This is a genomic window from Actinosynnema sp. NPDC023587, assembly GCF_040640215.1.
In the GTDB taxonomy this organism is placed as follows: Bacteria; Actinomycetota; Actinomycetes; order Mycobacteriales; family Pseudonocardiaceae; genus Actinosynnema.
On record NZ_JBFABG010000001.1, the window covers coordinates 338165 to 395587 of the forward strand.

Genomic DNA, 57423 nt, shown 5'->3' on the forward strand with positions numbered 1-57423 from the left:
GCGGCCGGGTCGCGGGCGCGGCGATGCGGGCCGTGCGCCGCCCCCGGCGCGCGGTCGACCCCGCCCAGGTCGCGGCCGAGGCCACCGGCCAGGGCGGACCGCACAAGCGGCGGGGCTGGCGACAGATCGGGCTGCGCCGGCACCACCGGCCCTGAGGGCCCCGGTTGGCCTAGGCTCGCCGTGTGATCACGCTGACCGCCCGCCTGTCGCCGTCCGCCCTCGACACCAGGCGCGGAGTCGTCCGGCTGCACCCCGAGGTGCTGGACGCGCTCGGGCTGCGCGCCTGGGACGCGGTGCGGTTGACCGGCTCGCGGGTCAGCTCGGCCCTCGCCGCCGCCGGTGACGCCGCACCCGGCGTGGTGCTGGTGGACGACGTGACGCTGTCCAACCTCGGCATCGCCGAGGGTTCGGAGGTCGTGGTCGCGCCGGTCGACGTGACCGGCGCGCGGTCGGTCACCGTCGCCGGCTCCCGGCTGGCCAGCACGTCGCTCACCCCCGAGACGCTGCGGATGGCGTTGACCGGCAAGGTCCTCACGGTCGGCGACGCGGTGTCGCTGCTCCCGCAGGACCTCGCGCCGCCGCCCGGCGTGGACGTGAGCGTGACCCGCCGCAAGCTGTCCCACGCGATCGGCATGACCTGGACCAACGAGCTGCTGACCATCACCTCGGTCGAGCCCGACGGCGGCCCGGTCGCCGTGCAGCCGTCCACCGTCGTGGGCTGGCGGGACGGCGCGCGCACGGGGGACGCGCCCGCCAGGTCCGTCGCCCTGGCCGGTCCGGCCGGCTCGGCGGTGCCGGCCCCGGCGGGTTCGACCGCAGCGGTGACCGCGCCGGTCGCGCCGACCGCCGTCGCGGAGGCGATCCCGGTGGCCGACCTGGTCGGCCAGAAGGACGCCGCCCGGCGGCTCGCCGAGTGGCTCGACCTGACCTTCAGCCACCCCGAGCTGCTGACCAGGCTCGGTGCCGCGCCCCGGCTCGCCGCGCTCGTCAGCGGCCCGGAAGGGGTCGGCAAGGCGACGCTCGTGCGGGCCGTGGCGCACAGCGTCGGCGCGAACGTGGTGGAAGTCGCCGCACCGAGCATCGCGGTGCTGGAGCCCGCCGCCACCGCCCAGCGGATCGGGGACGCCATCGCGGCGACCGAAGCGCCCGCCGTGCTGCTGCTGACCGACGTGGAAGCCCTGCTGCCCGCGACCTCGCCGCCCCCGGTGGCGACGGTCGTGCTCGACGCGCTGCGCGCGGCGGTCGTGGAGGCCGGGATCGCGCTGGTCGTGACCAGTGCGCACGCCGAAGCCGTCGACCCCCGGCTGCGCGTGCCGGAGCTGGTCGACCGGGAACTGGTGCTGCCGCTGCCGGACGGCGCGGTGCGCACCGAACTGCTGCGCGTGCTGATGCGGGACGTGCCGCTGGAGTCCGACGTCGACCTGGGCGCGGTCGCGGACCGGACGCCGGGGTTCGTCGCCGCCGACCTGATCGCGCTGCGCCGGGAGGCCGCCGTGCGGTCCGCGCTGCGCCAGCGCGACGTGCCGGAACCCCACGTGGCGCAACAAGACCTGCTGGGCGCGCTGGACACCGTGCGCCCCATCTCGATGTCCACTTCGGACACCCTGCGGACCGGCGGGCTGACGTTGGACGACGTCGGCGACATGACCGAGGTGAAGCAGGCGCTCACCGAGGCCGCGCTGTGGCCGTTGCAGTACCCGGACTCGTTCGCCCGGCTCGGCGTCGCGCCGCCGCGCGGGCTGCTGCTCTACGGGCCGCCGGGGTGCGGCAAGACGTTCCTGGTGCGCGCGCTCGCGGGCAGCGGACGGCTGAACGTGCTGTCGGTGAAGGGCGCGGAGCTGATGGACAAGTTCGTCGGCGAGTCCGAGCGGGCCGTGCGCGAGCTGTTCCGGCGGGCCGCCGAGGCGGCACCGGCGCTGGTGTTCCTCGACGAGGTCGACGCGCTCGCACCCCGCCGGGGCCAGTCGTCGGACTCCGGGGTGGGCGACCGGGTGGTGGCCGCGCTGCTGACCGAGCTGGACGGCGTCGAGCCGCTGCGCGACGTCATCGTGCTGGGCGCGACCAACCGGCCCGAGCTGATCGACCCGGCGCTGCTGCGGCCGGGACGGCTGGAGCGCCTGGTCTACGTGCCGCCGCCGGACGCCGACGCGCGGGCCGAGATCCTGCGGGCGTCGTCGCGCAACACCCCGCTGGCCGACGACGTGGACCTGGTGGCGCTGGCCGGCGAGCTGGAGGGGTACTCGGCGGCCGACTGCGCGGCGCTGATCCGCGAGGCGGCGCTGACCGCCATGCGCGAATCGCTGTCAGCGTCCGAGGTGACCGGCGACCACCTGGCGGCGGCCCGCGCGGCCGTGCGCCCGTCCCTGGACCCGGCGCAGCTCGCGGCACTGGCGGCGTACGCGGACGCGCGTTCGAGCTGACGACCACCGGCCGTCCGGTCCCGGCCACACCGCCGGGACCGCTCACGCCGGAGCCGGCCCCCGTCGGCCCGCCGCTCCGGCTACACCGACCTCACGCCCCGGCTCTGCCGGCCTTGCCGCCACAGCTCCGCCGCGCGCGTCAGACCTTGCCGGACGGGCCCGCGTAGTTGTTCGTGACGATGACGATGATCCCCGCCTGGGCGGACTCGATGCCGTCGAACCGGGGCTTCACCTCGGCCTTGAGCACCTGCCCGAGCTGCTGCGCGGACTGCTCCTCGTCCGTGCCCGGCCGGTAGTACACCGTGGTCAGCGGGATCTGGCCCTGCGAGTAGTTGCCGGTCTCGGCGACGTCCCAGCCGGCCCGGCGGATGTCGTCCGACGCCTGCGCGGCCAGCCCGCTGACCGTGCTGTTGTTGTACACCCGCACCGGGGGCTTCGCGGCGACCGTCACCGGGGGCGGCGCGCCGGTCGTCGGCGCGGGCGCGCCGGCCACCGTCGTCGAAGGCTGTGCGGTACCGGTACCCGGGGTCGTGGTCGTGGTCTGGGGTCGGTCGCTCGTGGACGTGCCGCCGGGCTCGCCGTCGGTCGTCGTCGCGCCGCTGGTCTGGCCGCCGGTCGTCGTCTGGCCGGCCGTCGCGGTGGTCGTGGGCGGCGCGCCCGCCTGGTCGTCGTCGCCGCCGGTGAACAGCGTGGCCACGCCGATCACCACGGCCACCGCCGCCACACCGATCAGGGCGTACCCCGCGGCGCGCGCGGGGTGGGCGGAACCCGCCGGTTCTGGGTTGGTCATGAGCCCTCGACACCCAGTCGCCGCGCCGCCCTGGCCCTGGCCCGACCGGACCGGGACCGCTGCAACCGCTTCACCAGCATGGGATCCGCCGCCAACGCCTCTTCCTTCTCCAGCAACGCGTTGAGCAGTTGGTAGTACCGGGTCGGCGACAGGTCGAAGAGCTCCTTGATCGCCTGCTCCTTGGCACCGGCGTACTTCCACCACTGGCGTTCGAAAGCCAGGATTTCCCGCTCCCGGTCGTTCAAACCGTCGTCCGGCCGATCCGCCGGCGCCAGTGCCTCTGCGGCGTCCACTCTGGGCTCCTCAGCCGTGCCTGCGCGTGGGTGCCATTACATCACGTGATCTTGGTCCGGGTCGGTTCATCAGTCGGCGCGTCACCGGTCCGTGCCGAACCGGCCGGCGGTCACGGATAAACTGCGGGCCATGGCAGTTCACCCGATCGTCATCGCCGGCGAGCCCGTGCTCCACCACCCGACCAAGCCGGTGGAGGTCTTCGACGAAGCGCTGCGCACGCTGGTCGAAGACATGTTCGAGACCATGGCGGCGGCGCACGGGGTCGGCCTCGCCGCCAACCAGATCGGGGTCGACCAGCGGGTCTTCGTCTACGACTGCCCGGACGACGAGGGCAACCGGTTCCGCGGCGTGGTGGTCAACCCGGTGCTGGAGACCTCGGAGATCCCGCTCGGGATGCCCGACCCGGACGACGACTACGAGGGCTGCCTGTCCGCGCCCGGCGAGACGTACCCGACGGGCCGCGCCCCGTGGGCGAAGGTGACCGGCTTCGACGGCGACGGCAAGCCGGTCGAGGTCGAGGGCACCGGCTTCTTCGCGCGCTGCCTCCAGCACGAGACCGACCACCTAGACGGGTACCTCTACCTGGACCGCCTGGTGGGCCGGCACAAGCGCGCGGCGCGCAAGATGATCAAGGCGAACGGCTGGGGCGTGCCCGGCCTGTCCTGGGACCCGGCCGACTCCGAGAACCCCTTCGCCGACGACGAGGACGACTGACCCTCTCCGGCGGACGCTCCCCGACCGTTCGCCGGCGACTGCTCTCCGTGTGGCTGCTCTCCGGGCGACCGCTCTCCGGGTTGACCGCTCTCCGGCCGCCACCCGGTGAAAACCGTTGGACGGCGGGGTGACGATGGCGGCATGTGGAGCAACCTGGCCGCCTTCGTCACGGCGTCCTTCCTGATCGCCCTGTCACCCGGCCCCGGTACGGCGCTGGTGCTGCGGCAGTCGGTCCGGGGACGCGCGAGCGCGCTGGCCACGGTGTTCGGCATGGAGGTCGCGGTCGCCGCGTGGGCGGTGGCGGCGGCGCTCGGGCTGTCCGTGCTGCTCACCGCGTCCGAGGTGGCCTACCACGCGTTGCGGATCACCGGCGCGCTGTTCCTGGTCTACCTGGGCGTGCGGGCGTTCCGCTCGGCGGGCCTGCCACCGCCGGAGGCACCGCCGACCGGTCACGCGTTCCGCGCGGGCCTGCTGGTCAACCTGGCCAACCCCAAGCTGGGCGTGTTCGCGATCTCGTTCCTGCCGCAGTTCCTGCCCGAGGGGGGCGGCCGGGGCGTGCTGCTGCTGCTCGCGCTGGTCTGGGTGGCCGTGGACACGGCGTGGTACCTGATCGTGGTCGGCGTCCTAGACCGGGTCCGGAGCCGGCTCGCCCGCGCGCGGGTGCGGCGGGTCCTGGAGCGCGTCTCCGGCGGTGTCCTCGTCGCGCTGGGCCTTCGGCTGGTGTTCGACCCGCGCTGACCGCCGCCAGGGGAGCTCGGGCAGGCCGGCGAGCTCGACGTGCGTGGTGCACAGGGCCAGGTCGGCGTACCCGCCCGCGATCACGTGGGCGCGGAGGCGCTGGACCTGGCCCACCGTGGGGAGTTCGCCGACGAGCAGGAACGGCAGGAGCAACCGCCAGGCGCGGACCACGGCCGGTCGACGTCGGTGCGGCGCGCGAAGCACGGCCCGTGCGACGCGTAAGGCGTGTTCCCCGGCCGTGATGGCCTCGGGAAAACCGGCGTGGTCCCACGACCACCGCACCGCCTCGGCCATCGCGCACCGAACGCAGTCCACGGGCCCCGCGCCGAGCTCGGTGCCGCAGTGCGAGCACGAGACGAGCGTCATCGCCCAGTCGGTGCACGTCCACGGGTGCCGCCCGACCTCGTCGGCGAGGACGAGTTCGGCCAGCTCACGTTCCCCCGCGCCGCCCTCGGTGAGCTTCTCGGCGGCGAGCAGCTCCTGCCAGTCGAGCAGCCAGTACTGGTCCACGAGCTCGGCGCAGAACCGGCACCCGGGATACCCGCGCCCGGCGAGATCCCCGCACGAAGGGCACGGCGAAACGCCAGCGGGGCGCGCCACGCGCCGCGCGCCGGGCGGGAACGGCTGGTGATCAGCCACGCGGTGAAAGGTACGCGCAAAACCGCCCGCTTGGCATCCCACCTGCCCGGCATCCGCACACCCCTCGTCGAACCCGCACCGAACACCCAGCCCCTCCCCACGCCATCAGGCGCACTCGCCACCCAACCGAGTGATCAACCCCGAAAAACGTACGGAAACACTGTTGCCGATACTCGGTTTGTATATCGAGCCGCGAACCACACCCCATCGACCAACACCCCTCCCGCACCCCCACAACTCCCCCACCCACCGCACCCCTCCCCCGTCCCTCTCCGTCCCTCCTCCACCCGGCCACGCCGCCCCCGCCTGCCGCCTGCCTGCCCCCGCCAGCCACCCGCCGGCCCTAGCCAGCCGCCCGCCAGCCCCGCCTGCCGGCCCCCTATGGCCGCACCGCCTGCCCGCCCCCGCCTGCCCGCATCGCCAGGCCCACGCCACCGGGCCCACGCCACCGGGCAGCACCCGGTCCAGCTCTGCCGGGTGCGCCGATGGCCCGCGCGACAGGCCCTCGCCCTCGGCGAACCGGCCATTCCAAGCACGCCACCGGCGAACAGGTCCCGGGTCTCAAATGTCAGGCCCCGGATCTCAGTCCCCGGATCTCAGGTCACAGGTCCCGAGTCTCAGGTCCCGAGTCTCAGGTCTCAGGTTCCGAGCCCCAAGCCCCAAGCCCCAAGCCCCAGGCCCCAGGCCCCAGGGTTTTGGGTGACCGCTCGGTGTCGCAGGCGAGTGGTCGGGACGGTGGTCCCTTGGCATCGACACGGCCACGTGGCTATGGTCGGCAGGACAACTCAACATCGCGGGAGCTCGCACCTCAGCGGGCTGAGAGGGCGGCTGGAGAGATCCGGTGCCGCCGACCGCCTGAACCTGACCGGGTAATGCCGGCGTAGGGAGGAATGTCGTGACGGCACTTGACGACCGTTCGGTGAAACCCAGCGTCACCACGGGGCCGATCTCCGGCTCGCACAAGGTCTACCGCGAGGTGGCCGATGGCGTGCGGGTCCCGTGTCGCAGGGTGGAGTTGACGAACGGCGAGCACGTCGATCTCTACGACACTTCCGGTCCGTATACCGACAGCGACGCCACCATCGACGTCCACAGTGGACTTCCCGCACTGCGCGCGGACTGGGTCGCCGCGCGTGAGCCGGTCAACGGGGCGGTGACCCAGCTCGCGTACGCGAAGGCCGGGATCATCACGCCGGAGATGACCTACGTCGCGGCGCGCGAGAACATGAGTCCCGAGTTCGTGCGCGAGGAAGTGGCCATCGGCCGCGCCGTGATCCCGCTCAACCGGCGGCACCCCGAAGCCGAACCGATGATCATCGGCAAGAAGTTCCTGGTGAAGATCAACGCGAACATCGGCAACTCGGCCGTCTCCTCGTCGATCGAGGACGAGGTGGAGAAGATGGTGTGGGCCTCCCGGTGGGGCGCGGACACCATCATGGACCTGTCCACCGGCAAGCGCATCCACGAGACGCGCGAGTGGATCATGCGCAACTCGCCCGTCCCGATCGGCACGGTGCCGATCTACCAGGCCCTGGAGAAGGTCGACAGCGATCCGGCGAAGCTGTCCTGGGAGGTCTACCGGGACACCGTGATCGAGCAGGCCGAACAGGGCGTCGACTACATGACCGTGCACGCGGGCGTGCTGCTCCGGTACGTGCCGCTGACCGCGCGGCGGGTCACCGGGATCGTGTCGCGCGGCGGGTCGATCATGGCCGCGTGGTGCCTCGCGCACCACCGGGAGAGCTTCCTCTACACGCACTTCGAGGAGCTGTGCGAGATCCTGCGCACCTACGACGTGACGTTCTCGCTCGGTGACGGCCTGCGGCCGGGTTCCATCGCCGACGCGAACGACGAGGCCCAGTTCGCCGAGCTGCGCACGCTGGGCGAGTTGACGCACATCGCGCGCTCGCACGACGTGCAGGTGATGATCGAGGGTCCCGGTCACGTGCCGATGCACAAGATCGCGGAGAACGTGCGGTTGGAGGAGGAGTGGTGCGGTGAAGCGCCGTTCTACACCCTCGGGCCGCTGGCCACCGACATCGCGCCCGCGTACGACCACATCACGTCGGCGATCGGCGCGGCGCAGATCGGCTGGCTGGGCACGGCGATGCTCTGCTACGTCACGCCGAAGGAGCACCTGGGCCTGCCCAACCGGGACGACGTGAAGACCGGTGTGATCACCTACAAGATCGCGGCGCACTCGGCCGACCTGGCCAAGGGGCACCCCGGCGTGCAGGACTGGGACGACGCGTTGTCCAAGGCGCGCTTCGAGTTCCGGTGGGAGGACCAATTCAACCTGTCCCTCGACCCGGACACCGCGCGCTCGTTCCACGACGAGACGCTCCCGGCGGAACCCGCCAAGACGGCGCACTTCTGCTCGATGTGCGGGCCGAAGTTCTGCTCGATGAAGATCACCCAGGACGTCCGGCGCTACGCCGAGGAGCACGGCCTGTCCACCGTGGACGCCATCGAGGCGGGCATGGAGGCGAAGTCGACAGAGTTCGCCGACCAGGGCAACAAGGTCTACCTGCCGGTGGTCGACTGATGGCGGTGACGCCGCCGCGCGTCCTCACCATTGCCGGGTCGGATTCCGGCGGTGGTGCGGGCATCCAGGCGGACCTGCGGACGCTGTTCGCGTGCGGGGTGCACGGGATGACCGCCGTGACGGCGGTGACCGTGCAGAACTCGCTGGGCGTCACCGGGTACACCGAGATCCCGCCGGAGGTGGTGGCCGCGCAGATCGAGGCGGTCGCGACGGACATCAGCGTGGACGCGGCGAAGACCGGGATGCTGGCGTCGGCGGCGATCATCGAAGCGGTCGCGGAAGCGTGCGACAAAGTCCACATAGGACGGTCGATCCCCTTCGTGGTCGACCCTGTGGCGGCGTCGATGCACGGGGATCAGCTACTCGCCGATGCGGCACTCGAAGCCCTGCGCACCGAGCTCTTCCCCCGCGCGACGGTGGTGACGCCGAACCTGGACGAGGTGCGGTTGCTGACCGGCATCGAGGTGCGCGACCACGCGGACCAGCGCAAGGCGGCAGAAGCGCTGTACGAGTTCGGGCCGCAGTGGGTGCTGGTCAAGGGCGGGCACCTGTGGGACGACCCGGGGTGCCTCGACGTCCTGTACGACGGCAAGTCGTTCATCGAACTGCCGGGCCCGCGCTACGACGTGAAGCACACGCACGGCAGCGGTGACACGCTGGCATCGGCGATCACGTCCCGGCTGGCGCGGGGCGAGGACGTGCCGACGGCGGTGCGGTTCGGCAAGGAGTTCATCATCCGCTCGGTGGCCGCCGCGTACCCGCTCGGCGGGGGCGTGGGGCCGGTGTCCCCGTTGTGGCGCTTGGGGAACGTCTAGCGGGCGGACAGGTCGCCGGGGCTGCCGGTCAGGACTACCGTGGCGGTGTGGACCGCGAGAAGGTGGACCTGACCGGTGCCCCGGAAACGATGCTCGCCACGCTCTACGGCCGGGCGCTGGACAGTCGTGCGGCGAAACCCATCCTGAACGACAGGGCGGCGGCCGAGGCGGTCGCCCGGATCGACTACGACTTCCGCAAGGCCGGGATCAGCGCCGTCACGGCGTCGGGCATCGCGATGCGCGCGAAACACCTGGACGACTGGACTTCCGGTTTCCTGCGGGCGAACCCGTCCGCGACCGTGCTGCACCTGGCGTGCGGGCTGGACACTCGCGCGCAGCGGCTCGCGCCCGGTGACGGCGTGCGCTGGGTGGACGTCGACTACCCCGACGTGGTGGCGCTGCGCCAGAAGCTGTTGCCGCCCCCTGACGGGGACTACCGGCTCGTGGCGTCGTCGGTGACGGACGAGGCGTGGCTGGAGGCGGTGCCCGCCGACCGGCCGGCGGTGGCCGTGTTCGAGGGGTTGACGATGTACCTGCGGGAGCAGGAGATCCGGAGCCTGGTCGAACGGATCGTGGCGCGCTTTCCGAGCGGCGAACTGCTGTTCGACGTGTACGGGTCGGCCGGTATCCGGATGCAGAAGCTGGTGCCGGCGGTGCGCAACTCGGGTGCGACCCTGCACTGGGGGTTGGACGATCCGCGCGCCGTCGAGCCGTGGGGGCTGCGGTTGGTGGAGGCTCTGCGCAGCCTCGAACTGCCGGAGGTCGCGGAACTGCCGGCGGTGAGCCGGCTCTCGTTGCGGGTGCTGGCGAAGGTGCCGGGGCTTCGGGACGTCGGACGGCTCCTGCGCTACCGGTTCCCGGTGCCGGGCCAACCGGAGTGGAACTGGCGCGTCCAGTAGGACATGAGCACACGACAGGACGCGCACATCGCGGAGTTGGTGTTGAGCCGACCAGAGGTGATCGCGGCGATGCTCTTCGGGTGCCTCGTGTTCGGCGTGGCGGCCTTGGGCTTGGCGCGGTGGCGCGGCTGGCGGCCGGCGATGTCGGTGCTGGCGGGGTGCGGGCTGGCGCTCGCCCTGGCGGTGACGTTGGGCCGGCCGGGCGTGCTGGACGCGGGGGTGTGGACGACCGATCCGGTCGGCTTGTGCACTCTCAACAAGTTCTCCCTCACCGGCTCGTTGGCGCGGCTGAACCTGGTGATGTTGGTGCCGTTCGCGTTCTTCGCGACGGTGGCGACCCGGCGACCGCTGACCGTGCTCGTGCTGTCGGCGGGGTTGAGCGCGGCGGTGGAGTTCGTGCAGTTCATGACCGGTCTCGGGGTGTGCGAGGCACAGGACTTCCTCAACAACACGGTCGGCGCGTCGGGCGCGGTGCTGGTGGGTGCGCTGGTCGCAGCCGTGGTGGGTGGCCCTCGGACGAAGCGCGAAGATCAGCCGTCCCGGGACCCGGCAATCACGAGGTGAGCGCGCCCTCCAGGACGCCCCGAGTTCCGCTGCACCCGCGCCGCCGCACCCGCACCCGCGCCCGCCGCACCCGCGCCCGCCGTGGACACGCCGCCGAAAACGTCCGCGAACACGCGCCGGAGTGGCGGGGTTTCGGGGCGGGAACCGCTCACGCACCTCGGGCACCTTTGCCGCCAGGTGTTCGGCCTGGAGCACGGCGCGCAGGACGGCCATGCCCGCCTGGGCCAAGGTCCGGTCCGCATCGGCCATGGTGAGTCCGCATCGGCCATCAGTGCGGTGATCAACCAGCAGCGCGGCGAGCAGCCAGCAGCGCTGTAGGCAGCCAGCAGCACGGCGAGCAACCAGCAGTGCGGCGATGGACCTCGCACTGCCCGCCTTGCCCTGCCTCCCGCCCCGCTTGCCCCCGCAGCGGTCGGCCGGGGTTGGAGCGGTCGTGCTGTCGTCGGCATGGTCGGCGATGCGGGCGGCTCTCCGGCGTGGGGAGGGTGGTGGCGGACCGTGGGCGAGTGGTGGCCTGGGTGGGTGGGGTTGGACGGTTCCGGGGTTCGCGGGATCGATATACAAACCGAGCATCTGGAACACCGTTACCGTACATATTTCGAGATGATCACCCGGTCGGGTGGCGGCACCGCGTGGGGCCGGCCGGGGCTCAGCCTGCTTCGCCCACCAACTCCTCCAGCGCCGGCAGGGCGTTGACCAGCGCGGCCTGGTGTTCCGGCGACAGCTCCTCGATGCGGCGCTGCAACTCGTGCACGCGGGCCGAGCGGACGCCCGAGACCATGGTTTCACCTTCCGGGGTGGGGGTGGCCAGCCACGCCCGGCCGTCCTGCGGGTCCGGGTCGCGCTTCACGTAGCCGGCTTCGACCAGCGCGGCCACGATGCGGGACAGGGTGGGGGGTGCCACGCCCTCCTTGGCCGCCAGGTCGCCCAGCCGCATCGGACCGCAGCGGGCGAGGGTCGCCAGCGCGGACACCGCGCCGGGGCCCAGTCCCGGGGAACCGGTGCGGCGCAGCAAGCGGGACAGCCTGCCGATCGCGAGGAACAGCCGGGCGGTGGCGTCCTCGACCTGGTCGGCAGCCACAGCGGCCTCCTACTCGCGTGCACGACGGGTGGACCTGGAAGCATCCATCATGCCCTGCGCCTCGGTCATCGCCCGTCGGGTGGCAACGGATCAGGCGTCCGGCGCAGGGCTGGACGCACGGGCCCAGAACCGCTGGGGTATCCGGCCGGCCAAGCGGGCCAACCTGCCGGCTTCCACGGCCGAGCGCATCGCGGCGGCCATCCGGAGCGGGTCCTGGGCCCGGGTCACGGCAGTGGCCAACAGCACAGCGGAACAGCCGAGTTCCATTGCCAGCGCGGCATCCGAGGCGGTGCCGATGCCGGCGTCGAGGATCACCGGCACGCCGGCGCGGGCGACGATGAGTTCGATGTTGTGCGGGTTCCGGATGCCCAGGCCGGTGCCGATGGGCGATCCGAGGGGCATGACGGCGGCGCAGCCGACGTCTTCCAGGCGGCGCGCGAGGACCGGGTCGTCGTTGGTGTACGGGAGGACGACGAAGCCGTCGTCCACGAGCTGCTCGGCCGCGTCGAGGAGTTCCACGGGGTCCGGCAGCAGGGTTTGTTCGTCGGCGACGACTTCCAGCTTGACCCAGTGGGTTTCCAACGCCTCGCGGGCCAGGCGCGCGGTGAGCACGGCCTCGGCCGCGCCCCGGCAGCCCGCCGTGTTCGGCAGCACGGCGATGCCCAGGCGGCGCAACAACTCCAGCACGCCGCCGCCGGTGGCGTCGACGCGCCGCAGGGCGACGGTGGTCAGCTCGGTGCCGGACGCGACCAGCGCGCGTTCCAGCACCGCCAGGTTCGCCGCTCCCCCGGTGCCCATGACGAGCCGGGAGGCGAACTCGCGGTTCGCGATGATCAGCGGGTCGTCCACGTCAGCCTCCTTGCACGGCGGTCAGCACTTCGACGGCGGACCCGGCCGGCACGGTGGTGGACGGCCACGCCGCGCGCGGCACGACTTCGCCGTCCAGCGCCACGGCCACCCCGGAGGCCGGCGCGCCGAGCAGGTCGAGCACGGTCGCGACGGTCGCGCCGTCGGCCAGCTCGCGTTCTTCCCCGTTGACCCGGACCTTCACCTGGTTCCCCCTTCGCGGAGCAGGTCGAGCACCCGCCGCGCCGTGACGGGCGCGAGCAGCAGGCCGTTGCGGTGGTGGCCGGTGGCGGCCAGCACGCCGGGTTCGAGCCAGTCGACGACCGGCAGGTTGTCGGGGCTGCCGGCGCGGAAGCCGGCGGCGCACTCGGTGAGCGCGTACTCGGCGATGGCCGGCCACACGACTTCCGCGTCGCGCAGCAGGTCCCGCACGCCGCCGACGGTCACGTCCGGGTCGAACCCGGCTTCGTACTGGGTCGCGCCCAGGACCAGTCCGCCGGCGCGGGGCACGAGGTACACGGGCCGGCTGGACACCTGCGCGCGCACGGTGTGCCGGGGTGGTGGCAGTGCGCCGGGGCGGGCCGACAGGCGCAGGATCTCGCCCTTGACGGGCCGGATCACCTCGCGCAGCAGGGGGTGCAGGTCGCGGCTCCACGCGCCGGCGGCGATGACCGTGATCTCGTGGTCCTGTGTGGACTCGGTGGCGAACCGGACGCCGTGCCGCGCGCAGGCGGCGCGCAGTGCGCGCAGCAGGTCGCGGTTGTCCACCGAGAGGTCCCCCGGCACGGAGAGTCCACTTCGGACGGACGGTCCGAGGCCCGGTTCCGCCGCGCGCAGCTCGCGCCGGGTCAGCCGGGTGGCCGAGCGCCCCTGGCTCTCCAGGTGGGCGCGCAACTGGTCGAGGACTTCGCCGTCCGCGACGTCGGTGGCCACCGCGAGGGTGCCGACCAGGCTCAGCGCGACGCCGAGGTCGGCGGCGAACGCCGGCCAGCGGGCCAACGATTCCACGCCCAGCGCCAGCACGTCCTCGTCGCCGGGCCACGCCTCGGTGATCGGCGCGAGCATCCCGCCCGCGACCCACGAACCGCCGTGCGGCGAACCGGGGTCGACGACCTCGACCGCGAACCCGTCGCGCGCGGCGAACCACGCGACGGACAGGCCGATGACACCGCCGCCGAGGACGGTCACCCCACTCGTGCTCACCAAGGCATTCACGCTCCCTGCGCCGGCATGACCCGGATCAGGTTCGACGGTCGGAGCGAACCACGCTCCCTCTCAGCCCGGTGTTCTCCGGGCTCCCGTGCGGACCACGTCCACCGTAGCGCACGATTCCGGCCGGCGGTTACCGTGCGGCCGTGCCAGGACTCGACGGAACCCAGATCAGGCGGCGGCTCGCCGACGCGCGGCTGTACCTCTGCACGCCGGCGCGCCCGGACCTCGCGGAGTTCGCGGACGCGGCGCTGGCGGGCGGCGTGGACGTGGTGCAGTTGCGGGACAAGGGACTGGAAGCCAAGCAGGAGATCGCGGCGCTGGAGGTGCTGGCCGAGGCGTGCGCGCGGCACGGCGCGCTGCTGGCGGTGAACGACCGGGCGGATGTGGCGCTCGCGGTGGACGCCGACGTGCTGCACCTGGGCCAGGACGACCTGCCGGTGCCACTGGCCCGCCGGGTGGTCGGCGACGAGGTGGTGATCGGCCGGTCGACGCACGACGTCGGGCAGGCGCGCGCGGCGGCGGGCGAGCCGGGCGTGGACTACTTCTGCACCGGCCCGTGCTGGCCGACGCCGACGAAGCCGGGTCGGCCCGCGCCGGGGCTGGACCTGGTGCGGGCGACCGCCGGGACGACGGACCGGCCGTGGTTCGCCATCGGCGGCATCGACCGGGACCGGCTGCCGGAGGTCCTGGCGGCGGGCGCGGAGCGGGTCGTGGTGGTGCGCGCGATCACGGCGGCCGACGACCCCCGGGCCGCCGCAGCCTGGTTGAAAATTCAACTAAAGGGCGTACAGTCGGCGGGGTGATGCCTGTGCTGTACCTGGGCCACGGGGCTCCCCCGCTGGCCGACGACGAGCGGTGGACCGGCGAGCTGGCGTCGTGGTCCGCGACGCTCCCGCGCCCGGAGTCGATCCTCATCGTGTCCGCGCACTGGGAGGAACAACCCCTCACCCTGGGCGCGACCACGACCGCGCCGCTCACCTACGACTTCTGGGGCTTCCCGCAGCGCTACTACGAGGTCACCTACGCCGCGCCGGGCGCGCCCGAGCTCGCCGCGAACGTCGAGGCGCTGGTCGACGAGCCGGTGGCCCGGGACGCCGCGCGCGGCCTGGACCACGGCGCGTACGTGCCGCTGAAGGAGATGTTCCCGGAGGCGGACGTCCCGGTGCTCCAGATGTCGATGCCGACCCTGGACCCGCGCCGGCTGTTCGACGTCGGGCGCAAGCTGGCCCCGCTGCGCGAGCAGGGCGTGCTGATCGTCGGCAGCGGGTTCATGACGCACAACCTGAGCTGCGTGGACATGCGCGTCGGACCGGACTACCGGCCGCCGGAGTGGTCGGCCGAGTTCGACGACTGGGCCGGCCGGGCGCTGGCCGCCGAGGACGTGGACGGCCTGCTGGACTTCCGGCACAAGGCACCGGCCGCCGGCATCGCGCACCCGCGCACCGAGCACTTCGCGCCGCTGTTCGTGTCGCTGGGCGCGAGCGCCGGCCAGGACGCGACCACCACCGTGGACGGCTTCTGGTACGGGCTGTCCAAGCGGTCGGTGCAGTTCGGCTGACGAGGAACACCCCTCGGGCGAGGGGGGAGGGCCCGAGGGGTGTTCCGCTCGTGGTGCGCGGTCCGCAGGGAGGTCCCGCGCGCCACCCCGGACGTCAGCCGACGGTCAGCCGCAGCCCGTAAGCGCTGAGGATCTCGTTCAGCGGCTGGAAGTAGGTCGTGCCGCCGGACGAGCAGTTGCCCGACCCGCCGGAGGTCACGCCCTGGGCCTGGCCGAAGCCGGTGCCCGCCACCCACGAGCCGCCCGAGTCGCCGGGTTCGGCGCACGCGTTCGTGCGGGTGAGGCCGGACACCGAGCCCTGCGGGTAGTTCACCGTGGAGTTCTTGGCCTGGACGGTGCCGCAGCGCCAGCCGGTGGTGGAACCCGAGCGGCAGACCTGCGCGCCCACGGCCGCCGCCGTGCCGCCCTTGACGATCACGTTGGAGCCGCTGCGGTTGACCCACGGGCGGGAGGTCCAGTTGGAGTTGGTCGCCACCCAGGCGTAGTCGTTCCCGGGGAACGAGGAGCCCCGGAACGTGCCCTGGGAAACCCGGTTGGCACCGGTCGTGGAGGCACCGGTCCGGCCGCAGTGCCCGGCCGTCACGAAGCCGCCGCCGACCGCGAAGCCGATCGAGCAGCGGCCACCGCCGCCGATGTAGTACGCGTCGCCGCCCCGGGTGTCGTAGAGCGGGGTGGGCGACTCGTCCACCTCGACCACGCGCACGGCCGTGCCGACCGACTTGGCGGTCGCGACGAACGCGTCGGCCGCCGCGTCGCGGGTGTGGCGGTTGACCTCCACCACGACGGTGTTGCTCGCGTCGTCCACCCGCCAGCCGGTCACCGAGACCGGTGCGGAGAGGGTGTCCAGCGCGGCTTTCGTGCCGTTGAGCTGACGGTGCGAGAAGGGCACGACCTCGGCCTCCGCGCCGACCGCACGGACGGCGTCGACCTTGGCACTGTCCGTGACACCGACGGTCAGCACGCCGGTTTCGGGGTTGATCCACGCCCCGGCGAATGTGTCGCCCAGCACAGTTCGCGCGTTCGCCTCGCGTTCACCCGACCTGGCGTCGTTGGCCAGTCGGACGCGTGCTTCCTCGGCGTTTAGGCCCAAATCGCGTTGCACCGCTTGGAGCAACCCTGCCGGGTAGCTCTCCGTGTCCGAGGAGGTTGCCCCGAGGGGGGCGGCAGGGTCCGCGATCGCCGGTACGCTGAGAGCCGAAGCCGTGCCGGTGGCGAGCAAGGCAGCCACCGCGAGGCGGGCCGCATTCGTGCGGTTCATTCAGGCGTCTCCCTCATCTTCGGGTGCAGGGGACCCGAGAGCCTGGTTGCAGGGACCGCTCTCGGGGGCTCTAGGGGGACGGGTGGTGGGGCGGCGGCAGGGGTCGCCCCACCCCTTTTCTTTTCGCCGTCGTGCCCGGTGTCTCCACCGCGTCGAACCCGGTACGGGTGGACGCCGCTCGCAGCCTCCGCACAGCGCCCCCTTTCTCGGTCTCTACCGACCGGTACTCGCCCGTTCGAGCGACGTTATGACCCTGTTACCTATGACGCTGCGGGCCATCCGAGGGCCGAGTGTGTCACAGCTCACGACCATTTGACTGCGCTGTGTAGCGTTTGACAGTTAACTCTCACTCAAGGTAGTGAGACGATCACCGATTTGGGCTGATTTGCCAGAAGTAAGGGTTTCGACCACTCACCGCCTCCAAGTGTGAACACCGCTAGGCCAAAAGAGTGATACCGGAGGTGCTCCGATTTCGCTCGGAGTAGTGGCCGGTCCGCTCTGTGACGGTGTCGCCGCACCCGATGAGCCGTGGTCGGCGTCGGTTCAGGTGTGGTGCTGGTCGTGGGTGACGTGGTGTTCTCCCCGGGTCGGCCGTTCGGTGCACCCGGATCGGCCGGCGCTCCGCAGGGGAAGAGGGCACGACGGGCCCGAGTACCCGACCGGCAGGTCGAATTGTGACGAGGCCCACAGTGGGGACAGGCCGGCACAGCGACCCTGACGGACCCGCGCGGGCAAAGTCGCCGGCGCGGGCGACCCGCCCGGGGCGAGGATCGTCTTCATGGCACTCGTGACGCTCGCCGACATCCGCGCCGCCGCCGGGCTGATCGCCCCGGCGGTCGTGCGCACACCCTTGCTCCGGTTCGACGACCGGCTGTCCCTGAAGCCGGAGAACCTCCAGCCGGTGGGCGCGTTCAAGATCCGGGGGGCGTACCACGCGCTGGCCCGGCTGTCCGACGAGCGGCGGGCGCGCGGGGTCGTGGCGTACTCCAGCGGGAACCACGCGCAGGCGGTCGCGTTCGCCGCGCACGCGTTCGGGGTGCCGGCCGTGATCGTGGTGCCGGAGAACGCGCCCGCGATCAAGATCGCGGCCACCCGGGCGTGGGGCGCGGAGGTGGTGCTGGTGCCGATGGCGCGGCGCGAGTCGCGGGCGCACGAGCTGGTCGAGGAGCGCGGGGCGACGCTGATCCCGCCGTTCGACCACCCCGACGTGATCGCCGGGCAGGGCACGGTGGGGCTGGAGGTGGTCGAGGACTCGCCCTCGGTCGACGTGGTGCTGGTGCCGGTCAGCGGGGGCGGGCTGATCTCCGGGGTGGCGGCGGCGGTGAAGGCGCTGCGGCCGGCGGCGCGGGTGGTCGGCGTGGAACCCGAGGTCGCGGCGGACGCGGCCGAGTCGCTGCGGGCCGGGCGGTTGGTGCGCTGGCCGGCGGCGGACCGGGAGCGCACGTCGGCGGACGGGTTGCGGGCCGAGCCGTCCGAGTTGACGTTCGCCCACGTCCGGGCCCTGGTGGACGACATCGTGACGGTGACCGAGGAGGAGATCGGGGAGGCGGTCCGGCAACTGGCGCGCCGGTCGCGGCTCGTGGCGGAACCCAGCGGGGCGGTCGCGGTCGCGGCCTACCTGGCGCGGGAGGACTGGCCGGCGCGGACCGTCGCGGTCGTGTCGGGTGGCAACGTCGACCCCGCCGCGTACCTCCGGCTGCTCGCCGGCTGACCCGCACCGCACCGGGCCACCACGACCGCCGGGCCGGGCACCACGACCCCGGGCAGCACCCCGTCCGGGCACCCCGCTCCCGGTTCGGCTCTCCGAAGCAACGGCATTCCGACCGCCACGAGCAGAGGTCCGACGAATAGTTGGATCTTCGACCCGATCCGCTGGGCCGGCCGACCTGGCCGGGCGGCCGGCGCGAGCACGGTCGAGGTGATCGGCGGGCCGGTCGGACCGGCCGCCGGCGGCGAGCAGCCGAGGGACGCCCGGAGCCGGCGGGCCATCAGCACCACGACCCCGCCCAGCGCCGCGCAGACCAGGAAGATCAGGGCGTTGGCCAGCGCAAAGGTCCGGTTTTCGAACAACCGGGGGTGGGATCAGGGGTCCCTGCCCCGGGGCTGGAGCGGCACGAACGCGGTCAGCCCCGCGACACCCGCGACGCCGGCCGCGACGATCACCGCGACGGCCACCGCGTCCGGGCCCCGCACGGGTGCCTCGACCAGCGCGCCGGTGAGACCCGCGAGACCCAGAGCTCCGACAACTGCCCCGGTGACGTTCGGCCGATCGGTGGGTCCGGCGTCCCGGGCTTCGGGCGCGCACCGACGCGCCGGGGCCACCCGCACGGCACCGCGACCGGCAGGTTCACCGGGAAAGCGGGCCGCCACGAGCACGCCTGCGCCGGCAGTCCGCAGACCGGCGGTCGTCCCGCACGAATGCGGAGTGGGTGAGCGCCGGCGAACCGGGGTGGGCAGCACACCGCCGGCCCCTCGCGGCACCCGCGCCAGGACGGGCCGGGCCGGTGTTCGGCGCGAGCCCGCGGAGCAGGGACGCAGCGCCGAACCAGACCACGGTGCTGTCGATCACGGCCATCCCCGGACCGGGGACGGTCGTCGCGAGCACGGCCCGTGCGCGCGGAGTTCCGCACCGGACCGTGTCCGCCACCCGGCCATCGTGCTGCTCGGCCGGTTGTCGCGCTCTCAGTCCACCGGCCGGTTCAACCTGGCCACGAACTTGTAGCGGTCCCCCCGGTAGACCGAGCGGACCCACTCGACCGGGTTGCCCTCCGTGTCGAACGAGTGCCGGGACAGCAGCAGCATCGGCAGGCCGATGTCCGCACCCAGCAACTCCGCCTCCTCGGGCGAAGCCAGCGCGGTCTCAATAGTCTCCTCGGCGTGACCCATCTCGACGCCGAACCTCTCCCGCAGCACCTGGTACAGCGAGGCACCGGGTGCGAGGTAGCGGCGCAGGCCGCGGAAGCGGCCCAGCGCCAGGTGCGTGGTCTCGATGGCCATCGGCTCGCCGTCGGCCAGCCGCAGGCGGTGCAGGCGCAGCACCTTGGCCCCCGCGCGCACCCCCAGCAGCCGGGCGAGCTCGGCTTCGGCGGGCATCTCGGACGCCTCGATCAGGCGCGACGAGGGCTGCCTGCCCTGGGCTTTCATGTCCTCTGTGTACGACGACAGCTGAAGCCGTTGCGCCACCTTGGGTTCCGCCGCGAACGTGCCTTTTCCCTGCACACGCAGCAACCGGCCCTCGACCGTCAGTTCCGCAAGCGCTTGCCGCACCGTGGTCCGCGACACGTCGAACTCGGCCGCCAGCGAACGCTCGGTCGGGATCGGTGATCCCGGTGGCAACGCGCGCAGCAGGTCGAGCAGGTGCCGCTTGAGTCCCCAGTACTTCGGCTCGCGCTGCGCGCGAGTCCTGGCGTCGATGCCAGATGCAGGGCTCGTCTCCAGCATTGCCTTCCTCCTCGACCTTGCCGGCGCTCCCAGCACAGGATGCCTTGTCCACGTCGGATCGTGCGCCAGAACCCCCGACAAGAGTCAGGATATTGATCCGATGACTTTGCAACGTCTCGGCAACGTCCTTGACATGCCCTGTGGCGAGGCACACTCTAGGCCGCATTGGTCTACACCACTTTAGGCGTTCCGGTCACTGGGACCGGGCAATTCGAAAGGGCGCACACGTGAAGGGCTGGAGAGGATTGGCCGTAGGTGCCGCCGCACTCGCGGTGGCCGTGACCGGCTGTGGCACGAGCACCGACGGCGGCAACACTGGAAACTCCGGTGAACCCAAGACGCTGACGGTCTGGTTGATGGACGGCTCCGCGCCGACCACCCTGACCGACGCGCTGAACAAGGAGTTCCAGGAAGCTAACTCCGGCGTCACCGTCAAGTACGAGGTTCAGAAGTGGACCGGCATCCAGGAGAAGCTGACCACCGCTCTGAGCAGCAACAACCCGCCGGACGTCATCGAGCTGGGCAACACCCAGACGGCGAAGTTCGCGGCTGAGGAGACCCTGCTCGACCTGAGCGGCGACGTCTCCAACCTCAACGGTGGCGACTGGCTCGGCGGTCTCAAGGACTCGCTGACCTGGGACGGCAAGCAGTACGGCATGCCGTTCTACGCCGCGAACCGCACGGTGATCTACCGGACCGACCTGTTCGAGGCCGCCGGCATCGCGGAAGCCCCCAAGTCCCGCGACGAGTGGGTGTCCGCGATCGAGAAGCTCAAGGCCGCGAACGCCGCGGACCCGGAGTTCCAGTCGCTGTACCTGCCGGGTCAGTCCTGGTACGCCCTGCTCTCGTTCATCTGGGACGAGGGTGGCGACGTCGCCAAGGCGCAGGGCTCCGCGTGGGCCGGCGCGCTGAACACCGCCGAGTCCAAGGCCGGCCTGGAGTTCTACAAGAAGCTGGTCGACACCTCCGGCACGACGGCTCCGAAGGACGCCGACGAGGCCACCCCGCAGCAGTTCGAGGTGTTCGCCAAGGGCAAGGTCGGCATGATGATCGGCCTCCCGTGGGAGCTGGGCAGCGCCGTCAAGGCCGACCCGACCCTGAAGGACAAGACCGCCGCGTTCCCGATCCCGTCCAAGACCGCGGGCAAGACCGCGCCGGTCTTCCTGGGCGGCTCGAACCTGGCGATCCCGCAGGGCTCGAAGAACCAGGACCTGGCCAAGGGCTACCTGAAGCTGCTGAGCTCGAAGAAGTACCAGGACCAGCTGGCCGAGGCCGGTGCCGTCCCGGGTACCTCGAAGGACACCGCCAAGCTGGCCACCAGCCCGCTGGGCAAGGCCCTCGCCGCGTCCGCCCCGAACGGCAAGGTCACCCCGACCACGCCGGCCTGGGCTGCCGTCGAAGCGGGCCAGAACCCGCTGAAGGACATGCTGACCGCGTACCTGACCGGGGCCAAGTCGCTCGACGCGGCCACCGGTGACGCCAACGCCGCCCTGTCCAAGACCCTGGGCGGATGACCTCAGCATGACGGCGGTTCACACCACCGACGCCGGGGTGCCGACTGACAAGTCGGCACCCCGGCGTGCCGCTCCGGGCGGCGCTAAGCGCCGTCAGGGCAGCAGCTTCGACCGGCTGCTGCCCTACCTGCTGCTGGCCCCCGCGCTGATCGGGATCCTCTGGCTGATCGGCTGGCCGGTCCTGTCGCTGTTCGTGACCAGCTTCCGGAAGCTGAACCTCAAGGAACTGACCCGCGGCGAGGTCGTGTGGGTCGGTCTGGACAACTACACGTCCATCCTCACCGACTCGACCTTCTGGGAAATCGCCGTGCGCACCGTGGTGTTCACCGCGGTCGTCGTCGGTGTCTCGGTGATCTCGGGCCTGCTGATCGCGCTGTTGATGCGGCAGCTCTCCCCGGTGGTGCGGATCGTGCTCCAGGTGGCCATGCTGCTGGCCTGGGCGATGCCCCTGCTCGCGGCGACCACCGTCTACCAGTGGATCTTCGACCAGCAGTACGGCATCCTGAACAAGACCCTGGTGAAGCTCGGCTTCGACGATTTCACCGGGTACTCCTGGTTCTCCACCGGCACGTCCACGCTGGCCGTGATCGGGCTGCTGATCGTCTGGCAGGCGATCCCGTTCCTGGCGTTCTCGCTGTACGCGGGTGTGCTGGCGATCCCGCGCGACCAGTACGAGGCCGCCGGCATCGACGGCGCGTCGATGTGGCAGACCTTCCGCGCGGTGACCTGGCCGGAACTGCGCCCGCTGATGCTGATGGTCAGCTTCCTGTCCCTGCTGTGGGACTTCAAGGTGTTCGCGCAGATCTGGGCGTTCAAGAAGGGCGGGCCGGACGGCGGCAGCACCACGCTGCCCGTCTACCAGTACCTGGAGGGCATCTCGAAGAGCCACTTCGGGGTGGCCGCCGCGGTGTCCGTGGCGATGATGCTGATCCTCGGCCTGCTCACCTTCCAGTACCTGCGCCGGCTGATCAAGCAGGAGGGCGCGCTGTGATCGCCAAGAAGATCTCGGCGAACGTCGTCGCGGTGCTCATCGCGGTGTTCTTCGCCTTCCCGACGTACTGGATGGTCTCCACGGCGCTCAAGCCGACCAAGGAGCTGCTGTCCACCGGCTACGACCTGATCCCGTTCTCGGTGACCTCGGTGAACTTCTCCACCGCGTGGGCCAAGCCCGGGTTCCTCCAGTCGCTGGGCAACAGCCTGATGGTCTCGCTGGCCGCCGTGGCCGGTGCCATCCTGGTGGGCCTGCTCGCCGCGGTCGCCATGTCGCGGCTGAGGTTCCGGGGCCGCAAGGGCTTCGTGCTGCTGATGCTGATCGCGCAGCTCGCCCCGTTCGAGGCGCTGCTGATCCCGATGTTCCTGATGATGCGCGACCTCGACCTGCTGGACAGGCTGCCGGCGCTGGCGCTGATCTACTTCGCGGTGACGCTGCCGTTCTGCGCGTGGACGTTGCGCGGGTTCGTCAACGGCATCCCGCTGGAGCTGGAAGAGGCCGCGATGGTGGACGGCTGCGGCCGGTGGGGCGCGTTCCGCCGCGTCACGCTGCCGCTGCTCGGCCCGGGTCTGGTGGCCACGTCGGTGTTCGCGTTCGTCACCGCGTGGAACGAGTTCCTGTTCGCGCTGTCGCTGATCAAGGACCAGACCAAGGAAACGCTGCCGGTCTGGCTGTCCGGCTTCCAGACCAACTTCGGCACGGACTGGGGTGGCGCGATGGCCGCCTCGGCGCTGTTCACCCTGCCGGTGCTGGTGTTCTTCCTGATCGTCCAGCGCAAGATGGTCGGCGGCGTCACCGCCGGCGCCGTGAAGGGATAAGACGACATGTCGTTGCACCAGCTCGCCGCTGCCGTGCTGCTGCCGGGATTCCACGGCACCACGGCTCCGGACTGGTTGCTCAAGCGGGTGGCGGACGGCCTCGGCGGTGTGGTGCTCTTCGGCCGCAACGTCGTGGACGACGCCCAGGTGACGGCGCTGACGGCGGCGTTGCGCGGGGTGCGGCCGGACGTCGTGATCGGCATCGACGAGGAGGGCGGCGACGTCACCCGCCTCGACGCGGCGGTCGGCTCGGAGGTCCCGGGCAACCACGCGCTGGGCGCGGCGGGCGACCTGGGCCTGACCCGCGCGGTGGCCGCGTCGCTCGGGGCCCGGTTGGCGAAGACCGGGGTGAGCCTGAACCTCGCACCGTCCGCGGACCTGGTGCTGACCCTGGACGACCCGGTGATCGGCGTGCGGGCCTTCGGGTCCGACCCGGTGGTCGTGGGCGGGCACGTGGCCGCGTTCGTGGACGGGATGCAGGCGACCGGTGTCGCCGCGTGCGCCAAGCACTTCCCGGGTCACGGCGCGTCCACTGTGGACTCGCACGAGGCGTTGCCGGTGCTCCCGCGCACCGAGCAGGAGCTGCGCGAGGTCGAGCTGGTGCCGTTCCGCGCGGCCGTGCAGGCGGGTGTCCGGTCGGTCATGACCGGTCACCTGGTGGTGCAGGGGTGGGGCCCGCTGCCCGCGACGCTGAACCCCAAGGCCGTCCAGGTGCTGCGCGACGAGCTCGGCTTCACCGGCGCGATCATCACCGACGGGCTGGACATGAAGGCCGTGGGCGGCGACCTCGCCCACGGGTCGGTCCAGGCGCTGGTGGCGGGCGTGGACGCGCTGTGCCTGGGTGGCGAGCCGCTCGACGACGCCGGGTTGCAGTGGCTGATCGACAGCATCGTGGCCGCCGTCGAGCGCGGTGAGCTGCCGCAGGCCCGGTTGGCGGAGGCGGCCCGCCGCACCGCCGCCCTGGGCACGCCGCCCGCCGCCGTCGACGGGCACGACCCGGAGATCGGCCTCAAGGCGGCCCGGCAGGCGCTGGAGGTGACCGGCGACCTCGCGCTCTCCGGTGCGCCGGTGGTGCTGGACCTGGCGGTCAAGGCGTCCATCGCGGTGGGCGACGAGGTCCCGTGGGGTCTCGGGCCGTACCTGGTCGACCTGGTGCCCGGCACGACCGTGCTGGACACGCGGGACGCGGCCGAGGTCGCGGCGGCGGCCGGCGGGAGGACCGTCGTGGTCGTGACGAGAGAGGCACATCGCTTCCCGTGGGCTCGCGACCTGGTGCTCTCACTGGTTACTATTGGTCTAGACCTAGTGCACGTCGAGACCGGCGTACCGGGTCCGGACCTGGGCACCGCTGCCCGCGTGAACACCCATGGCGGTTCACGGGTGTGCCTGCGAGCCGCGGCAGAGCGCATCGCCGCCAGCACCTGAGAAGGGCCATTCGATGACCGACCACCAGCCCGGCAGGCACATGGCGGCCGAGATCGCCCAACAGCCCGCGATCTTCGCGGACCTGGTGTCCCGGCGATCCTCGTTCAGCGCGGTCGCCGACGCGATCCGCGAGCGTCAGCCCCGATTCGTCCTGCTGGCCGCGCGCGGGTCGTCCGACCACGCGGCCATCTACGCGAAGTACCTGACCGAGGTGCTGCTCCAGCTACCCGCCGGTCTGGTGTCGCCGTCCACCACCACGCTCTACGGCGCGCGGCCCGACCTGCGCGACGTGCTCGTCGTGTCGGTGAGCCAGAGCGGCGGGTCGCCCGACCTGCTGGAGGTCACCCAGTCGGCGCGCGCTCGCGGCGCGCTGACCGTGGCCGTCACCAACACCTCCGACTCCCCGCTCAACGGCGCGGCCGAGCTGGCCGTGGACGTCGGCGCGGGTGTGGAGCAGGCCGTCGCGGCCACCAAGACCTACTCCGCCACGCTGCTGGCGCTGTACCTGCTGGTGGACGCGATCCGGGGTGGCGACGGCTCGGCCGTCGAGGGCATCGGCGACCTGGCCCGGTCCACCCTGGACGACTCGGCGGACGCGGTGGCCGAGGCCGTCCAGCGGTACCGCTTCGTCGACCGGGTGCTCACCACCGGGCGCGGCTACTCGCTGCCGTCCGCGATGGAGTCGGCGCTCAAGCTCGCCGAGACCAGCTACCTGGCGGCCCGCGCCTACTCCGGCGCGGACCTGCTGCACGGCCCGGTCGCGGCGGTGGACGGCGAGACCGCCGTGCTCGCGGTGACCAGCGCGGGCAAGGGCGGCGAGGCCATGCACGACGTCCTGGACGCGGTGCACGGGCGCGGCGCGGACGTGCTGGCGGTCGGCTCGGCGGCGGACAAGGTGGCGGCGGCGCTGCGCATCCCGGTCGCCGAGACGGCCGAGGAGGTCGCGCCGATCCTGGAGATCCTCCCGGTCCAGCGACTGGCCCACGGCCTGGCGCTGGCGCGCGGCGGCGACCCGGACAGCCCGCGCGGCCTGAACAAGGTCACCCGCACCCGCTGACCGGACCCGCTGGACGGACCACGACGACGCCCCCGGCGATCCCGGGGGCGTCGTCGTGTCCGGACTCGTGTCCGGACTCGTGTCCGGACTCGTGTCCGGACTCGTGTCCGGACTCGTGTCCGGACTCGTGTCCGGCGGGTGGTCGGCCGGCGGATGGGCTCCCGGTGGTCGGGCGGAACTCCAGCAGGCAGCGCCGGTCGCCCAGCTCGGCGACCGCGTCGAGGACCAGCCCGTGGGCCGCCGCGAGGGCGCGGAACTCCTCGACCCGGCGCTCGCGCCCGCCGAAGATCACCAGCATCGCCAGGTCCGTCCCGGTGTCGGCCAGCCGACCGCCGACCGGCTCGACGACCAGCACGCGACCGGTCGGGCCGGCGGCCTCGGCGCAGCGGGCCAGGACCAGGTAGGCGTGCTCGTCGTCCCAGTCGTGCAGGACGTCGCACAGCAGGTAGGCGTCCGCCCCGGCGGGCAGCGGGTCGAAGAAGCTGCCCGCCGTCGCCCGCGCCCGGTCGCCGAGCCGGTGCGCGGCGAAGGTGCGGCCCGCCTCGGCCGCCGTCGGCCCGAGGTCGACCAGGTGGCCGCGCATCCCGGGGTGCGCGGCCAGGATCGCGGCGAGCAGCGTGCCCCGGCCGCCGCCGACGTCCACCAGCGTGCCGAAGCGGCCCCAGTCGCCGCCCGCGACCAGCGCCGGCAGCCCCGCGCGGAACCGGTCGGTCATCTGCCGGTCGAAGGTCTCCCGGAGGCGGGGGTGCGCGGCGAGGTCGGCCCAGAAGTCCCGGCCGTAGCGGCGGGCGTAGCCGGCCCGGCCGGTGGTGACGCTGTGCAGGAGTTCGACGAACGCCAGCTCGGCGCGACCCCCGGCCGAGGCCAGGTGCAGGAGGTCGACCAGCCGGTTGCCGGCGTCGGCGCACAGGGCGGTGCCGCGCGCGGTGGTCCGGTGGCCGGACGGCGTGCGCTCGACGACCCCGAGCGTCACGAGGTGGCCCAGCAGCGCTCCGAGCGCGACCGGTGACACGTCGAGCTCGGTCGCGAGCCGCCCGGTGGGCGCGCCGGTCCCGCGCAACCGGTCCGGCAGGCCCAGGGTCACCGCGACCCGCAGGGCCATCGGGGTGGCCAGACCGGCCAGGTCCAGGAACTCGGCGGCGTGCGCGTCCACGTCGGTCAACGGTGCCACGCCCGTCAACGGGAAATCCGGGGCGGCACGACGGCCCGGTGCCCCGCACGGGCTCCGGGCCGTCGAGGGTGCCGCTACCTCGCCGTGGCGAGTTCCGGGCTCAGGTCCAGCTCGGCGTCGAAGACGACCTCGCCGGCCACCCACACCTTGCGCGGGCGCAGGTTGTCGTCCCACCAGACCAGGTCGGCGACCGCGCCGGGCGCGAGGCGGCCCAGGGTGGGTTCGCCGATCGCGTCGGCCGGGATGATCGTGGCCGACGCCAGCGCGTGCGCGACGTCCACGCCGACCGACACGATGTTGCGCACCGCCCGGTCGAGGGTGAGCGCGCTGCCCGCGATGGTGCCCTCCGGCGAGCGCGGCACGCCGTCCTCGCTGAGCACCACGACCTCGCCGCCGAGCTGGTAGCGCCCCGGCGGCATGCCGGCCGCCGCGACCGCGTCGGTGACCAGCGCGACCCGGTGACCGGCCGCGTTGAACACCAGGCGGCACACGTCCGGGCCGACGTGGGCCAGGTCGGCGATCAGGCCGAGGGTGAAGCGGTCGTCCACCAGCGCGACGCCCGGCACGCCGGGTTCGCGGTGGCCCAGCGGGCGCTGGGCGTTGAACAGGTGGGTGACCATCCGCGCGCCGGCTTCGGCGGCGGCCCGGGTCTGCTCGCCGGTGGCGTCGCTGTGGCCGACCGCGACCAGCACGCCCGCCTCGGACAGCCGCCGCACGGCCGCCAGGCCGCCGGGCTGCTCCGGGGCCAGCGTGACCATGCGCAGCGAGCTGCGCAGGTCGTCGGCCAGCAACAGGTCGATCTGGGCCGGTCCCGGTTCCACCATCAGCGCCGGGTCGTGCACGCCCGGCCGCTTGGGTGACAGGAACGGGCCTTCGAGGTGCACGCCGAGCGGGCGCGCGCCGGAGCCCTCGGGCAGCGCGGCGGACGCGGCCAGCACGGCCCGCGCCTGGCGCAGCGCGACCGGCACCGGCGCGGTGATCAGGGTCGGCAGGAAGCGGGTCACGCCGGTCTTCGGGAGGGATCTGGCGACGAAGCGCATCCCCTCGTCGTCCACCTCGGCGAAGTCGACCCCGACCGCCCCGTTGACCTGCACGTCCACCAGGCCCGGGGTGAGCAGCCCGCCGGTCAGCACCTCGGCGTCGGCGGGTGGTTCACCCGGTACGACGTCGATGATCCGGCCGTCCCGCACGCGCACGCTGGCGGGACCGCTGATGGTGCGACCGAGCAGTGCTCGCGGGGCTGCGACAACGGTGTCCAAGGTCCCTCCTCAAATGGTCTGGACCATTATGGCCGTAACTGGTGGGCGGCGTCACGCGTGGTTGGAAGATAACCGTAATGTGTTTTCACACGTGAATAATCCTCTGGACGCGAGTCTGGACGCGAGCGCGCCGACGTGGTGGCCCATACTTGGCGGTAGACGTCCGAGGTCTACGGAGGTGCCCCGTGGCAGTCACCGACGACGCGATCCTGCGCGTGAAGGAGATGATCACCTCCGGTGAGCTCAAGCCCGGCGACCGACTGCCCCGGGAAGCCGACCTCGCCGCGCGGCTGGGGTTGTCGCGGAACTCGCTGCGCGAGGCCGTGAAGGCGTTGTCGCTGGTCAGGGTGCTGGACGTCCGACAGGGCGACGGCACCTACGTGTCCAGCCTGCGGGCCGACGACCTGCTCGGCGCGCTGTCGTTCGTGCTCGACCTGCACCGCGGCGAGGACTCCGCGCTGGAGGTCCTCCAGGTCCACCGCATCCTGGAACCGGCGGCGGCGGCGATGGCCGCCCAGCGCGCGGGGACCGACGAGGTCGCCTCGCTGCGGGCGGTGTGCGACGCCGCCGAGCACGCGCGCTCGGTCGACGAGCTGGTCGAGCACGACCTGGAGTTCCACCGCGCGCTCGCGCGGTGCTCGGGCAACGCCTACCTGGCCCGACTGCTCGACTCGCTGGCCGGACCGACCGCACGGGTGCGGATCTGGCGCGGCATCACCGACAACGGCGCGGTGGACCGGACGCTGGCCGAGCACCGCGCGATCGTGGACGCGGTGGCCGCCCGCCAGACCGAGCTGGCCCGCTCGTGGTCCACCGTGCACGTGGCCGGCGTCGAGCAGTGGTTGTCCGACCTGCCCTAGCCGGTGCCGGCGGTGGCCGCGCAGGCCACCGCCGGCAGCGGAACCCGCGGTAGCCGCCCGACCGGTCCTTCGACCCGTTCGTGATCACCACGAACGGGTGTTCGCCCGCGCCCAGCGCCGCCTTCGTCAAGTTCGTCGACAAGTGGTCCGATGATTCGCGCGACGACCACGGTCCGGAATCATTCGCTTGCACAGTGTCGCCAGCCGGACAACCCGCCGACCGGGTGTCGCCCCCACGGCTGAAGGCCGGTGCGACCGACCTCTCGCGCTTTTACAGTCCGGCCGAAGCACGACGACGAAAGGCTCCGATGAGACACCACCGTGCGGTGTGGGCGTCCGCCGCCACCACCGCCGCACTGATCGCCTCGCTCACCACCTCGGGCGTCGCGAACGCCGACGACCGGCCCGCCGTCCCGCTCACGCCCTCGCGCGCGGAGCACGGGGACGCCGGGTCCTCGGAGCACGTCGGGTCGACCCTGGGCCGGGCGACCGGCGCGGTCACCGCGTTCGTCGAGCTGACCGAGACCCCCGCCGCCGAGGCGTTCGACGCCGAGAAGGCGCGCGGTGCGGGCGACCGGCAGGCCGCCGCCGCCGCCCAGGCGTCCCGGCGGCGCACCGACGACGCCGCGAACCGCGTGCTCGACGTGCTGCGCGGCAAGGACGCGGCCACCCGGGAAGTCGCCAAGACCGCCAACGCCGTGCCCGGCCTCGTGGTCAACGCCGACGCGGCGAAGGTCCGCGAGCTGACCGCGCTGCCCGAGGTGAAGGCCGTCCGGCTGGCCGTGCCGAAGGTCGTGCAGAACGCCGGTGCCGTGCAGCTCACCGGGGCGTCCCAGGTCTGGGCGCGGACCGGCCGGTACGGCGACGGCGTGCGGATCGGCATCATCGACACCGGCATCGACTACACGCACGCCGACTTCGGCGGTCCCGGCACGCCCGAGGCGTACCAGGCGGTCGACGGCACCCGGCCGTGGACGCCGACCGCCAAGGTCGTCGGCGGCTACGACTTCGCGGGCGACGACTACAACGCCAACGACCCGGAGAAGGCCACGCCGAAACCGGACCCGAACCCGCTGGACTGCCAGAGCCACGGCACGCACGTCGCCGGCTCGGCCGCCGGGTACGGCGAGAACGCCGACGGCACCACCTTCACCGGCGCGTACGACTCGCTCACGCCCGAGGTCGTGGACACGATGAGGATCGGCCCCGGCTCCGCGCCCGGGGCGTCGCTCTACGCGCTGAAGGTGTTCGGCTGCGGCGGTTCCACGAACCTCACCGCGCAGGCCCTGGACTGGGCGCTGGACCCGGACGGCGACGGCGACTTCGCCGACCACCTCGACGTGGTGAACATGTCCCTGGGCTCCGACTTCGGCGGCCAGGACGACCCGGACAGCCTCTTCGTGCGCAAGCTCGTCGAGCACGGCGTGCTGGTCGTGGCCTCGGCGGGCAACGGCGGCGACTTCTACGACGTGGGCGGCTCGCCCGCGAACACGCCGGAAGCGCTCGCGGTGGCCAACACCCGCGACGCGTTCGCGATCCAGGACGGCGTCGCCGTGCCCGGCCAGGCCGACCTGCCCGGCCAGTACAGCCAGAACTACCAGGGCTACGACGCGCTCGACCTCACCCGGCCGGTCGTGCCCGTCGCCGACCAGGCCAACCTCGACGGCTGCGGCCCGATCGCCCAGGACCTGTCCGGCGCGTTCGTCTGGCTGGAGTGGGACGACGAGGACGCGACCCGCGAGTGCGGTTCGGGCGCGCGCACGGACCACGCCCAGGCCGCCGGCGCGGCGGGCGTGCTGCTGTCGTCCACCCGGGACATCTTCCAGGCCGGCATCGCGGGCAACGCGGGCATCCCGGCGTTCCAGCTCACCGGGGCCGCCACCGCCCAGGCCCGCCCGGCGTTCACCGCCGGCACCCTCCAGGTCACGATGACCGGCCGGCTGCGCAACTCGGTGCCCACCAGGACGCCGAACCTCGCCGACACGATCACCCCGTCGTCGGCGCGCGGCGCGCGCGGCGCGATCGCGGCCAAGCCCGACGTGGCCGCGCCCGGCGACACGATCCTGTCCGCCGGGGTCGGCACCGGCGACGGGGGCGTGAGCAAGGGCGGCACGTCCATGTCGGCCCCGCACGTCGCGGGCATCGGCGCGCTGGTCCGCCAGGCGCACCCGGACTGGACCGTCGAAGAGGTCAAGGCGGCGGTCGTGAACACCGCCGGCGCGGACGTGAAGTCCGGTGACGACAGCACCACCGGCCTCCCGGAGGCCCCGATGCGGGTCGGCGCGGGCCGGGTGGACGCGCGGGCCGCCGTGGACACCGACCTGCTGGCCATGGTCGAGGACGAGCGCGGCGCGGTCGGCGTGTCCTTCGGCCCGGTCGAGGCCGGGCAGGTGCCGCTGTGGCGGCACAAGACGATCGACGTCGTCACCAAGTCCCGGTCGACCCGCGTGGTCACCACGTCCTACCAGGCGGTGACCGCCGTGCCGGGCGTCCGGTTCGACGTGTGGCCGCCGGTCGTGCACGTCGGCCCGAACCGCACCGCGAAGGTCAAGGTCACGTTGCGCGTGACGCCGGACCTGCTGCGCAAGGTCGCGGACCCGACGCTGGTCAAGCGGCAGGTCGACGTCGCCCGCCAGTTCCTCGCCGAGGCGTCCGGCCGGGTCGTGCTGGAGTCCGGCGGGACCCGGCTGCGGGTGCCGGTGTACGCCGCGCCCAAGCCGGTGGCCGACATCCGGGCGGACGCCGTCACGTTCCGGGGCGACCAGGCCGCGCTGCGGCTGCGCGGTCACGACCTGGCGCAGGGCGAGGGCGACCAGGCGTACAAGTCGCTGCTCAGCGCGTTCGAGCTGCACGGCACGTCGGACCGGCTGCCGGACTGCACCGACGAGGTGAAGGTGGACTGCGCGGTCAACGAAAGCGCCAAGGGCGGCGACCTGCGCTACGTCGGTGCCACGTCCACCTCCCCGCTGGACAAGACGGCGAACGCGCTGCTCGCGTTCGGCGTGGTGACGTGGGGCAACTGGGTCACGCTCGGCGCGACCGGCACCCCGGAGATCCGGGTCGACACCACCGGCGACGGCGCGCACGACTTCCGGATCGCGGTCGCCAAACCGCTGGACGGCAACGGCAACGTGGTGGCCGACGTGTGGCTGGCGCGGACCACGCGGGTGTCCGACGGCACGGTGGTGGACGAGCAGCCGGTCAACACCCAGCACGGCGACATCGACACCAACGTGATGGACACCAACGTGGTCGTCCTGCCGGTGACGCTCCGGGCGCTGGGCATCGACCCGGCGGCGGCGTCCGCCCGGATCACCTACACCGCGGGCTCCTCCGGCCAGTACCCCGCGCCGGGCAACGAGGACGGGTTCGTCGACAAGATCGGCGAGACCCTGTCGTTCGACCCGCTCCGGCCGGGTTACTCGGTGCGCGTGGGCGACCAGCCGGCCGTGCTGTTCTGGGCCGAGTCCGACCGCCGGCTGGAGGTCCACCGCGACCGGGCCGCGCTGGCGGCGGACGGGGCCGAGGGCCTGCTCCTGCTGCACCACCACAACGGGTCCGCCGAGCGGGCCGAGGTGGTCCAGCCGCGCGGTTGACCACCGCCCGCGAGGCCCGGCACAACCCGTCCGGGTGTGCCGGGCCTCCGGCTTTTCGCCCATACTCGGTCGAATGGGCTTCGTGGTGGGACTTGACGCCGGCGGCACCTCGACCAGGGCACTCGTGCTCGACCTCGACGGCACCCGGCTCGGTGCGGGCGTGGCGGGCGGCGCGAATCCGAACTCCCACCCGCCCGAGCTGGCCGCGGCGCACGTCAACCGGGCCCTGTCGGCGGCGCTGGACGGCCTGGACGCCGCCAAGGTCGAGTCGGGCGTGCTGGGCATGGCGGGGTCGAGCAAGCTGACCGACCCGGCGGTGGCCGCGCTGTTCGAACGGGCCTGGACGAGCGCGGGCCTGCGCTGCCCGATGCGGGTGATCACCGACTGCGAGGCCGCGTTCGCGACCGGCTCGGCGTCCCCGGACGGCACCGTGCTGGTGGCCGGCACGGGTTCCATCGCGGCCACGATCACCGACCACCGGCTCACCGCGACGGCCGGCGGCTACGGCTGGCTGCTGGGCGACGAGGGGTCGGCCTACTGGCTGGGCCGGGAGGCCGTGCGGGCGACCCTGCGGGCGCTGGAGGACGACCGCCCGGACGCCCTCACCCGGGCGGTGCTGAACCTGGCGGGCATCCCGCCGCGCCCGGCGCGCGAGGCGGCGCGCCACCTGATCACCGAGGCGAACCGGGTCGCGCCGATCGTCCTGGCCCACTACGCGCCGCTGGTGACGGCGCACGCGGCGGCGGCGTCCGCCGGGGCGATCATCGCCGAGGCGGTGGCGATCCTGGCGGACCTGGCGCTGACCGGTCGGCCGGACTCGGCCGACACGCCGATCGTGCTGGTGGGCAGCCTGGTCCACGCCCACCCGTTGGGCACGCTGCTGCGGGCCGAGCTGACCGCGCGCACCCGCGCGCCCGTGCGCATCGCCACCGAGAGCTCGGCGGGTGCGGCCTGGCTGGCGGCCGTGGAGGTCCTCGGCGACACCGCGCCGCGCCCGAACTGACCCCTGGAGCAGGGCGGGCACCGCGAGCTGTCGGACCCTCCCGTTACCCTGCGCGCACGACCGGTCACAGGGCCGGTCGGACGAGCGCGCGAGGGGCGGGACCGTGCCGGGCTTCTTCACCGATCCGCAGGGCCGGGTCAGACCGATCAGGGGCAGGGGCGGCGGTGCCGCCGTGGCGGCGGGCGTGCTCGCGTTGGGGGTGTACGCCTCCGGCGGCGCGGCCACGGGCGGTGGTGTGGCCGGGGAGGTGGCGGGAGAGGCTGCCGGTGCCGGTGGTGGTTCGTCGTCGTCGGCGCTGCGGGCCCGCCGGAGCGAGGGGCAGAAGACCGCGCGCAAGGGGGACCCGGACGGCGCGTGGCGGTCGATGCGGGTGCGGCAGGTGCGGCGGACCGCGCGGCAGTGGGCCGGGTGCCAGGCGGTGTCCTACGGCGAGGTCCGCGAGTTCTTCGCGCGCACCCCGTGCACGTCGTTGGAACGCGCGGCGTTCGCGCTGGTCGACGAGGCGGGCAACGCCGCCGTCGTGTCGGTGGTGTGGGTCGGCATGGCGGGTGCCGGCGACGCCCGGAGCCTCAAGGGGGTGATGGACGACCACGGCAGCGGCGACATCCGCCCACTGGGCGCGGCGGCGCTGGAGTCGGCCGACGTGGAGTTCACCGGTCTGCGCTACGGCAGCGACCAGGACGGCGGCACGGTGACCTTCGCCGAGGCGGAGAACCTGCCCGGCAGCGGGTTCGACCACGACACCCTCGACGCCCTGGCGGAGGTCGCCGCCTTCCTGCCCCGCGTCTGAACGGCGCTGGAGCCCGTCCGGTGCCGGCGCGTGTTTCAGGCGATAGGTCCACGAACAGCGCCACGCCGCACCCGGAACACGGGTCAGGCCGGTTCCGGCGCGTTCCCGGCCGGCACCCTCGGGTGCAGGAGGCCCGGGTGGTCCCGGGGCAGGGAGCGGCGGATCAGCCACCAGCTCACCGCGATGCACACGGCCTGCAACGGCCACGTCAGGATCGCCCTCATCACGCCCAGCACGACGACCTGCCCGGCCGCCCACAGCGCGCCGAACACGACCACCCGCAGCACGTACTGGCCGACCCACGCCCAGCTCGCCACCCGGTAGGCCCGCATCAGGTCCGGATCGGCCCGCCACCGGAACTTCTGGCCGGTGACCAGCCCCACCACCACGCCCAGGAACGGCCACCGCACGACGATGCTCGCCGCCCACGCCAGGGCCGACGCGGCGTTGACGAAGATCTGCAACAGGAAGAAGTCCTCGGCCCGCCCGGTCTGCAAGGCCACGTAGGCCGCGATCACCACCAGCGCCACCGAGACCACGACGGCGCGCGGCCGGTCGCCGCGCACCACCCGGACCACGCCGATCACCAGACCGCAGCCGACCGCCACCGCCGCGCCGGCGGTGATGGACTGCCCGCTCAGCACCCACCCCAGGGCGAACGCCAGCGGCGGCAGGGAGGCGTCCAGCGCACCCCCACGCCCGCCCAGCAGCCGGGCCAGCGAATCAGGACGAGTGTCGGTCATGCGTCCAGGGTGCCTTAGGTGAACCTAACCCAGGTAACGGACCCGTCTCGGAGCATTGACCTCCGGTGAGCCCCGTCACTACGGTGGCCGAAATCGTCTGGGAAGTTAACAGACAGGAGGACCGATGCGAGCCGGTAGCCCACGTCTGCTGCGCGAGATCAACGACCGCGCGGCGATCGAGGCGCTGCTGCGCAACGGACCCCTCACGCGCTCCGAACTGGAGGGCATCATCGGGCTGTCCAAGCCCGCGACGGCCCAGTTGCTGACCCGCCTGGAAACCGAGGGCACGGTGCTGCGCAACGGCCTGCGCGGGGGCGGGCGCGGACCCCGCGCCCAGCTCTGGACGGTCAACGGCGCGCTCGCCCACGTGGCCGCCATCGACCTCACGCCGGACACCGTCGACGTCGCGATCGCCGACATCTCCGGCACCCTGCTCACCGAGCACAGCGCACCCCTGCCGCGCACCGACGTGCTGGAGGCGTTCCACGGCGCGGTCACCAAGGCCGCCAACCAGGCCGGGCTCTCGCCGGAGGCGCTCGACCACGTGGTGGTCGGCTCCCCCGGCGCGGTCGACCCGGCGACGGGGCGGCTGAACTACGCGCCGCACATGCCCGGCTGGGAGGGCTTCGACATCCCCGGCACGCTCGCCGACCTGCTCGACACCGCGGTCACCGTCGAGAACGACGTGAACCTGGTCGCGCTGGAGGAGATGGTCGCCGGGCGCGCCACCGGCGTGCGGGACTTCGTGCTGCTGTGGCCCGCCGACGCGGTGGGCGCGGCGGTCGTGGTCAACGGCGTGCTGCTGCGCGGCGCGACCGGCGGCGCGGGCGAGATCGACGCCATGCAGATCCCGGACCACGCGACCGCCGAGACCGGGACCGACCGGACCGGCGGGCGCTACGGCGACCTGCTCGACAGCCCCGCCATCGTCCGACTCGCCCGCGCGCACGGGGTCTCCGCGCGCACGGGTCAGGCCGCCGTGCGCAAGGCCCTGGGCGAGGGCACGCCCGGCCGGGAGTTCCTGGTCGACCTGGCCCGCCGGATCGCGACCGGCGCGGCCAACGTGGTCTCGGTGCTCGACCCGGAACTCGTCCTGCTCTCCGGCGACATCGCCCAGGCCGGCGGCTCCACGCTCGTCGACCTGGTCGCCGTCGAGCTCCGCCGACTGGTGGTGCCCCGCACCCCCGTCCAACTCGCCCTGGTGACCGGGAAACCGGTGCGCTCCGGCGCACTGCACTCCGCGCTGTCGGTCGTCAGGGAACAGGTGTTCGGCCTACCCGCCGCCACGACCGAACCCTTCCGCGGCCCGAACCACACCTGAGACGTCACCTCACGTCGAAGGTGTCCGCGGGCCACAACGTTCCCGTCCGCACGTTGAGAGAAGGAGAGCACATGCGCAAGGTTTCGCGCGCAGCGGTGCTATGCGTGGCCGCCGCGGTAACCCTGTCCGCCTGCGCGGCAGGCGCGGGCAAGTCCGACGAACCCGGCGGACTGGCCGGGGCACCCGGCAAAGACGACAAGTTCACGCTCACCGTGTGGAGCAACTACTCCGGCCGGGAGCAGGACGAGGTCACCAAGGCGTTGGAGAGCTTCAAGAAGAACTACCCCAACGCCGAGATCAAGCACGAGGGCAGCCAGGACGACGACAAGATCACCGCGGGCATCCGCAGCGGCAACCCGCCGGACGTCGCGCTGTCGTTCACGACCGACAACATCGGCCAGTTCTGCTCCTCGGGCTCGTTCCAGAACCTCAAGCCCTACATCGACCGCGACGCGGTCGACCTCGCGCAGATCCCGGAAGCGGTGCGCTCCTACACCGAGTACAAGGGCAACCGCTGCGCGATGCCGATGCTCAGCGACGTGTACGGCCTGTACTTCAACAAGGAGCTGCTCGGCGCGGCCGGCATCACCAGCCCGCCGAAGACCACCGCCGAGCTGCTGGACTTCGCCAAGCGCACCACCAAGAAGGCCCCGGACGGCTCGATCGAGGTCGCGGGCTTCCTGCCGACCATGCTGTTCTACGCCAACCGCCCGCCGATCTGGGCCCCGAACTTCGGCGCGAAGTGGGCCGGTCCGGACGGCAAGTCGGCGCTCGCCTCGCCCGAGTGGGCCGAGATGCTGAAGTTCCAGAAGGAGCTGGTGGACTTCTACGGCTTCGACAACCTGGAGCGGTTCCGCGCCGGGCTGGGCCAGGAGTTCTCCACCGACCACGCCTTCCACCAGCAGAAGATCGCCATGATGATGGACGGCGAGTACCGGACGGCGTTCCTCAAGGACCAGGCCCCGAACGTCAAGTTCGGCACCGCCCCGTTCCCCACCGTCAAGCCGGACCTGTACGGCATCGGCTTCACCACCGGCACGATCATGGGCGTGCCGAAGGGCGCGAAGAACCCCGGCGCGGCGTGGGAGCTGATCAAGCACCTCTCGTTCGACACCGACACGATCGTGACCCTGGCCAACGGGATCAAGAACATCCCGAGCACCAAGGCCGCGCTGGACGACCCGAAGCTGGAGGTCGACGAGAACTTCAAGACGTTCATCGACCTGGCCAAGAGCGGCAAGCTCCAGGGCAACCCGGTGACGCCGATCGGTGACGCGCACATCAAGGCCATCGGCGACTTCTCGACGCTGTGGCAGTCGGGCAAGGTCCCGGACCTGATGGCGGGCCTCAAGGACGTCGACAAGTCGATCGACGAGCAGATCGCCAAGAGCGGCAAGTAGTCATGACCGCCACGCTCGAACGCGTGGACGCGGCGCGGCCCGCCCCTGCGAAGGGGCGGGCCCGCTCCCGCGCCCGCCACCGGTTGACCGTGCTGGCCTTCATGGCCCCGGCGATCCTCGGATTCGCCGTGTTCTTCGGCTACCCGCTGGCCGCCACGGTCGTGTTCTCGTTCACCAAGTACGACCTGATCAACCCGCCCGAGTGGATCGGGTTGGACAACTACACCTTCATGTTCGCGGACAAGCTCTTCCTCACGTCCGTGTACAACACGGCGTGGTTCGTGGTCGTGCTGACGTTCTCCCGCGTGCTGTTCGCGCTGGGCGTGGCGTCGGTGGTGGCCCGGCTGAAGTCGGGCGTGGGCCTGGTGCGCACGCTGTGCTACCTGCCCTCGCTCGCGCCCCCGGTGGCCGCGACCCTGGTGTTCTTCCTGGTCATGCGGCCGAACGAAGGCCCGCTGGACGCGTTCCTGGGCTGGTTCGGGGTGGAGAGCCCGCTGTGGTTCGCCGACCCGGCGTGGTCCAAGGTGGGCATCACCGCGGTCATGCTGTGGGTGTCCGGCGACCTGATGATCATCATCCTGGCGGCGGTCCTGGACGTGCCGCAGGAGCAGTACGAGGCGGCCGAGCTCGACGGCGCGGGCGCGCTGCGGCGGTGGTGGCACGTCACGCTGCCCACCATCTCACCGGTGCTGATGTTCGGCGTGGTGAACTCGATCATCCTGGCGCTGCAACTGTTCACGCAGGCCGTGGTCGCCGGTTCGGCGGCCAGCGGCGCGGCGGACATCACCGGCGCGACGAAGAACCTCGGCTTCCCGGAGAACTCGACGCTGACGTTCCCGGTGTGGCTGTACACCCAGGGGTTCCGGTACTTCGACATGGGCTACGCGGCGGCGATGGCCACCGTGCTGTTCATCGTCTCGTTCGCCGCCACGGCCGCGCTCGTGCAGCGCATGCGCAAGGCCAGCCACCAGGAGGAAGGGGGGCCGGGCGCATGACCGCCGTGCTCGACCGCGACGCCGGGGTGCGCGAGGCGGGCCCGCGCCCCCGCAACTGGCGGGCGGCGCTCGACTGGGTGGCGGTGCACAGCATCGGCATCGCGCTGGCGCTGATGTTCGCGCTGCCCATCGTGTTCGTCTTCCTCACCGCGGTGATGTCGGACAGCCAGGCCTTCACCAGGGACCTGTGGCCGCGCGAGTGGCACTGGGACAACTTCCTGGAGGTCTTCGACAAGGCCCCGCTGCTGAAGTACCTGGGCAACAGCCTGATGTACTCGCTGCTGGCCACGGCCGGGATGCTGCTGTCGTCCATCCCGGCGGCCTACGCGCTGGCCAAGCTGCGGTGGCGCGGGCGCAACGCGGTGTTCCTGCTGGTGGTGGGCGCGATGATGCTGCCGCCGCAGGTGGTGGCCGTGCCGCTGTACGACACCTGGTCCAGCCTCGGCCTGACCGGCACCCTGTGGCCGCTGATCGCACCGTACTTCCTGTTCGACGCGTTCAGCATCTTCCTGCTGCGCCAGTTCATCCTCACCATCCCGCAGTCCTACGTGGACGCCGCGCGGGTGGACGGCTGCACCGAGTTCCAGGCCCTGGTGCGGATCGTCGTGCCGATGGCCCGGCCCGGCATCGCCGCCACGGCCCTGTTCTGCTTCCTCTACACCTGGAACGACTACTTCGGCCCGCTGCTCTACACCGGCGAGCGGCCGGACGAGTGGACGCTGTCGCTCGCGCTGTCGTCGTTCAAGGGGATGCACCACGTCCAGTGGAACCTGGCGATGGCCGTCACGATGCTGATCATGGTCCCGGCCGTGGTGCTGTTCGCCTTCGCCCAGCGCTCGTTCGTCAAGGGCATCACCTTCACTGGAGTCAAAGGATGAAGCTCACCGTTGTCGGTGGCGGTTCGACCTACACCCCGGAGCTGGTCGACGGCATCGCGGGCCGCCGGACCAGCCTCGCGGTGGACGAGATCGTCCTGGTCGACCCGGACGCCGGGCGACTGGCCGTGGTCGGCGCGTTCGCGCAACGCCTGCTGGAGCACGCCGGCCACCCCGCGCGCATCCGCACCACCTCGAACCTCGACGAGGGCGTGGACGGCGCGGCCGCGGTGCTGCTCCAGCTCCGCGTCGGCGGCCAGGCGGCCCGCGCCCAGGACGAGACCTTCCCGCTGGCGTGCGACTGCGTCGGGCAGGAGACGACCGGCGCGGGCGGGCTCGCGAAGGCGCTGCGGACCGTGCCGGTGGTGCTGGACATCGCCGACCGGGTGCGCGCCGTCGCGGGCGAGGACGCCTGGATCGTCAACTTCACCAACCCGGTGGGGATCGTGACCCGCGCGCTGCTCCAGGCCGGGCACCGCGCGGTCGGCCTGTGCAACGTGGCGATCACGTTCCAGCGCTGGACGTCCGCGCTGCTCGGCGTGGAACCGGAGTCGGTGCGGCTGGAGCACGTCGGCCTCAACCACCTCACGTGGGAGCGCGGGGTGTTCGTGGACGGCGTGGACCGGCTGCCGGAACTGCTGGAGCACCACGGGGAAGCGCTGGCCGAGCACATCGGCCTGCCCGCGTCCCTGATGCGCCGGCTGGGCGTGGTCCCCTCGTACTACCTGAAGTACTTCTACGACCACGACGACGTCGTCAGGTCGCAGAAGACCAGTCCTCCGCGCGCCGAGGTCGTGGCCAACGTGGAGAAGGAGCTGCTCGACCTCTACCGCGATGTCAACGTCGTCACCAAGCCGGAGCAGCTCTCCCAGCGCGGCGGCGCGTACTACTCCGAGGCGGCCGTGCAGCTTGTCCACGCGCTGACCGGCGGCACCGGCGCGGAGCAGCACGTGGTGAACGTGCGCAACGGCCGCACGCTGCCGTTCCTGCCCGAGGACGCGGTCATCGAGGTGCCGGCGGTGGTCACCTCGCAGGGCGCGCGGGCGTTGCCGGTGGAGCCGCTGGAGCCCGTCCTCGCCGGCCTGATCGCGCACGTGACCGCCTACGAGCACCTGGCGCTCGACGCCGCCGTGCACGGCGGGCGGGACCGGGTGGCGAACGCGCTGCTGGCGCACCCGCTGGTCGGGCAGCACGCGATCGCCGACCGGCTGGCCGACGAGCTGGTGGCGCGCAACCGCGACTTCCTGCCGTGGACCGAGGGCCGGGGGGCTCGATGACCGACCGGGTGCTCGCCATCGACGGCGGGAACAGCAAGACCGCGGTGGCGCTGGTGGACGTGGACGGCCGGGTGCTCGCCCAGGTCGTCGGTCCGGGCGCGTCGCCGCAGAACGTCGGGCTGGCGCGCAGCCTGGAGGTGTTCGAGGGGTTGGTGCGGGACGCGGCCCGCCAGGCCGGGCTGGCGGCCGGCGAGCCGATCGCCAGGCACACCGCCGCCTACCTCGCCGGCGCGGACCTGCCGCAGGAGGAGGAGGACCTGAGGGCCGCGATCGAGCGGTGCGGGTGGTCCGCCACGACCGTGGTCGGCAACGACACGTTCGCGCTGCTGCGCGCGGGCACGTCGGACGGCATCGGCGTGGCCGTGGTGTGCGGCGCGGGGATCAACTGCGTGGCGGTGGCGCGGGACGGCCGGACGCACCGGTTCCCGGCCCTGGGCCCGATCTCCGGCGACTGGGGCGGCGGCGGCCACCTCGGCGGCAAGGCGCTGTGGCTGGCCGTGCGGGCCGAGGACGGGCGCGGCGCGCCGACCGCGCTGCTGCCGGCCCTGCTCGACCACTACGGCGCGGGCACCCTCGCCGAGGTGGTCGGGCGGCTGCACCTCGCCGAGGCCGAGTTCGACCCGCACGCGCTGTGCCGCCTGCTGTTCCAGGTCGCGGCGACCGGTGACGAGGTGGCGCTGGCGGTGGTCGACCGGCTGGTCGAGGAGATCACCCTGCTGGTGACGGTGTCGCTGCGCCGGCTGGCGCTGCTGGACGAGCCGGTGGACGTGGTGCTCGGCGGCGGCGTGCTGACCAACACGGGCGGCGTGGTGGTGGACGCGGTGCGCGACCGGCTGCGGGACCTCGCGCCGCACGCCGCGATCCGCGTGGTCGACGTGCCGCCGGTGGTCGGCGCGGCCCTGCTCGGGCTGGACGCCCTGGGTGCCGATCCGGGTGCGGAACGCCGGTTGCGCACCGCCTACGAGCCCCTGGACCTGGCCGCCGGGGGCTGACCGACGTCGGTGCGCGGGGAGGTGTTCGGCGGCGGCCCTCCCCCGCACCGGCCCCAGACCCCGCTGTCCGGGGGGTGTTCGGCGGCGGCTCCGCCGGACAGCGGGCCCTACGCCTCCGCGGCGACGTCAAGCGCCCGACGTCGCCGCGGGGGTTTCCCCTTCACGGGGGTGTTCACCCTCTCGGGGGGCGTGATCTGCATTGCAATCGGGTGTATCGCGACCGTAGCCGTCCACGCACCGGTCGAGCGGCGCGCGGTGGTCGCACCGGGGCGGCCGGCCGCCCCGGTGCGCCACCGGCCGGAGCCCTGCCGGCGGGACCCCTGACGATCCCGGCGGTGCCGTCGATCCGTTGTTCCGGCGGGGATTCCGGGTCTTCGCGTTCCGGGGGAACCACGGTGACGAGCCCCGCCGGGGGCGGTCGGGGCACCGGACGAGGACACCGGCGGCGGCGGGCGGGGCACGGCGGCGGGGGCCTCCGCCGACCCGGTGACGAAACGCCCAATGCCGACATCCGTCCCCCTGTCGAGTGACGCTCCGGTAACGGTGTCCCCCACGGGTGGTGGCGTCGGCCCGACCTCGGGAGGCATCCTGTCAAGCGCGGTCACGGGGGTGTCGCGGACGAGAAGAGGGACGCGGGTGGACGGATTGGACAGCTACGTCGCACTGGGGGACAGCTTCACCGAGGGCATGGACGACCCCGGCCCGAACGGCTCGTACCTGGGGTGGGCGGACCGCCTGGCGGCGATGATCTCCAGCCGGCAGCAGGGGTTCCGGTACGCCAACTTCGCGATCCGGGGCAAGATGCTCCAGGAGATCGTGGACGAGCAGATCCCGCTGGCGGTCGAGCTCAAGCCGAGGCTGGCGACGTTCTGCGGCGGCGGCAACGACCTGCTGGTGCCGGGCTCGGACCCGGACGCGCTGGCCGAGACGTTCGAGATCGCGGTGGCGGACCTGCGCGCGGCGGGCAGCGAGGTGGTGATCTTCACCGGCTTCGACCCCAAGCACGCGCCGTTCCTGCGGTCGCTGCGCGGCAAGATCGCGATCTACAACAGCCACCTGTGGTCGGTCGCCGAGCGGTACCACTGCCGGGTGGTCGACCTGTGGTCGATGACCGTGCTGCACGACCGCCGGGCGTGGAGCGGCGACCGCCTGCACCTGTCGGCGGAGGGCCACCGCCGGGTGGCGCTGCGGGCGGCGGAGGTCCTGGGCTACCAGCCCGAGGAGGACTGGACGACGCCCTGGCCGCCGTCGGACGACGAGGACTGGATGACCCAGCGCCGGCACGACCTGAAGTGGGCCCGGGAGCACATCGTGCCGTGGATCGCCCGCCAGTGGCGCGGCGAGTCCATGGGCGACGGCGTGGTGCCCAAGCGCCCGGAGCTGCTGCCGGTCTGCGCCGAGCACTAGCCGCGCGGCACCGGGGACCGGCACCGGACCGGACCGGCCGTCCCCGGGAACGGGCCAGCCGGCCGGCACTCTCCCCCGAATGCCGGCCGGCTGACGTGCGGGTGGCTTTCCCCCCTGGTTCTCCCCCATCCAAGAGCCACCCGACGCGCCGAGCCGCCTCGCGGCGATGATCAGCGCGCGTCACCAAGTTCCCACGAAGGCCCGGCCCCGTGCTAAACAGCCGCTAAACCCCGGTGGTCACAGCTTCAAGAGCCGTTCGGACGAACATGGCCCGAGGCGATCCCAGGCGCTCGAACAACCGCAGGGATTCCGCGAGCTCCGCTTGCGCCGCAACGACTTCCCCCCGTTTCGCGAGCACCGACCCGAGCACCTGCCGACCGAACGCCTCCTCGAACCGCATGGCCCCCGCCCGAGCCAGTTCCACGCCCTGCCGCGCGTTCTCCTCGGCCTCCGACAGCAACCCCAGCTCCGCGTACAGCTCGGCCAGGTTGTCCAGCGCCAGCACGTACGAGCGCTCGTTGCCGGTGCGGTGGTGGATCTCCATCGCCTGGAACTGGTGCTGCGCGGCGGTTTCCAGCTCCCCGAGGCGTTGTTCCACCTGCGCCAGGTTGTTCAGGACGGTCGCCTCGCCGAGCAGGTCGCCGTCCCGCCGGGCCATCTCCACGGCACGGCGGTAGTGCGCGCGCGCCTCCTCGTTGCGCTCCTCGGCCGACAGCGTGCAGGCCATCTGGTCCAACGCCATGACCAGGTAGCGCGGTTCGCCGAGCTCCTCGGCTATCCGGTGCGCGCGCTCGGCGTCCGGGAGCGTGCCCCGCACCGCGCCGGTCCACAGGTTGATGGCGTGCATCGCGTGCAGCACCAGCATCTCGCCGCGCCGGTCGCCGTCGAGGCGCGCGGACGCCAGGCCGAACTCGGCGACGGCCCGCCACTCCCGGCCGACCAGCCGGGCCACGCAGTACGGGTGCACCAGCCGGACGAGCTGCCAGACCTGTTGGTGCAGTCCGGCTTCCGCCGCGCCGTGCACCAGGGCGATCAGGTTGGGCCACTCCTTGTCGAACCAGGAGAGCGCTTGCCCCGAGGTCGCCGGGCGGGGAGCGGTCGGTTCGCCGGACGCGAAGTCCAGTCCGTCGTCGACCGGTCGGATCAGCCGGCGGGCGTGGTCGCACGCCGCCAGGTAGTGGTCCATCAGCCGCCGTAACGCGGCCGTGCGCCCACCGGGGTTCTCGTCGCCGAGCACCTCCCGGGCGTACAGGCGCACCAGGTCGTGCAGCACGAACCCGCCCCGCCACTGCTCCACCAGCAGGTGCGCGTCCGCCAGGTCGGCCAGCCGGCCCGCCGCGGTGCCCAGGTCGGTCCGGCACAGCGCGGCGATCGCGTGCGGGCTCACCCACCGGCCCGGCACCAGGCCCGCCGCCCGGAACGTCTCCGCCAGCTCCGGCGGGAGGTTGCGGTAGGACACCGCCAGCGCCCGCGCCACGCCGACACCGGTGTCGACCAGGTCCAGGGTGCGCAGCCGGGCGTCGTCGTCGGACAGCCGGGCCACCAGCGCCTCGACCGTCCACTCCGGACTGAACACCAGCTTCGCGGCGGCGATCCGCAGCGCCAGCGGCAGGTTGCCGCACAGCTCGGCCAGCCTCCGGGCGGCCTCCGGCTCCTGTTCGGACAGCGGCTTGCCGACCACCTCGTCGACCAGCCGCACCGACTCCTCCTCCCGCAGGGTGTCCAGCGTCAGCACCCGGGCACCGTTGCTGACCACCAGCGACTCCAGCCGCCGCCGGGACGTCACCAGCACCACCGACCCCGCGCCGGGCGGCAGCAGCAACCGCACCTGCTCCGGGTCCCACGCGTCGTCCAGCACCACCAGCACCCGCCGCCGGGCCAGCACCGACCGGTACAGGCCGACCCGGTCGTCCAGGTCGCGCGGCACCCCGTCCGAGGGCACGCCCAGGGCGAGCAGGAACCGCGCCAGCACCTCGGCGGGCTCCACCGGCTCCCGGTCCGGCGCGAACCCGTTGAGCGAGGCGAACAGCAGCCCGTCCGGGAACTGCCCGGCGCGGCGGTGCCCCCACGTCACCGCCAGCTCGCTCTTGCCGATGCCCGGCGCGCCGTCGACCACGGCGACCGTCGTCGCGCCCGGGTCGCGCGCGTCGCACAGCCGGTCCAGCCAGGCCAGTTCCTCGTCGCGGCCGATGAACCCCGACGCCGCCGCCGGGAGCTGCGCCGGCACCACCACGCCCGGCCGGGGCGGCACCGGTGCCACCGGCTCGGCCACGCCCGGCGAGCTCAGCGCCGGGTCGTCCCGCAGCACCTGTTCGTGCAGCACGCGCAGTTCGGGGCCGGGGTCGATGCCCAGCTCGTCTACCACCCGCCGGTGGAACCGCTGGTAGGCCTCCAGCGCGTCGGCCCGCTGCCCGGACCGGTAGAGCGCGCGCACGATGTGGCCGACCAGGCGCTCCCGGAACGGGTACTCGCTGACCAGTTGGCGCAGCTCGCCGACGAGCTCCAGGTGCCGGCCCAGTTCCAGCTCGGCCTCCACGCGCTCCTCCAGCGCGGCGAGCCGGAGTTCTTCGAGGTCCGTGGTGATCGGTTCGCCGGGCACGTCGGCGAGCACCTGGCCGCGCCACAGCCCGAGCGACTCACGCAGGAGCTGGGCCCGGATCGGGGCCGGCTTGCCGCGCGCGCCGGCCACGAGCTGCCGGGCCCGGTGGAAGTCCAGCCGCCACGGGTCGACCGCGAGCTGGTAGCCCGGCGGCGTGGTCAGGATGCGCGCCGAGCCCGCCGGATCGGCCTGGTCGAGCATCCGCCGCAGGCGGGAGACGTAGCCGTGGACGATGGTCCGGGCGGTGGCGGGCGGGTCGTCGGCCCACAGGCTGTCCACGATCTCGTCGATCGGGACGACCCGGTTCGCCGCCAGGACCAGCATCGCGAGCAGGCCCCGCATCCCGCGCCTGCCGATGACCAGCCGACGGCCGTCGGCGAGCACCTGCAACGGCCCGAGCACACCGAACTCCAGCCCGTTCTTGCTCCGCTCGGCCATGCCCCTCCCCGCCTCGGCGTGCACCGGTCAGTTTCGGTCGGTCACTGGTCAGGTGCGCCCGGTGAGCCGTTGGATACCTGTGGCGGGATGTTGTTTGCGCAACCAGCCGTGCTCCCATGACCGGACGACCCCGGGACGGCTAGGGTTCTGGCCCCGACGACGCAGTGCAGGAGGGCAAGTGCCGCGCGAGCAGGTGAACGTGGTGGACCGCGGCGCGGCCTGCCTGCTGGGCGGTGCCCTGGGCGACGCCCTGGGCGCACCAGTCCAGTACCTGGGGTGGGCGGACATCCAACGGGACCACGGTCCCGAGGGGGTGCTGGAACCGCCGCGTCCCGCTCTGGTGACCGACGACACCCAACTCACCCTGTTCACCGCCGAGGGGTACCTCCAGGCGTGGGTGCGGGGTCGCCGCTCCGGCGAGTGGGACCCCGTCGGCACGGTGTGGCGCGGCTACCGGCGCTGGCTGATGACGCAGCAGGTGGCGGTCCCGGAGGCGGGTGCCGCGGGCCTCGCCGGGGACGAGCGGCTGTACTCCAGCCGGTCGCCCGGCCTGACCTGCCTGCGGGCCCTCGCGGCGGACTGCGCGCCGACCCCGGAGGAGCCCCACAACGAGTCCTCGGGGTGCAACGGTGTGACGAGGACCGCACCCGCGGGTTTCGCGCCGAGCGCCGCCATCGCCTACGACCTCGGGTGCCGGTTCGCCGCGCTGACCCACGGCGGGACCGGCGGGTGGGTGGCCGGCGGGGCGTTCGCGCTGCTGATCCACCTCGTCGCGGTGAAGGCGCGGCCGATGCGGGAGGCCGTGGACCAGGTGATCGGCCGGGTGCTGCGGGACGACCCCTACACCGCGAACACCCTCAACCGGGCGGTCCTGTTCGCCGAGGAGCACCGGGCGCTGGGGTTCGACTCGGTGCGGGTGGACCGCCTCGGCAGCGGGTGGACCGGGCCGGAGGCGCTGGCGATCGCCGTGCACACGGTGCTGGTGTACCCGAAGCGGGCGCAGTTCGTGGACGCGCTGCGGGCGGCGGCCAACCACTCCGGGGGCAGCGACGCGACGGCGGCGTTGACCGGGAACATCCTGGGCGCGCTGCACGGGACGGCGGCGCTGCCGAGGGACTGGCTGGCCGGTCTGGAGCTGGTGGACCTGCTCACCCGGCTGGGCTCCGACCTGGGCCACTCGGTCCTGGGTGCCGAGTTCGACCACTCCCGCTACGAGTAGCCGCGCCGGTGGGATCGGCGGGTTCTCCGGGAGGCGGTGCTACAGACGGCCTCGGCCGCACGTTCCCGAATGCGTGCGACCGAGGCCGGCTCTCCACGCGGTCGAAGCCGGCACACGCCCCGAGCGCGAAACCCGGCTGACCTGCGTGGAGCGGGAAAACCCGTGCGTAAAACCGTAGCAGAAAGCGTGCGGCCCATCACTCCCGGCCCCGAGGGAGCCGTGGTGACCCGGACGACCGCGCCGCGCCGCCGGCGGCTGTGCGGGTCCTGTCGCGCCGCTGTCGACTTCCTGTGGATCAGGGGCCGGCGGAGGATCGGGTTTCGCCCACCGCGCGGGGTGCCGCACCATGGGCACGTGGACAAGGTCAATGCGGTTCGACTGCTCGTCGTGGACGACGAACCCCACATCGCGGACCTGGTCGCCACGGTCGCCCGGTACGAGGGCTGGCAGGCGGCCACCGCGACGAGCGGCGAGGCCGCGCTGGAGGCCGCCGCCGAGTTCCACCCGGACATCGTCGTGCTCGACCTGATGCTCCCCGACCTGGACGGGTTCACCGTGCTGGACCGGCTGCGCGCGTCCGGCGCGATGGTGCCGGTGGTGTTCCTCACCGCCCGCGACGGCACCGCGGACCGGGTGGCCGGGCTCACCCGGGGCGGTGACGACTACCTCGTCAAGCCGTTCTCGGTGGAGGAGCTGATGGCCCGGCTGCGGGCCGTGCTGCGGCGGTCCACCGGGCCGCAGTGGAAGCGCTGCGTGCTCAAGGTGTCGGACCTGGCGCTGGACGAGGACACCCGCGAGGTGCGCCGGGCGGGCCGGCTGGTCACCCTCACCCCCACCGAGTACGAGCTCCTGCGGTACCTGATGCGCCGGTCGCCGGCCGTGCTGACCAAGGCGCAGATCCTGGACCACGTGTGGGAGTACGACTTCGGCGGCCGGTCCAACGTCGTCGAACTGGTCATCTCGCACCTGCGGCGCAAGCTGGACGACGGCCACCAGCCGCTGATCCACACCGTGCGCGGCGTCGGCTACGTGCTGCGCAAGGCCCCGGACTAGTGGCCCCGCCGTTCGGCCGCCCGCGACTGCGGCTGGGCACCCGGCTCGCGCTCGGCCTCGGCGCGCTCGCGCTGGGCGTGTTCGCGGCGGTCGGCACGGTCATGGTGACCAACATGGAGGGTTACCTGGCCGACCGGCTCGACGAGCAGATGAAGACGACCCAGTACGACCTGGAGAAGGACGTCGAGAAGTACGGCAAGTTGAACACCTCGATCTACGGCTGGTTCGCCGCCGTGTACCAGGTGGACGAGAACGGCGAGGTCACGCTCCAACCGCCCGCCGGGCTCCCCGCGGACAGCACCGAGATGATCCAGCTCGCGCGCGAGGTGACCGGCGACAAGCCGGTGTTCCGCACCGCCGACCTCAAGGGCGAGGACGGCACGTACCGGCTGCGCGGCTGCCCGATGGGCGACGGGTTGGTGCTGGTCAGCGCGGCCCCGATGAACGACCTGACGAACACCGTGCGGCAGCTCGTGATGGTCGTGGTGGCCACGTTCCTGCTGGCGCTGATCGCGTTCGTGGTGATCGGCCGGGCGGTGCTGCGGCGCGGGCTCCAGCCGTTGAGCGACATGGCACAGACCGCGCACGACATCTCGTCGCACGACCTGACCGATTCGGCGCGGCTCGCGGTGCGCGCCGAGGGCGGCAACGGCGGCGTCGAGGTGGAGGAGCTGCGGACCGCGTTCAACACCATGCTGGAGCACATCGACTCGTCGCTGGCCGCGCGCACGGCCGCCGAGCAGCGGTTGCGCCGGTTCATCGCGGACGCGTCGCACGAGCTGCGCACCCCGCTGACGTCGATCCGGGGTTACGCCGACCTGTTCCGCTACGCCGCCGCGAACGCACCGGAGGAGCGCGAGGCGCACCTGGAGCGGCTGAGGTCGGAGGCGGCGCGGATGAGCGTGCTGCTGGACGACCTGCTGCTGCTGGCCCGGCTGGACTCGGCGGAGACCGACACCCCGCTGCGGCCGGTGGACGGCGACCTGGCCGAGCTGGTGCGCGAGGCGGCCGACGCGTTCGTGGCGGCGCGCCCCCGGCACCCGCTGGCGGTGGTCGGCGGTGACGCGCCCGTGCGGGTGCGGTGCGACCCGATGCGGGTGCGGCAGGTGCTGGACAACCTGCTGGCCAACGCCGCCCTGCACACGCCGCCGGGCACCGCCGTGACGCTGTCGGTCGCGGTGGAGGACAGGTGCGCCGTGCTGCGGGTCGACGACACCGGTCCGGGCATCCCGGTCGCCGACCAGCCCCGGATCTTCGACCGGTTCTACCGGGTGGACAACTCCCGCACCCGCGACCGGGGCGGCAGCGGGCTCGGCCTGGCGGTCGCGCAGTCCCTGATCGCGGCGCACGGCGGCACGGTCGGGCTGGCCAGCCGGCCGGGCTCCACCACGTTCACGGTCCGCATCCCGCGGAGCTGAGCCACCGCCCCGGACAGCGCCGCGAACGACCGCCATACGGGTTGCCGCAGCCATTTCCGCAGGTCACCCACCTGGCGTGGAATGCCGCCGGTTGGCGGGCAGTGAAGTCCCGACGAATCGGGCAGTACTTCCCGGAATCCGCCCGGCTCCTCCTGATGCGGGCCGGACGACGTCCGGCGCGCTGTCGGACCCGCGCCCGGACCCTGCGTCCGAACGCCCGAGCGAGAAGAGATCCGAGATGCAACGCTTTCGCAGACCGGCGCTGGCGGCCCTGGCCGCGCTGGCGCTGGCCGCGTCGGTCACCCAGGTCGTGAGCCCCGCCGGTGCCGCACCCCTGCCCCCGGCACCCCGCAAGTGCGGCCCGATGGACGTCGTCTTCGTGGTGGACGACACCGGCAGCATGGGCGGCGCGATCACCAACCTCAAGACGGGCATCAACCAGATCGCGCAGGAGGTCGAGAACCTGACCGGGTTCGACTACCGGCTCGGCCTGGCGACGTTCAAGGACAACGTCACCGTCGTCGACAACTTCGCCCCGAACAACCGCACGCCGGTCGTCGCGAGCGTCAACGCCCTCGCCGCGAGCGGCGGCAACCAGGAGCCGGAGGCGTCCGACGAGGCGCTGAACACGGTGGTGAACAACCTGCCGGCGGCGGGCCGCCCGCAGAACGGCGACTTCACCGTCGGCTGGCGCTCCAACGCCACCAAGCTCGCGATCCTGATCACCGACGCCCGGCCCGGCGGCTTCGACGACAACTTCGACACCACGGTCGCCAACACCGACGGCACCAACGCCGCGCTGCGGGCCACCCAGGCGCTGGGCAAGGGCATCAAGATCTCGTCGGTCTACGTGCCGACGAACAACTACTACACCGGCACCACCGTGCCGATCATGCAGAACTACGCCACCACCACCGGCGGGCTGTACACGCAGTCGCAGGCCAACGGCAGCGGCGTCAGCACGGCGGTCATCGACTTCCTGCGGGACTGCCAACGCAGTGACGTGTTCATCAAGGACCAGGCCGTCGACACCGGTGCCGAGCCGAACCCGAACTCGCTGTTCTGGAACAGCCCGGACATCAAGGTCTGCCCCGGCCTCGCGGACTGCGGCCCCGGCATCCAGCCCGTCGTGGGCCAGTCGAACTACATCCACGTGCGGCTGAACAACCCCGGCCCGAACGCGACCGCCAACGGCTTCGGCACGCTGAAGGTCTACCGCACCACCCCGGGCGGCTCGACCAACTGGGACCCGGTGACCAACGGCGACTGGACCTTCATCGGCGAGCAGACCCTGTCCGTGCCGGTCGGCGGCGTCACGGTGGCGAAGGTGCTGTGGAGCCCGGTCCCCGGCCCCGGCCACTTCTGCCTGCTGGCCCGGTGGGTGTCGGCGTCGGACCCGATGACCTTCCCGGAGACCGCGAACACCTCGCTGAACACCCAGCGGAACAACAACATCGCGTGGCGCAACTACCAGACCGTCCGCGCCACCCCGAAGGTGCCGGGCAAGTCCTGGTTCGCGGTCGGCAACGCGACCGAGCGCCCGATCAGGACCGACCTGGTGGTGACCAGCCCGGACCGCCCGCTGGTGGGCAGCGGCCGGGTCCTGGTCGACCTGGGCCCGCGCCTGTTCGAGCTCTGGCGCTCCGGCGGCGGCAAGGCCGAGGGCGTGAAGCAGGTGGGCCAGACCCAGTTCGAGATCGCCGACCCGAAGCGCGCCGCGTTCATCGGCATCCCGATCAAACCGGGTGAGCGCCACACCACCGAGCTGACCTTCGCGGCCGGCGACAGGCCGGGCGAGTTCGTCCAGCACGTCGTCCAGCTCTCCGAGGGCCAGGACATCGGCGGCGTCGGGTACGGCATCACCGTGGAACGCGGCTGATCCTCGCGGACCGGGTGCGGGCCGCCCGCCCAGCACGGGCGGCCCGCACCGTCGACCGCTCCACGAGGCCCGGCGCGGGCCTCACCCCGGGGTGAAGGTGGCCTCGACCTCGGCCGCGAGGGCTTCGAGCAGCCGGGCGGCCAACTCCTCGTCCGGGTGGTCCAACTCGGCGACGCTCTTGCCCACCCCGAGCGGGCTGACCCGGAGGGTGCCGCCGTCGCCGTCGTCGGCCAACGGCGTCCAGGACAGCCGGAGCAGGTCGAGGTCGACGGCCACCCGGACCTGGGCGAGCCGTTCACCGCACCGCAGGATCAGGACGTCGTCGTTCACCCCGACCAGCTCCAGGGGTTCGGGCAGCCAGTCGGCAAGGCGTCCCGGCTCGGCTGCGGTCGCAAACACGAGATCGGGCAAGGCCGGGATGTCTCGTCGCACCGTAGTCACTCGAACGGGTTACCCGAGCGGCCGTCGGTTAAGCGACGAGCCGCGGTTTCCCACCGAACACCACACCCACCACCACCCAGCGGACCGCGCTCACCCCAGTCAACCGGCCGATCCGCCGGCCCCGACTGACCGGCCGGCACCGGCACCGGGCGAAGCTCGCCGAGGGAGACGCGGCACGGGCCGCCGGCTTCCGGGCGGCCCGAGCCGCCCTCCGGAGGAGAGCCGTTGCACACGGAGCCGGTGAGGGGACTTGAACCCCTAACCTTTCGCTTACAAGTTCTCGGGACAACCGTTCGCCAGGGTGCGTGCAGGTTCGTTTGCGCTGCTCAGCGCTACTACTGCAACAGGTTGGACGGTGCCGGACGGGGACGGACTGAGACCCGGTTTGAGACCCCCTGGCACGTGGGGAAGCAGCAGGGGAGCAGTCGGGGGAGCAACGGAGGCCAGGGGAATTCCCCCAGGTGCTCCCCTGCCCAACTTCCCTGGGTCCACCTGGAACGATCCGGGCCGGGGAAGATCAACCGCCCACGGCCGTGATCGGCCGGAACCCCCTGAAAGCGGGGTCGTGCTCCCCCGGAGCCTTCCTCCCCCCAGCCTCCGCGCGGGCTCCCCCTGGTGGCTGCCTGCCGCGCCGAAGCCTTTCACGGCCGGCGTCACCGGCCCCGTGGCCCCAGGAGCCGCGCCCGGGGTGCCCGCCGGTCGCCGAGAAGGCCGCTGGCGGCCCTAGGGCTAGACCGGCCCCCCTCTAGACCTAGACCCCTTTCTAGAGCCCCGAAGAGCGTGTGAGCTGGGCACTAGGGCCTAGACCCCGCCCAGGGACCCCGCCCAGGGACCACCACCCCCGACAGGGAGGGCTCCCTACCGGGGTCCCTGAACAGGGTCCCTGACCCTCAGCAGCGAAAACACATCGTCAGGGACCCAGGGACCCCGCACCGGCAACCGGCCAGAACCCCTCCGCAGGGGCTGTCCGCCCCTTCTCCCGCGAGGTCCCTCGACAGGGAAGCACCAGGGAGGCAGGGAAAAATCCCTGATTGCCTCCCTGCCCTGCTTCCCTGCCCCCACCTGCCAGGACGGTGGACAGGGAAGATCATCGGAGTCGCCGGAGGGTCACCGGAACCGGCCTCACGGGCACTGTTCCTCCCCTCCCCGTCCTTCCCTGCCCGGTCGTTGTTCCGAGACTGTGTCAGACCGAATTAAAACTCGCGTCTGGGCGGGTAGAGTCCCAGCGTACGAAGGGTCTTCCCCGCACACGCGGGGGTGTTCCTACGATCTGCAGCACGAGCTCGGGATCGACCTGGTCTTCCCCGCACACGCGGGGGTGTTCCGTCCCGGTCGGTGCCGTAGGAGTCGGCGGCGGCGTCTTCCCCGCACACGCGGGGGTGTTCCGTGCACAACCTGTTCGAGAAGCGCGCACTAGGGGTCTTCCCCGCACACGCGGGGGTGTTCCGGACGGGCGGTGAACGAACATCTGGCGATGAGCGTCTTCCCCGCACACGCGGGGGTGTTCCCGCCCACGCCAGACAAGCGGCGATCACAGGACAATCTTCCCCGCACACGCGGGGGTGTTCCCAGCCGGCAGGTGAACCACCGCCATGTCCGCCGGTCTTCGCTGTGCAGGCCCACCCTCGTGACCGTCGATCGAGCAGCGCTGGCACCGCCGCCCGCCCCCGTTACGACGGGCGCTCTACGGCCGTCTCAGCGCCCGTTCAGAGCCGGTGTACGGGGCCGGGCCAGCTAGCGGTCGCCCGAGGTCGCGGGAAGACGGCAGGCCCTACTACCCCGCGCGGGCTAGTAGGGCCTGCCGTTGCGCGGGCGGGTGCGCCGCAATTGCGCCAGGGCTCCAAACGGCTGGACCACTGGTAGCCGGAGCGGGTGGGGACCCCGCGGGGACCCTCGCACCGGGCGGGGAGTCCTCCCCGCCCGGGTCCCCGCCGGGGTCCCCGGCCCGTGAGCAGCGCGGACAGTGGTTTCCGACGGGTGCGGGGAGGCGGGGACCCTGCCCGCATCCGGTGCCCGTGAGGATCGTTTTCGCCGCTCGTGGGAAGGGGTCCCCGACTCCCCACCGGACCGCACCGAGTGGACCACCACCGCCCGTAACAGGCGGGGAACACCACGGGACCCGTCATGGGACCCCGTCGCGCGTACGGGACTTGTCCCGCCGGGGTCCCATGACGGGGTCCCGTGGGACGACCAGGGCAAACCCCTCCCACGGGACCCACGGGACCCCCGGCGCGCACCGCCGGGAACCGGCCCGCAGGGGGCAAGCCGCGGTAAGCCTCCCGCCCTCCCGCCCTCCCGCGAACACCTCGGACAACCGCCCGCGACCGGACCACCGGCCACCGTGACGACTCGAAATCACCGGCCCCCCGGTCGTGCGCCTGGCCCTGCCCGCCGCCACCACGATCAGCGCTGGTCACAAAGGGGACGTGACTCCGGCAGGGCCACCGGGAGACGACCGTCTGAACCAAATGAACCCGGCAGTGAAGCCAGCGGACCGCCGGCGCACCCGGATGAACAATCCCACTCCCCAGGCGCAGCACTGTTCCAGCCGGTTGACCTGCGCCGAGTGAAGAAATGAAGCAATGACCCCGTTGCCTCTGCCCCGCCGGCAACCAGCTCGAAACAGCGTGAAGGACCCAGGGGCACGCAACTGCGGACGCAGAGGCATGATCCCCGGGGTCGGTGGGGTCAACATCAGCCCTACTAGCCCGCGCGGGCTAGTAGGGCTGTCCTTTGCCGCACGCCAGCCGAAGTGTCGGGGCGAACCGCTGTCGAGGTTCGGCAGGCTACCGACTGCGCACGTCAGTCAACAGAAAGTTGATATAGCAGTCCGTTGCGATCTCCGCGTAGCACAAACCGCGTAGCCTCAAACGGCACCTTGTCCTGATCGAAGCTCGTATGCAGGACTTCCAAAACCGGCGTTCCGGCGGGAATTTGAAGTAGTTCCTTCTCGATGACGTCGGGCATTCGTGACGTTACTTCTTCGCTTATCGTCATCATAAGATGACCACGCTCTTCGAGTCGACCATAGATCCCGTCCTTTCCAACCTGCTTGCGCTGCGTGAGCGCCGTACCCTCTGCGATCACCCAAGGAATATAGGTGGTCACGACTTGCAACGGCTCGTCATTAGCGAAGTAGTGATTGGATCGCCGCAGGGTCGATTTTGAACCTGAGTCAACTCGCAGGAGAGCGGCAATGTCTTCAGGTGGCTGCGCTCTATCCACAGCCAGAACTTCGATCCTGGGAGTCAGGCCAGCCTTTTCACATTCCCTGCGAAAAGGCGTAGGGCCACCTCGAAACTTTTTCGAGTAGCGGTCCCCACCGAGCCTGATTAGCGGCTTTTCACTTCGAACAAAGTTCCCTTTTCCGTGCATCCTGACCACTAGACCTTCTTGTTCTAGAAGGCGGATAGCTTCGGTTGCAGTTGTCCGCGCTATTTCGTATTGCGAGGCAATCGTTCGCTCTGATGGCAGCTGGGAACCGGGCGGAAGACTGCCATTTTCGATCTTGAGTCGCAGTTCTCTTGCAACCTTGCGACTCGCCGGTTCGCCCTGCGTCGACATGCTCACCCTCCCTTAGCTGGCTGCTGCCTGTCAGTGACGACTGTACCGCACTGGCATAGGCCAGTCGAGTGAAACTGGCTGCTGCCAGTTGACGCCACTGGCTGCTGCCAGTTGACTTGCACTCGTTGCAGGGATTGCGACAGACAGCAGAAAGCCCCGGCGGGTGCTCGAACACCCGGCCGGGGCGGTGGATCACATCGAGCCTTGAAGGGGCACACGATGCAGGACAAGGGTACCCGGATGTTCCGGGTGAAGGCAGTGGCCGACATGTTCGACGTGCATCCGGCGACGATCTACCGGGCGATCAAGTCCGGTGACTTGGACGCGTTGAAGGTGGGCGGGTCGATCCGGATCACGGAGGACGCGTTGCGGGTGTTCCGGAAGGCGTGTGCGCAGGCCGCGTACAGCGAGTTCGTGGCCGGCGGGGCGGACCCGGCCGCATCGGACGTGTCGGACGCCTCTGCTGCTGGTGGGGGTAGGGACGTGACCGGGTTCCGGTGGGAGCACGGGCCGTTGTCGGAGGCGCAGGCGGACGGCCGGGCGTGCGTGGTGTGCGGGTCGGACTTCCTCACCACGCGGGCGTCCCACCTGCCGGTGGGGCGTTCGTCCACGGGTTCGCAGGTGTTCGCCTGCTCCACCCACCCGGCCGGCCAGGTCCGTATCGACCTGACGGGGGTGGCGGCGCGATGAGCACCACGACGAACCCGGGCTTGACCGACACGGTGGTGCGGGCGCAGACGGTCCAGCAGCCCGGTGATCCGATGAGCGTGGTGTTCAGCTCTCCGGCGTTCCTGGCCGGCCGAGCGATCGAGCTGACCCTGTCCGGCATCGCGATGGCGTTGCACCTGTCCGGCGCGAAGCCGGACCGGCGGGCGACCGTGGCGGACACGGCCCGCGCGGTGGTGGCCGCGCTGAACGTGTTCGGCCCGTTCGAGATCGAGCGTCGGGCCACCGCAGAACGCCGGCGCATCCTGGCCGGTGAGCCCGGCGAGTGGTCGGCGCGGCGGTCGCAACTGTGCGCCGACCTGGCCTGGCGTCTGGCCGGCGCGGTCGACCCGACGTGGCTGACCAACACCGCCCCCATGACGCCCTGGGTGGAACTGACCGCGACCGGCACCCCGTCCGGTACCGGGCTTGCGGCGGTGGCAGCGTGACCGCCCCGACGTCGGTGGCGCGGACGCTGGCCGGCGCGACCGTCCGGGAAGTTACGGCGGGGCTGTACGTCTCGCCCGACTACACGCCCGGCGACCTGGACCGGCAGGCCCTCGAACTGGTCGAGCTGTGGGCCGTGCTCGGGATGGAAGAACTCACCCCCGGCCGGGTCGACCAGGTGCACACCCACCCCGCCGACCCGGCCCGGCTGGCCGACTGCCGCGCCACCGCGCGGACCGTCCTCGCAGCCCAGTAGCCACACCCCCTCCACCGGCCCTACTGCCCCATCGTTCAGGGCAGACACATCAACCCGGTACCGCCTTGCCCTACTAGCCCCGCCCTGTTTCCGCGC

At 72.3% G+C, this 57423-nt stretch carries 52 protein-coding genes, 1 CRISPR repeat array and 2 riboswitches (1 of these 55 running past the window's edge); of the genes, 35 read left to right on the forward strand and 17 right to left on the reverse strand.

Annotation, left to right across the window (positions count from 1 at the left end):
- Both pssA and AB0G01_RS01685 read left to right on the forward strand, forming a co-directional pair.
- Nucleotides 1-155: the 3' portion of a CDP-diacylglycerol--serine O-phosphatidyltransferase gene (pssA, locus tag AB0G01_RS01680; protein WP_360938423.1), read on the forward strand. The gene continues 817 nt to the left of window position 1, outside the view; only the last 155 of its 972 coding nucleotides appear in the window; the start codon falls outside the window, past its left edge; it ends in the stop codon at nt 153-155.
- Between the two features lie 27 nt (nt 156-182).
- Nucleotides 183-2420, forward strand: coding sequence for an AAA family ATPase (locus AB0G01_RS01685; RefSeq protein WP_360938425.1), 2238 nt, complete (start codon nt 183-185; stop codon nt 2418-2420).
- Nucleotides 2421-2559: 139 nt separating this feature from the next.
- On the opposite strand, the gene AB0G01_RS01690 is transcribed toward AB0G01_RS01685, so the two are convergent.
- Nucleotides 2560-3210: a LytR C-terminal domain-containing protein gene (locus AB0G01_RS01690; RefSeq protein WP_360938427.1), complete on the reverse strand. Its 651-nt coding sequence runs from the start codon at nt 3208-3210 to the stop codon at nt 2560-2562.
- Nucleotides 3207-3503 (reverse strand): DUF3263 domain-containing protein, encoded by a 297-nt coding sequence (locus AB0G01_RS01695; RefSeq protein WP_360938430.1) that lies wholly within the window; start codon nt 3501-3503, stop codon nt 3207-3209. Before AB0G01_RS01695 ends, AB0G01_RS01690 begins: the two co-directional genes overlap by 4 nt.
- A gap of 130 nt (nt 3504-3633) precedes the next feature.
- Between AB0G01_RS01695 and AB0G01_RS01700 the strand changes: the two genes are divergently transcribed.
- Nucleotides 3634-4218, forward strand: coding sequence for a peptide deformylase (locus AB0G01_RS01700; RefSeq protein ID WP_360938433.1), 585 nt, complete (start codon nt 3634-3636; stop codon nt 4216-4218).
- Between the two features lie 141 nt (nt 4219-4359).
- Nucleotides 4360-4956: a LysE family translocator gene (locus AB0G01_RS01705; protein WP_360938436.1), complete on the forward strand. Its 597-nt coding sequence runs from the start codon at nt 4360-4362 to the stop codon at nt 4954-4956.
- On the opposite strand, the gene AB0G01_RS01710 is transcribed toward AB0G01_RS01705, so the two are convergent.
- Nucleotides 4843-5595, reverse strand: a complete 753-nt coding sequence (locus AB0G01_RS01710; protein ID WP_360938439.1) for a hypothetical protein — start codon at nt 5593-5595, stop codon at nt 4843-4845. The two genes, AB0G01_RS01705 and AB0G01_RS01710, sit on opposite strands and share 114 nt — an antisense overlap.
- 783 nt (nt 5596-6378) lie before the next feature.
- Nucleotides 6379-6501, forward strand: a riboswitch (TPP riboswitch).
- Here AB0G01_RS01710 and thiC point away from each other — a divergent pair.
- From thiC to AB0G01_RS01735, 5 genes are all read left to right on the forward strand, one after another.
- A complete protein-coding gene (gene thiC / locus AB0G01_RS01715) occupies nt 6491-8140 on the forward strand; it encodes a phosphomethylpyrimidine synthase ThiC (protein WP_360938442.1) in 1650 nt (549 codons plus the stop codon). (Overlaps the previous riboswitch by 11 nt.)
- Nucleotides 8140-8955, forward strand: a complete 816-nt coding sequence (thiD, locus tag AB0G01_RS01720) for a bifunctional hydroxymethylpyrimidine kinase/phosphomethylpyrimidine kinase (RefSeq protein WP_360938445.1) — start codon at nt 8140-8142, stop codon at nt 8953-8955. The genes thiC and thiD overlap by 1 nt, the downstream gene beginning before the upstream one ends.
- A 47-nt stretch (nt 8956-9002) precedes the next feature.
- Complete coding sequence (locus tag AB0G01_RS01725) at nt 9003-9854, forward strand: class I SAM-dependent methyltransferase (RefSeq protein WP_360938448.1); 852 nt, start codon at nt 9003-9005, stop codon at nt 9852-9854.
- A gap of 3 nt (nt 9855-9857) precedes the next feature.
- Complete coding sequence (locus AB0G01_RS01730; RefSeq protein ID WP_360938451.1) at nt 9858-10418, forward strand: VanZ family protein; 561 nt, start codon at nt 9858-9860, stop codon at nt 10416-10418.
- 177 nt (nt 10419-10595) lie between these two features.
- Nucleotides 10596-10736 (forward strand): hypothetical protein, encoded by a 141-nt coding sequence (locus tag AB0G01_RS01735; RefSeq protein ID WP_360938454.1) that lies wholly within the window; start codon nt 10596-10598, stop codon nt 10734-10736.
- Between the two features lie 331 nt (nt 10737-11067).
- Here the strand turns inward: AB0G01_RS01735 and AB0G01_RS01740 are convergent, their stop codons facing one another.
- The 4 genes from AB0G01_RS01740 to thiO all read right to left on the reverse strand — a co-directional run bounded on the left by AB0G01_RS01740 (nt 11068) and on the right by thiO (nt 13548).
- Nucleotides 11068-11499: a MarR family transcriptional regulator gene (locus AB0G01_RS01740; RefSeq protein ID WP_360938457.1), complete on the reverse strand. Its 432-nt coding sequence runs from the start codon at nt 11497-11499 to the stop codon at nt 11068-11070.
- Nucleotides 11500-11589: 90 nt separating this feature from the next.
- Nucleotides 11590-12348: a thiazole synthase gene (locus tag AB0G01_RS01745; RefSeq protein WP_360938460.1), complete on the reverse strand. Its 759-nt coding sequence runs from the start codon at nt 12346-12348 to the stop codon at nt 11590-11592.
- 1 nt (nt 12349) lies between these two features.
- Nucleotides 12350-12550, reverse strand: a complete 201-nt coding sequence (gene thiS / locus AB0G01_RS01750; protein WP_360938463.1) for a sulfur carrier protein ThiS — start codon at nt 12548-12550, stop codon at nt 12350-12352.
- On the reverse strand, nt 12547-13548 hold the full coding sequence (gene thiO / locus AB0G01_RS01755; RefSeq protein WP_360938466.1) for a glycine oxidase ThiO: 1002 nt from the start codon (nt 13546-13548) through the stop codon (nt 12547-12549). Before thiO ends, thiS begins: the two co-directional genes overlap by 4 nt.
- Nucleotides 13546-13657: riboswitch (TPP riboswitch) on the reverse strand. (Overlaps the previous gene by 3 nt.)
- 43 nt (nt 13658-13700) lie before the next feature.
- Between thiO and thiE the strand changes: the two genes are divergently transcribed.
- Both thiE and AB0G01_RS01765 read left to right on the forward strand, forming a co-directional pair.
- Entirely contained in the window at nt 13701-14360 is a 660-nt protein-coding gene (thiE, locus tag AB0G01_RS01760; RefSeq protein WP_360938469.1) for a thiamine phosphate synthase, read from the forward strand.
- The gene (locus AB0G01_RS01765; RefSeq protein ID WP_360938472.1) at nt 14360-15115 is read left to right on the forward strand and encodes a class III extradiol ring-cleavage dioxygenase; all 756 of its coding nucleotides are present in this window, start codon (nt 14360-14362) and stop codon (nt 15113-15115) included. The genes thiE and AB0G01_RS01765 overlap by 1 nt, the downstream gene beginning before the upstream one ends.
- 94 nt (nt 15116-15209) lie before the next feature.
- Here the strand turns inward: AB0G01_RS01765 and AB0G01_RS01770 are convergent, their stop codons facing one another.
- Entirely contained in the window at nt 15210-16217 is a 1008-nt protein-coding gene (locus AB0G01_RS01770; RefSeq protein WP_360938475.1) for a S1 family peptidase, read from the reverse strand.
- Between the two features lie 934 nt (nt 16218-17151).
- On the opposite strand from AB0G01_RS01770, the gene AB0G01_RS01775 reads away from it, so the two are divergent.
- A complete protein-coding gene (locus AB0G01_RS01775; RefSeq protein WP_360938478.1) occupies nt 17152-18084 on the forward strand; it encodes a threonine/serine dehydratase in 933 nt (310 codons plus the stop codon).
- Here AB0G01_RS01775 and AB0G01_RS01780 read toward each other — a convergent pair.
- The 3 genes from AB0G01_RS01780 to AB0G01_RS01790 all read right to left on the reverse strand — a co-directional run bounded on the left by AB0G01_RS01780 (nt 17988) and on the right by AB0G01_RS01790 (nt 19814).
- Nucleotides 17988-18443, reverse strand: a complete 456-nt coding sequence (locus tag AB0G01_RS01780; protein ID WP_360938481.1) for a hypothetical protein — start codon at nt 18441-18443, stop codon at nt 17988-17990. The two genes, AB0G01_RS01775 and AB0G01_RS01780, sit on opposite strands and share 97 nt — an antisense overlap.
- Before the next feature lie 12 nt (nt 18444-18455).
- Nucleotides 18456-18695, reverse strand: coding sequence for a hypothetical protein (locus AB0G01_RS01785; protein ID WP_360938484.1), 240 nt, complete (start codon nt 18693-18695; stop codon nt 18456-18458).
- 360 nt (nt 18696-19055) lie between these two features.
- Entirely contained in the window at nt 19056-19814 is a 759-nt protein-coding gene (locus tag AB0G01_RS01790; protein ID WP_360938487.1) for a GntR family transcriptional regulator, read from the reverse strand.
- 227 nt (nt 19815-20041) lie between these two features.
- On the opposite strand from AB0G01_RS01790, the gene AB0G01_RS01795 reads away from it, so the two are divergent.
- Genes AB0G01_RS01795 through AB0G01_RS01815 form a run of 5 tightly spaced genes read left to right on the forward strand, consistent with a single transcriptional unit; the run spans nt 20042 to nt 25619 of the window.
- Nucleotides 20042-21328, forward strand: a complete 1287-nt coding sequence (locus AB0G01_RS01795) for a sugar ABC transporter substrate-binding protein (protein WP_360938490.1) — start codon at nt 20042-20044, stop codon at nt 21326-21328.
- A gap of 7 nt (nt 21329-21335) precedes the next feature.
- Nucleotides 21336-22319, forward strand: coding sequence for a sugar ABC transporter permease (locus AB0G01_RS01800; RefSeq protein WP_360938493.1), 984 nt, complete (start codon nt 21336-21338; stop codon nt 22317-22319).
- Entirely contained in the window at nt 22316-23137 is an 822-nt protein-coding gene (locus tag AB0G01_RS01805; RefSeq protein ID WP_360938496.1) for a carbohydrate ABC transporter permease, read from the forward strand. Before AB0G01_RS01800 ends, AB0G01_RS01805 begins: the two co-directional genes overlap by 4 nt.
- Nucleotides 23138-23143: 6 nt before the next feature.
- Nucleotides 23144-24562 (forward strand): glycoside hydrolase family 3 N-terminal domain-containing protein, encoded by a 1419-nt coding sequence (locus AB0G01_RS01810; RefSeq protein ID WP_360938499.1) that lies wholly within the window; start codon nt 23144-23146, stop codon nt 24560-24562.
- A 13-nt stretch (nt 24563-24575) separates the two neighbouring features.
- Nucleotides 24576-25619 carry an SIS domain-containing protein gene (locus tag AB0G01_RS01815; RefSeq protein WP_360938502.1) on the forward strand — a complete coding sequence of 348 codons (1044 nt, stop codon included), beginning with the start codon at nt 24576-24578 and terminating at the stop codon, nt 25617-25619.
- On the opposite strand, the gene AB0G01_RS01820 is transcribed toward AB0G01_RS01815, so the two are convergent.
- Together AB0G01_RS01820 and nagA are read right to left on the reverse strand one after the other, a co-directional pair.
- The gene (locus tag AB0G01_RS01820; RefSeq protein ID WP_360938505.1) at nt 25603-26790 is read right to left on the reverse strand and encodes a methyltransferase; all 1188 of its coding nucleotides are present in this window, start codon (nt 26788-26790) and stop codon (nt 25603-25605) included. The genes AB0G01_RS01815 and AB0G01_RS01820 overlap by 17 nt on opposite strands.
- 74 nt (nt 26791-26864) lie before the next feature.
- On the reverse strand, nt 26865-28049 hold the full coding sequence (nagA, locus tag AB0G01_RS01825; protein WP_360938508.1) for an N-acetylglucosamine-6-phosphate deacetylase: 1185 nt from the start codon (nt 28047-28049) through the stop codon (nt 26865-26867).
- Nucleotides 28050-28234: 185 nt separating this feature from the next.
- Here nagA and AB0G01_RS01830 point away from each other — a divergent pair, with 185 nt between their 5' ends.
- The 4 genes from AB0G01_RS01830 to AB0G01_RS01845 all read left to right on the forward strand — a co-directional run bounded on the left by AB0G01_RS01830 (nt 28235) and on the right by AB0G01_RS01845 (nt 34298).
- Nucleotides 28235-28909: an FCD domain-containing protein gene (locus AB0G01_RS01830; protein ID WP_360938511.1), complete on the forward strand. Its 675-nt coding sequence runs from the start codon at nt 28235-28237 to the stop codon at nt 28907-28909.
- A gap of 308 nt (nt 28910-29217) precedes the next feature.
- Complete coding sequence (locus AB0G01_RS01835; RefSeq protein ID WP_360938514.1) at nt 29218-32505, forward strand: S8 family serine peptidase; 3288 nt, start codon at nt 29218-29220, stop codon at nt 32503-32505.
- Nucleotides 32506-32578: 73 nt separating this feature from the next.
- On the forward strand, nt 32579-33508 hold the full coding sequence (locus AB0G01_RS01840; protein WP_360938517.1) for a BadF/BadG/BcrA/BcrD ATPase family protein: 930 nt from the start codon (nt 32579-32581) through the stop codon (nt 33506-33508).
- Nucleotides 33509-33611: 103 nt separating this feature from the next.
- Nucleotides 33612-34298 carry a hypothetical protein gene (locus AB0G01_RS01845; RefSeq protein ID WP_360938520.1) on the forward strand — a complete coding sequence of 229 codons (687 nt, stop codon included), beginning with the start codon at nt 33612-33614 and terminating at the stop codon, nt 34296-34298.
- Between the two features lie 83 nt (nt 34299-34381).
- Here the strand turns inward: AB0G01_RS01845 and AB0G01_RS01850 are convergent, their stop codons facing one another.
- Complete coding sequence (locus AB0G01_RS01850) at nt 34382-35041, reverse strand: DUF3159 domain-containing protein (RefSeq protein ID WP_360938523.1); 660 nt, start codon at nt 35039-35041, stop codon at nt 34382-34384.
- Nucleotides 35042-35165: 124 nt separating this feature from the next.
- Between AB0G01_RS01850 and AB0G01_RS01855 the strand changes: the two genes are divergently transcribed.
- The 7 genes from AB0G01_RS01855 to AB0G01_RS01885 all read left to right on the forward strand — a co-directional run bounded on the left by AB0G01_RS01855 (nt 35166) and on the right by AB0G01_RS01885 (nt 43308).
- The gene (locus AB0G01_RS01855; RefSeq protein ID WP_360938526.1) at nt 35166-36362 is read left to right on the forward strand and encodes an ROK family transcriptional regulator; all 1197 of its coding nucleotides are present in this window, start codon (nt 35166-35168) and stop codon (nt 36360-36362) included.
- A 71-nt stretch (nt 36363-36433) separates the two neighbouring features.
- Nucleotides 36434-37762: an ABC transporter substrate-binding protein gene (locus AB0G01_RS01860; protein ID WP_360938529.1), complete on the forward strand. Its 1329-nt coding sequence runs from the start codon at nt 36434-36436 to the stop codon at nt 37760-37762.
- A gap of 2 nt (nt 37763-37764) precedes the next feature.
- Nucleotides 37765-38757 (forward strand): sugar ABC transporter permease, encoded by a 993-nt coding sequence (locus tag AB0G01_RS01865; RefSeq protein ID WP_360938531.1) that lies wholly within the window; start codon nt 37765-37767, stop codon nt 38755-38757.
- Nucleotides 38754-39635 carry a carbohydrate ABC transporter permease gene (locus AB0G01_RS01870; protein WP_360938533.1) on the forward strand — a complete coding sequence of 294 codons (882 nt, stop codon included), beginning with the start codon at nt 38754-38756 and terminating at the stop codon, nt 39633-39635. The genes AB0G01_RS01865 and AB0G01_RS01870 overlap by 4 nt, the downstream gene beginning before the upstream one ends.
- The gene (locus AB0G01_RS01875) at nt 39632-40909 is read left to right on the forward strand and encodes a 6-phospho-beta-glucosidase (protein WP_360938536.1); all 1278 of its coding nucleotides are present in this window, start codon (nt 39632-39634) and stop codon (nt 40907-40909) included. The genes AB0G01_RS01870 and AB0G01_RS01875 overlap by 4 nt, the downstream gene beginning before the upstream one ends.
- Nucleotides 40906-41901, forward strand: a complete 996-nt coding sequence (locus AB0G01_RS01880; RefSeq protein ID WP_360938539.1) for a BadF/BadG/BcrA/BcrD ATPase family protein — start codon at nt 40906-40908, stop codon at nt 41899-41901. Before AB0G01_RS01875 ends, AB0G01_RS01880 begins: the two co-directional genes overlap by 4 nt.
- Before the next feature lie 636 nt (nt 41902-42537).
- On the forward strand, nt 42538-43308 hold the full coding sequence (locus AB0G01_RS01885; protein ID WP_360938542.1) for an SGNH/GDSL hydrolase family protein: 771 nt from the start codon (nt 42538-42540) through the stop codon (nt 43306-43308).
- A 223-nt stretch (nt 43309-43531) separates the two neighbouring features.
- Here the strand turns inward: AB0G01_RS01885 and AB0G01_RS01890 are convergent, their stop codons facing one another.
- Entirely contained in the window at nt 43532-46345 is a 2814-nt protein-coding gene (locus AB0G01_RS01890; protein ID WP_360938545.1) for a BTAD domain-containing putative transcriptional regulator, read from the reverse strand.
- Between the two features lie 178 nt (nt 46346-46523).
- Here AB0G01_RS01890 and AB0G01_RS01895 point away from each other — a divergent pair, with 178 nt between their 5' ends.
- The 4 genes from AB0G01_RS01895 (at nt 46524) to AB0G01_RS01910 (ending at nt 51914) form a co-directional block, all read left to right on the forward strand.
- Nucleotides 46524-47564: an ADP-ribosylglycohydrolase family protein gene (locus AB0G01_RS01895; protein WP_360938548.1), complete on the forward strand. Its 1041-nt coding sequence runs from the start codon at nt 46524-46526 to the stop codon at nt 47562-47564.
- A 354-nt stretch (nt 47565-47918) separates the two neighbouring features.
- Nucleotides 47919-48617, forward strand: coding sequence for a response regulator transcription factor (locus AB0G01_RS01900; protein WP_360938551.1), 699 nt, complete (start codon nt 47919-47921; stop codon nt 48615-48617).
- On the forward strand, nt 48617-50035 hold the full coding sequence (locus AB0G01_RS01905) for a HAMP domain-containing sensor histidine kinase (RefSeq protein ID WP_360938554.1): 1419 nt from the start codon (nt 48617-48619) through the stop codon (nt 50033-50035). The genes AB0G01_RS01900 and AB0G01_RS01905 overlap by 1 nt, the downstream gene beginning before the upstream one ends.
- Nucleotides 50036-50273: 238 nt before the next feature.
- Complete coding sequence (locus AB0G01_RS01910; protein WP_360938557.1) at nt 50274-51914, forward strand: vWA domain-containing protein; 1641 nt, start codon at nt 50274-50276, stop codon at nt 51912-51914.
- An 81-nt stretch (nt 51915-51995) separates the two neighbouring features.
- On the opposite strand, the gene AB0G01_RS01915 is transcribed toward AB0G01_RS01910, so the two are convergent.
- Nucleotides 51996-52325 carry a hypothetical protein gene (locus AB0G01_RS01915; RefSeq protein WP_360938560.1) on the reverse strand — a complete coding sequence of 110 codons (330 nt, stop codon included), beginning with the start codon at nt 52323-52325 and terminating at the stop codon, nt 51996-51998.
- Nucleotides 52326-53591: 1266 nt separating this feature from the next.
- Nucleotides 53592-53924: direct repeats of the CRISPR family, unit length 28 nt; unit sequence GTCTTCCCCGCACACGCGGGGGTGTTCC.
- Nucleotides 53925-55157: 1233 nt separating this feature from the next.
- Nucleotides 55158-55919, reverse strand: coding sequence for a GntR family transcriptional regulator (locus AB0G01_RS01920; RefSeq protein WP_360938562.1), 762 nt, complete (start codon nt 55917-55919; stop codon nt 55158-55160).
- 219 nt (nt 55920-56138) lie between these two features.
- On the opposite strand from AB0G01_RS01920, the gene AB0G01_RS01925 reads away from it, so the two are divergent.
- From AB0G01_RS01925 to AB0G01_RS01935, 3 genes are read left to right on the forward strand one after another with little or no spacing between them, the layout of a single operon-like run.
- Nucleotides 56139-56609: a helix-turn-helix domain-containing protein gene (locus AB0G01_RS01925; protein WP_360938565.1), complete on the forward strand. Its 471-nt coding sequence runs from the start codon at nt 56139-56141 to the stop codon at nt 56607-56609.
- Nucleotides 56606-57073, forward strand: coding sequence for a hypothetical protein (locus tag AB0G01_RS01930; RefSeq protein WP_360938567.1), 468 nt, complete (start codon nt 56606-56608; stop codon nt 57071-57073). Before AB0G01_RS01925 ends, AB0G01_RS01930 begins: the two co-directional genes overlap by 4 nt.
- Nucleotides 57070-57327, forward strand: a complete 258-nt coding sequence (locus AB0G01_RS01935; RefSeq protein WP_360938570.1) for a hypothetical protein — start codon at nt 57070-57072, stop codon at nt 57325-57327. Before AB0G01_RS01930 ends, AB0G01_RS01935 begins: the two co-directional genes overlap by 4 nt.
- The last annotated feature ends 96 nt before the right edge of the window (nt 57328-57423 follow it).

Bases quoted from the DNA above. Each gene is read 5' to 3' on its own strand.
- AB0G01_RS01910 (WP_360938557.1), top strand. From the start codon at position 50,274: ATGCAACGCTTTCGCAGACCGGCGCTGGCGGCCCTGGCCGCGCTGGCG.
- AB0G01_RS01815 (WP_360938502.1), top strand. From the start codon at position 24,576: ATGACCGACCACCAGCCCGGCAGGCACATGGCGGCCGAGATCGCCCAA.
- AB0G01_RS01775 (WP_360938478.1), top strand. From the start codon at position 17,152: ATGGCACTCGTGACGCTCGCCGACATCCGCGCCGCCGCCGGGCTGATC.
- AB0G01_RS01810 (WP_360938499.1), top strand. From the start codon at position 23,144: ATGTCGTTGCACCAGCTCGCCGCTGCCGTGCTGCTGCCGGGATTCCAC.
- AB0G01_RS01890 (WP_360938545.1), bottom strand. From the start codon at position 46,345: ATGGCCGAGCGGAGCAAGAACGGGCTGGAGTTCGGTGTGCTCGGGCCG.
- AB0G01_RS01875 (WP_360938536.1), top strand. From the start codon at position 39,632: ATGAAGCTCACCGTTGTCGGTGGCGGTTCGACCTACACCCCGGAGCTG.
- AB0G01_RS01865 (WP_360938531.1), top strand. From the start codon at position 37,765: ATGACCGCCACGCTCGAACGCGTGGACGCGGCGCGGCCCGCCCCTGCG.
- AB0G01_RS01925 (WP_360938565.1), top strand. From the start codon at position 56,139: ATGCAGGACAAGGGTACCCGGATGTTCCGGGTGAAGGCAGTGGCCGAC.
- AB0G01_RS01705 (WP_360938436.1), top strand. From the start codon at position 4,360: ATGTGGAGCAACCTGGCCGCCTTCGTCACGGCGTCCTTCCTGATCGCC.
- AB0G01_RS01880 (WP_360938539.1), top strand. From the start codon at position 40,906: ATGACCGACCGGGTGCTCGCCATCGACGGCGGGAACAGCAAGACCGCG.
- AB0G01_RS01690 (WP_360938427.1), bottom strand. From the start codon at position 3,210: ATGACCAACCCAGAACCGGCGGGTTCCGCCCACCCCGCGCGCGCCGCG.
- AB0G01_RS01835 (WP_360938514.1), top strand. From the start codon at position 29,218: ATGAGACACCACCGTGCGGTGTGGGCGTCCGCCGCCACCACCGCCGCA.
- AB0G01_RS01920 (WP_360938562.1), bottom strand. From the start codon at position 55,919: ATGTCGACGCAGGGCGAACCGGCGAGTCGCAAGGTTGCAAGAGAACTG.
- AB0G01_RS01790 (WP_360938487.1), bottom strand. From the start codon at position 19,814: ATGCTGGAGACGAGCCCTGCATCTGGCATCGACGCCAGGACTCGCGCG.
- AB0G01_RS01930 (WP_360938567.1), top strand. From the start codon at position 56,606: ATGAGCACCACGACGAACCCGGGCTTGACCGACACGGTGGTGCGGGCG.
- AB0G01_RS01730 (WP_360938451.1), top strand. From the start codon at position 9,858: ATGAGCACACGACAGGACGCGCACATCGCGGAGTTGGTGTTGAGCCGA.
- AB0G01_RS01860 (WP_360938529.1), top strand. From the start codon at position 36,434: ATGCGCAAGGTTTCGCGCGCAGCGGTGCTATGCGTGGCCGCCGCGGTA.
- AB0G01_RS01800 (WP_360938493.1), top strand. From the start codon at position 21,336: ATGACGGCGGTTCACACCACCGACGCCGGGGTGCCGACTGACAAGTCG.
- AB0G01_RS01765 (WP_360938472.1), top strand. From the start codon at position 14,360: ATGCCTGTGCTGTACCTGGGCCACGGGGCTCCCCCGCTGGCCGACGAC.
- thiD (WP_360938445.1), top strand. From the start codon at position 8,140: ATGGCGGTGACGCCGCCGCGCGTCCTCACCATTGCCGGGTCGGATTCC.
- AB0G01_RS01870 (WP_360938533.1), top strand. From the start codon at position 38,754: ATGACCGCCGTGCTCGACCGCGACGCCGGGGTGCGCGAGGCGGGCCCG.
- AB0G01_RS01840 (WP_360938517.1), top strand. From the start codon at position 32,579: ATGGGCTTCGTGGTGGGACTTGACGCCGGCGGCACCTCGACCAGGGCA.
- AB0G01_RS01855 (WP_360938526.1), top strand. From the start codon at position 35,166: ATGCGAGCCGGTAGCCCACGTCTGCTGCGCGAGATCAACGACCGCGCG.
- AB0G01_RS01700 (WP_360938433.1), top strand. From the start codon at position 3,634: ATGGCAGTTCACCCGATCGTCATCGCCGGCGAGCCCGTGCTCCACCAC.
- AB0G01_RS01850 (WP_360938523.1), bottom strand. From the start codon at position 35,041: ATGACCGACACTCGTCCTGATTCGCTGGCCCGGCTGCTGGGCGGGCGT.